The sequence below is a fragment of the Chloroflexus sp. genome, from assembly GCF_056331925.1.
In genome coordinates this window covers 7829-65499 of sequence record NZ_JBWGQH010000007.1, presented here as the reverse complement: position 1 = coordinate 65499, position 57671 = coordinate 7829, and the positions used below count along the sequence as shown (strand labels likewise).

General features: G+C 55.4%; 42 protein-coding genes and 1 pseudogene (1 of these 43 cut by a window edge). 11 read left to right on the top strand and 32 right to left on the bottom strand.

Going from position 1 to position 57671, the window contains the following annotated elements:
• Both glgX and der read right to left on the bottom strand, forming a co-directional pair.
• Window positions 1-1053: the 5' end (the start) of a glycogen debranching protein GlgX gene (gene glgX / locus AC01ZF_RS05385; protein ID WP_424674656.1), read on the bottom strand. It extends 1110 nt beyond the left edge of the window; 1053 of the gene's 2163 nt are visible here — the first part of the coding sequence; the start codon lies at window positions 1051-1053; its stop codon lies beyond the left edge, outside the window.
• A gap of 135 nt (window positions 1054-1188) precedes the next feature.
• Window positions 1189-2538: a ribosome biogenesis GTPase Der gene (der, locus tag AC01ZF_RS05380; protein WP_424674657.1), complete on the bottom strand. Its 1350-nt coding sequence runs from the start codon at window positions 2536-2538 to the stop codon at window positions 1189-1191.
• 114 nt (window positions 2539-2652) lie between these two features.
• On the opposite strand from der, the gene AC01ZF_RS05375 reads away from it, so the two are divergent.
• Both AC01ZF_RS05375 and AC01ZF_RS05370 read left to right on the top strand, forming a co-directional pair.
• A complete protein-coding gene (locus tag AC01ZF_RS05375) occupies window positions 2653-2991 on the top strand; it encodes a CidA/LrgA family protein (RefSeq protein ID WP_424674658.1) in 339 nt (112 codons plus the stop codon).
• A gap of 9 nt (window positions 2992-3000) precedes the next feature.
• Window positions 3001-3708: pseudogene (locus AC01ZF_RS05370) on the top strand (LrgB family protein).
• A 152-nt stretch (window positions 3709-3860) separates the two neighbouring features.
• Here AC01ZF_RS05370 and AC01ZF_RS05365 read toward each other — a convergent pair.
• The 6 genes from AC01ZF_RS05365 to AC01ZF_RS05340 form a co-directional block, all read right to left on the bottom strand.
• Window positions 3861-4274 carry a hypothetical protein gene (locus AC01ZF_RS05365; protein WP_424674659.1) on the bottom strand — a complete coding sequence of 138 codons (414 nt, stop codon included), beginning with the start codon at window positions 4272-4274 and terminating at the stop codon, window positions 3861-3863.
• Window positions 4275-4546: 272 nt separating this feature from the next.
• Window positions 4547-4807 carry a YkgJ family cysteine cluster protein gene (locus AC01ZF_RS05360; protein ID WP_428112709.1) on the bottom strand — a complete coding sequence of 87 codons (261 nt, stop codon included), beginning with the start codon at window positions 4805-4807 and terminating at the stop codon, window positions 4547-4549.
• 32 nt (window positions 4808-4839) lie between these two features.
• A complete protein-coding gene (gene trmB, locus AC01ZF_RS05355) occupies window positions 4840-5514 on the bottom strand; it encodes a tRNA (guanine(46)-N(7))-methyltransferase TrmB (protein WP_424674661.1) in 675 nt (224 codons plus the stop codon).
• Window positions 5515-5597: 83 nt separating this feature from the next.
• Window positions 5598-6146, bottom strand: coding sequence for an NUDIX hydrolase (locus AC01ZF_RS05350; RefSeq protein WP_424674662.1), 549 nt, complete (start codon window positions 6144-6146; stop codon window positions 5598-5600).
• Between the two features lie 2 nt (window positions 6147-6148).
• Window positions 6149-7405 (bottom strand): sensor histidine kinase, encoded by a 1257-nt coding sequence (locus tag AC01ZF_RS05345; protein WP_476575186.1) that lies wholly within the window; start codon window positions 7403-7405, stop codon window positions 6149-6151.
• Between the two features lie 24 nt (window positions 7406-7429).
• Entirely contained in the window at window positions 7430-8077 is a 648-nt protein-coding gene (locus AC01ZF_RS05340) for a DedA family protein (RefSeq protein WP_424674664.1), read from the bottom strand.
• Between the two features lie 197 nt (window positions 8078-8274).
• On the opposite strand from AC01ZF_RS05340, the gene AC01ZF_RS05335 reads away from it, so the two are divergent.
• A complete protein-coding gene (locus AC01ZF_RS05335) occupies window positions 8275-9360 on the top strand; it encodes a zinc ribbon domain-containing protein (protein WP_424674665.1) in 1086 nt (361 codons plus the stop codon).
• 12 nt (window positions 9361-9372) lie between these two features.
• Here the strand turns inward: AC01ZF_RS05335 and mfd are convergent, their stop codons facing one another.
• Both mfd and AC01ZF_RS05325 read right to left on the bottom strand, forming a co-directional pair.
• A complete protein-coding gene (mfd, locus tag AC01ZF_RS05330; protein WP_428112706.1) occupies window positions 9373-12921 on the bottom strand; it encodes a transcription-repair coupling factor in 3549 nt (1182 codons plus the stop codon).
• Between the two features lie 111 nt (window positions 12922-13032).
• Window positions 13033-13950, bottom strand: coding sequence for a DMT family transporter (locus AC01ZF_RS05325; RefSeq protein ID WP_424674667.1), 918 nt, complete (start codon window positions 13948-13950; stop codon window positions 13033-13035).
• A 278-nt stretch (window positions 13951-14228) separates the two neighbouring features.
• On the opposite strand from AC01ZF_RS05325, the gene eno reads away from it, so the two are divergent.
• Window positions 14229-15524, top strand: coding sequence for a phosphopyruvate hydratase (gene eno / locus AC01ZF_RS05320; protein WP_424674668.1), 1296 nt, complete (start codon window positions 14229-14231; stop codon window positions 15522-15524).
• A 292-nt stretch (window positions 15525-15816) separates the two neighbouring features.
• Here eno and AC01ZF_RS05315 read toward each other — a convergent pair whose 3' ends face one another.
• The 11 genes from AC01ZF_RS05315 to AC01ZF_RS05265 form a co-directional block, all read right to left on the bottom strand.
• Window positions 15817-17103 (bottom strand): citrate synthase, encoded by a 1287-nt coding sequence (locus AC01ZF_RS05315; protein ID WP_424674338.1) that lies wholly within the window; start codon window positions 17101-17103, stop codon window positions 15817-15819.
• 436 nt (window positions 17104-17539) lie between these two features.
• Complete coding sequence (locus AC01ZF_RS05310; protein ID WP_424674339.1) at window positions 17540-19339, bottom strand: hypothetical protein; 1800 nt, start codon at window positions 19337-19339, stop codon at window positions 17540-17542.
• A 77-nt stretch (window positions 19340-19416) separates the two neighbouring features.
• Complete coding sequence (locus AC01ZF_RS05305) at window positions 19417-20529, bottom strand: hypothetical protein (RefSeq protein WP_476575185.1); 1113 nt, start codon at window positions 20527-20529, stop codon at window positions 19417-19419.
• 35 nt (window positions 20530-20564) lie between these two features.
• Window positions 20565-21734, bottom strand: coding sequence for an MFS transporter (locus tag AC01ZF_RS05300; RefSeq protein ID WP_424674341.1), 1170 nt, complete (start codon window positions 21732-21734; stop codon window positions 20565-20567).
• 55 nt (window positions 21735-21789) lie between these two features.
• Window positions 21790-22740: a formimidoylglutamase gene (locus tag AC01ZF_RS05295; RefSeq protein ID WP_424674342.1), complete on the bottom strand. Its 951-nt coding sequence runs from the start codon at window positions 22738-22740 to the stop codon at window positions 21790-21792.
• Complete coding sequence (locus AC01ZF_RS05290; protein ID WP_424674343.1) at window positions 22737-22982, bottom strand: hypothetical protein; 246 nt, start codon at window positions 22980-22982, stop codon at window positions 22737-22739. Before AC01ZF_RS05290 ends, AC01ZF_RS05295 begins: the two co-directional genes overlap by 4 nt.
• 25 nt (window positions 22983-23007) lie before the next feature.
• A complete protein-coding gene (locus AC01ZF_RS05285; protein WP_424674344.1) occupies window positions 23008-23523 on the bottom strand; it encodes an FHA domain-containing protein in 516 nt (171 codons plus the stop codon).
• Window positions 23524-23538: 15 nt separating this feature from the next.
• On the bottom strand, window positions 23539-24795 hold the full coding sequence (locus AC01ZF_RS05280; RefSeq protein ID WP_424674345.1) for a vWA domain-containing protein: 1257 nt from the start codon (window positions 24793-24795) through the stop codon (window positions 23539-23541).
• Window positions 24792-25748, bottom strand: a complete 957-nt coding sequence (locus AC01ZF_RS05275; RefSeq protein ID WP_424674346.1) for a PP2C family serine/threonine-protein phosphatase — start codon at window positions 25746-25748, stop codon at window positions 24792-24794. The genes AC01ZF_RS05280 and AC01ZF_RS05275 overlap by 4 nt, the downstream gene beginning before the upstream one ends.
• A 27-nt stretch (window positions 25749-25775) precedes the next feature.
• On the bottom strand, window positions 25776-27839 hold the full coding sequence (locus tag AC01ZF_RS05270; protein WP_428131129.1) for a beta-alanine-activating enzyme beta-propeller domain-containing protein: 2064 nt from the start codon (window positions 27837-27839) through the stop codon (window positions 25776-25778).
• A 36-nt stretch (window positions 27840-27875) separates the two neighbouring features.
• Window positions 27876-29447: an FGGY family carbohydrate kinase gene (locus AC01ZF_RS05265; protein WP_428112826.1), complete on the bottom strand. Its 1572-nt coding sequence runs from the start codon at window positions 29445-29447 to the stop codon at window positions 27876-27878.
• Between the two features lie 182 nt (window positions 29448-29629).
• Here AC01ZF_RS05265 and tgt point away from each other — a divergent pair, with 182 nt between their 5' ends.
• The gene (gene tgt, locus AC01ZF_RS05260; RefSeq protein ID WP_424674349.1) at window positions 29630-30841 is read left to right on the top strand and encodes a tRNA guanosine(34) transglycosylase Tgt; all 1212 of its coding nucleotides are present in this window, start codon (window positions 29630-29632) and stop codon (window positions 30839-30841) included.
• 50 nt (window positions 30842-30891) lie between these two features.
• Here the strand turns inward: tgt and AC01ZF_RS05255 are convergent, their stop codons facing one another.
• Window positions 30892-31503: a CvpA family protein gene (locus AC01ZF_RS05255; protein ID WP_424674350.1), complete on the bottom strand. Its 612-nt coding sequence runs from the start codon at window positions 31501-31503 to the stop codon at window positions 30892-30894.
• 258 nt (window positions 31504-31761) lie between these two features.
• On the opposite strand from AC01ZF_RS05255, the gene gap reads away from it, so the two are divergent.
• A complete protein-coding gene (gene gap, locus AC01ZF_RS05250; RefSeq protein WP_424674351.1) occupies window positions 31762-32787 on the top strand; it encodes a type I glyceraldehyde-3-phosphate dehydrogenase in 1026 nt (341 codons plus the stop codon).
• Window positions 32788-32828: 41 nt separating this feature from the next.
• Here the strand turns inward: gap and AC01ZF_RS05245 are convergent, their stop codons facing one another.
• Window positions 32829-36350: an SCO7613 C-terminal domain-containing membrane protein gene (locus AC01ZF_RS05245; protein ID WP_476575184.1), complete on the bottom strand. Its 3522-nt coding sequence runs from the start codon at window positions 36348-36350 to the stop codon at window positions 32829-32831.
• A 1042-nt stretch (window positions 36351-37392) separates the two neighbouring features.
• On the opposite strand from AC01ZF_RS05245, the gene AC01ZF_RS05240 reads away from it, so the two are divergent.
• Both AC01ZF_RS05240 and odhB read left to right on the top strand, forming a co-directional pair.
• Window positions 37393-40218, top strand: coding sequence for a 2-oxoglutarate dehydrogenase E1 component (locus tag AC01ZF_RS05240; RefSeq protein WP_424674353.1), 2826 nt, complete (start codon window positions 37393-37395; stop codon window positions 40216-40218).
• 105 nt (window positions 40219-40323) lie between these two features.
• Window positions 40324-41661, top strand: coding sequence for a 2-oxoglutarate dehydrogenase complex dihydrolipoyllysine-residue succinyltransferase (gene odhB / locus AC01ZF_RS05235; RefSeq protein WP_476575183.1), 1338 nt, complete (start codon window positions 40324-40326; stop codon window positions 41659-41661).
• A 354-nt stretch (window positions 41662-42015) separates the two neighbouring features.
• Here odhB and acnA read toward each other — a convergent pair whose 3' ends face one another.
• On the bottom strand, window positions 42016-44757 hold the full coding sequence (gene acnA / locus AC01ZF_RS05230) for an aconitate hydratase AcnA (RefSeq protein ID WP_476575182.1): 2742 nt from the start codon (window positions 44755-44757) through the stop codon (window positions 42016-42018).
• Window positions 44758-45056: 299 nt separating this feature from the next.
• Between acnA and AC01ZF_RS05225 the strand changes: the two genes are divergently transcribed.
• Window positions 45057-47204 carry a DUF6345 domain-containing protein gene (locus AC01ZF_RS05225; protein WP_428112833.1) on the top strand — a complete coding sequence of 716 codons (2148 nt, stop codon included), beginning with the start codon at window positions 45057-45059 and terminating at the stop codon, window positions 47202-47204.
• Window positions 47205-47209: 5 nt separating this feature from the next.
• Here AC01ZF_RS05225 and AC01ZF_RS05220 read toward each other — a convergent pair whose 3' ends face one another.
• From AC01ZF_RS05220 to rny, 6 genes are all read right to left on the bottom strand, one after another.
• Window positions 47210-47512: a hypothetical protein gene (locus AC01ZF_RS05220; protein WP_424674357.1), complete on the bottom strand. Its 303-nt coding sequence runs from the start codon at window positions 47510-47512 to the stop codon at window positions 47210-47212.
• 127 nt (window positions 47513-47639) lie between these two features.
• On the bottom strand, window positions 47640-48671 hold the full coding sequence (locus AC01ZF_RS05215; protein WP_424674358.1) for a LacI family DNA-binding transcriptional regulator: 1032 nt from the start codon (window positions 48669-48671) through the stop codon (window positions 47640-47642).
• Between the two features lie 391 nt (window positions 48672-49062).
• Window positions 49063-49764, bottom strand: a complete 702-nt coding sequence (locus tag AC01ZF_RS05210) for a 3'-5' exonuclease (RefSeq protein WP_424674359.1) — start codon at window positions 49762-49764, stop codon at window positions 49063-49065.
• Between the two features lie 19 nt (window positions 49765-49783).
• Window positions 49784-51625: a DUF294 nucleotidyltransferase-like domain-containing protein gene (locus AC01ZF_RS05205; RefSeq protein WP_476575181.1), complete on the bottom strand. Its 1842-nt coding sequence runs from the start codon at window positions 51623-51625 to the stop codon at window positions 49784-49786.
• A gap of 85 nt (window positions 51626-51710) precedes the next feature.
• Entirely contained in the window at window positions 51711-52112 is a 402-nt protein-coding gene (locus AC01ZF_RS05200; RefSeq protein ID WP_476575180.1) for a stage V sporulation protein S, read from the bottom strand.
• Between the two features lie 138 nt (window positions 52113-52250).
• Window positions 52251-53783, bottom strand: a complete 1533-nt coding sequence (gene rny, locus AC01ZF_RS05195) for a ribonuclease Y (RefSeq protein WP_424674361.1) — start codon at window positions 53781-53783, stop codon at window positions 52251-52253.
• 271 nt (window positions 53784-54054) lie between these two features.
• On the opposite strand from rny, the gene AC01ZF_RS05190 reads away from it, so the two are divergent.
• Both AC01ZF_RS05190 and rimI read left to right on the top strand, forming a co-directional pair.
• Entirely contained in the window at window positions 54055-54882 is an 828-nt protein-coding gene (locus AC01ZF_RS05190) for a hypothetical protein (RefSeq protein ID WP_424674362.1), read from the top strand.
• Between the two features lie 42 nt (window positions 54883-54924).
• Complete coding sequence (gene rimI / locus AC01ZF_RS05185) at window positions 54925-55587, top strand: ribosomal protein S18-alanine N-acetyltransferase (protein ID WP_476575179.1); 663 nt, start codon at window positions 54925-54927, stop codon at window positions 55585-55587.
• On the opposite strand, the gene AC01ZF_RS05180 is transcribed toward rimI, so the two are convergent.
• A complete protein-coding gene (locus AC01ZF_RS05180) occupies window positions 55542-56606 on the bottom strand; it encodes an SPL family radical SAM protein (protein ID WP_424674363.1) in 1065 nt (354 codons plus the stop codon). The two genes, rimI and AC01ZF_RS05180, sit on opposite strands and share 46 nt — an antisense overlap.
• A 39-nt stretch (window positions 56607-56645) precedes the next feature.
• Entirely contained in the window at window positions 56646-57464 is an 819-nt protein-coding gene (locus tag AC01ZF_RS05175; RefSeq protein ID WP_424674364.1) for an inositol monophosphatase family protein, read from the bottom strand.
• Window positions 57465-57671 lie beyond the last annotated feature (207 nt).

Genomic DNA, 57671 nt, shown 5'->3' with positions numbered 1-57671 from the left:
AAACCGAAACCCGTCGACGTGCATCTCGGTCACCCAATAACGGAGCGAGTCGAGGACCATCTGCAAGGCACGTGGATTGTTCATATTAAGACTATTGCCGGTACCGGTATCGTCGAGATAGAACCGTGGCTGATCGGGGACAAGCCGATAGTATGAGGCATTATCAATGCCACGAAAGCTGAGCGTTGGGCCGAGATGGTTACCCTCGCCGGTGTGGTTGTAGACGACATCGATAATGACTTCGATGCCGGCAGCGTGCAGGGCTTTGACCATCGCTTTGAATTCATTGACTTGAGCTTGTGGGTCGCTCTGGCTGGCATAACGCGGTTCAGGGCTGAAGTAATTGATCGGTTGGTAGCCCCAGTAGTTCGTAAGACCGCGATCGGTAAGGAACTGATCGGTAATAAACGCTTGCACCGGCAAGAGTTCAACCGCCGTGATCCCCAATTCCTTCAGATAGTCAATCACGGCCGGTGTCGCCAGACCGGCATACGTCCCACGCAATGCTTCTGGCACGGCGGGATGCAGTTTGGTAAAGCCTTTCACGTGCAGCTCATAGATCACCGAATCGGCCAGTGGAATATCCGGTGGTCGATCATTGCCCCAATCGAATTGCGGATCGATCACAACTGAGCGAGGCACGTAGGGTGCACTATCACGCTTGCCGATGGTCAAATCACCATACGGACTATCAACGCGATAACCGTAATTGGCCTTATCCCACCGCAATTGACCCGCCAACGCACGGGCATACGGGTCGATCAAGAGCTTATACGGGTTGAAGCGATGGCCCTGTTGCGGGGTATAGGGACCGTATACACGATACCCATAGAGCTGACCTGGACGTAATCCCGGAATATAGCCGTGCCAGACATCAGCCGACCGTTCGGGAAGAGTGATACGCACAGCCTCATGCAGTGCATCAAGACGATCAAACAGACACAACTCAACGCGCGTCGCGTGCGCTGAGAAGATCGCGAAGTTTACACCTTCACCGTCCCACGTTGCCCCAAGCGGATACGGACGACCTGGCCAAACATCGGTAATTCGCACGCAAATCCTCCCCTAGATAAACACTGGTAGCGTGCAGACTGGACAGCAATTGCCACCTGCACGCTACCTTGCGATAGGACTCATCTCAAACCCTGATAAACATCGCACGAAGTTAGAGGTAACAACCCTACCGAATTAACGCTCCTCCTTACGCTCACGCGAGCGGAAGACGATGACAATCGGTGTACCCTGAAAACCATAGCGTTCGCGTAGACGATTCTCAAGATAACGGGCATACGACCAGTGAACCAATTCGCTATCGTTAGCGAAGAAGAGAAACACCGGTGGCTCAGTTTGGGGCTGTACTGCGTAGTATAAACGGAGATGGGCACCCTTCTTGACAGCCATCGGCGGCTGTTGGACAACCACCTCACGCAAAAAGTTGTTCAGTTCGCTCGTCGGTACCCGTTTCTGACGCTGAGCGTAGATCTCACGGGCATAATCGAGCAAATGACCGACCCGCTGACCGGTCAATGCCGAGATAAAGACGATCGGTGCATAGTCGACAAACTTAAACGCTTCGCGTACTCGGTGTTCATATTCGTAGTAGGTTTGCGAATCTTTGGTGATCGCATCCCACTTATTGACCACCAGGATCAAGCCTTTTTTCGCTTCGAGCACCATGCCGGCAATGTGGGTATCTTGAGCGGTAACGCCTTCGGTTGCATCGATGAGTAACATCGCAACATCGCACCGCTCGATTGCACGCAAGGTGCGTAAGACACTGTATTTCTCGATCCCGCGCTCAATTTTACCGGCACGCCGAATCCCGGCGGTATCAATCAGGGTAATCGGTTCGCCGTGGTAGGTAATCGTAGTATCAATCGGATCGCGCGTCGTACCGGGAATTGGACTGACCACACTGCGCTCTTTGCCGAGCAGACGATTCAGCAACGAAGACTTACCAACATTGGGGCGACCAACAATCGCCACTCGCAGATGGCGCTCCTCATCCTCCTCGAATGTCTTGGGCGGAAAATACTCGGTCAAGCGGTCGAGAACATCGCCGGTACCAAGCCCGTGGAAGGCACTCATTGGGATCGGATCTCCCAGATTCAGCGCATAGAACTCAACTGCATCGAGCATGCGCTCTTGGCTATCGCATTTGTTCACCGCCAACACAACCGGCTTTGCAGTTGTACGCAAAATATCGGCTACATCGGCATCAGCCGTCGTCAGACCATCACACCCGTCGACCATAAAGATGATCGCGTCGGCCTCGGCAATCGCGTGTTCGGCTTGGGCACGGGTACGACGAGCGATCTCCGCTTCAGGCAAAGAAGGATCTTCGTCACCAAATAGAAGACCGGCAGTATCAACAACGGTAAACTCACGTCCATTCCAGAAAGCATCACCGTACAGCCGGTCACGGGTGGTACCGGGAATATCTTCCACAATCGCCCGTCGCTCGCCGATCAAGCGGTTGAAGAAGGTTGATTTTCCTACATTCGGACGGCCCACAATGGCCACAATCGGTTTTGGCATAACTCCTCCCGGACGCCAATCCTGTGCGTCCTCGCTTTCTATTATAGTAGGTGTCGGGATAGACGTTGCATAGTATTCATCGTAATGCGGCCATCGTCCGACGGAGTTTTTGCTATGATCGATGCACTGCTTGGGATTTTACTCTGCCAACTGATCGGTGAAGTGATTAGTCGTGGGCTTCGACTACCGGTACCCGGCCCGGTAGTCGGTATGCTGTTGCTCTTTGCCATTTTACGCTGGCGCGGTGGACCACCACCCCAACTCAGCACCACTGCCCACGGACTGCTCACCCACCTTCCCCTGCTGTTCGTCCCTGCCGGGGTTGGGGTTATCGTGCATATACCGTTGCTCATTCGCGAAGGATTGCCGTTATTCGCCGCAATTATCGTCTCAACGACAATTACGCTACTCGTAACCGGCCTGACCGTCCATCGGCTGTACCGGAGGAAGTGATCCACACGTATGGATGACCGAATTTTTTTCGATCTGGGTATATTTAGCCCAAACTCCACTCCTCTGGCTCACCACGACCATCACCATCTATCGCCTGATGACGATTATCAGCCGCAGATTGGGTTCACCCCCGTTCCTCAATCCTGTTCTCTTATCAATATGCTGGTCGGTATCTTGCTTGTCACCGACACTCCGTATGCCACCTACTTCGATGGAGCCCAGTTCGTTCACTTTCTGCTTGGACCGGCGACGGTTGCGCTGGCTATTCCGCTCTACGAAGCCGAACGAGTGCTACGTCGGATGCTGTGGCCGGCACTCATTGGTCTCTTCGTCGGTTCGGTGACCGGTATCATTGCAGCTGTCCTCAGCGGACGGCTTATGGGACTATCTGAAGCAACAGTACGTTCCCTCGCACCCAAATCGATTACGACGTCCATTGCGATGGGTATTGCCGAACAACTAGGCGGCCTACCCTCACTGACGGCCGTCATTGTCATCGTTACCGGTATGGTGGAGGCGCTGTTTGGCTGGGAGCGGCTCGGCTTGGCAGGTATCCACGATGATAGTGAATGAGGCTTTGCCCCAGGCTTAGCATCGCACGGTCCGGGCACTGCACGCTCACTACAATTTAGTAGTGAAGCGGGAGCCTTAGCCGGTTTGGCAATGGGGTTAAACGGCGCACTAACGTCGCTCCTCGTGCCATTGCTGGCACACTGACTCGGATTATGAGAGCTGCGTATGGATGGAGGACGAGGCAGGTAAGATGGAACGCTTACCTGCCTCTATTCGGCGATAGAAGGCAGAGGGGAACAACCGCACTCTCATCCCGCTTCATCAAGCCATTGCATGCGGATAGCAAGCAGGTTGTACTAACCCTCGATCCGCTCCATCGTACCATCCGGCAACCAACGGATACGTACACCGTTGATCTCCGTCCAGCCCTCAAGCTCTTCTTCCTCTTCCTCCTGCGGGACGAGGACCGGCCCACGATCCTGCGACCAGAGGATGAGTTCGTCAATTGTATACCATCCCGGCCGATAATGGACTTGGTCGGCCGGATTAAGCCAGAAACGAATCTGGCCGTCCATCCATTGCCAACGCTCAAGCGAGCGCCACTCCTTGCCCTGATCGCTCAGGACGACCTTGACCTCCTCCAACATGCGCAACAGTTCCGGCAACGAGCGCGGCGTACTGTAACGCAGTTGCAGCAGGCGCTGATTAATTGCGTCCCGCAGTCGTTCGAGCTCAGGTATGCTCAAACTTTCTAGATCGAAGTCAATCACTGCGGCTTCCTTTCCCGGGATGTCGATCCGATGTGCTCTATGCCGCACCGAACCGGCCCGCTTCGACATCCATAAACAGAATCCCTTGGGTTGGTAGCGCGCACTGCGGTGTGCGTTAATCGCCTGCCTGTCCCCCACATGTATCATACCCCAATTTTGTTACAAGAACCTTTCCACGGGGGGTAAACAGCAGCGATCTTTGTGTTTCTGCAATAATAACGCAAATCACGACGATTAGGTTGCAAAACCGGCCGCACTTGATAACATTTCAGTCATCTTTCAGGTTGCGTTGATAACTCGAGTGCAGCCAGCAAGCGAAGTGCTTCATCAGCATCGTTACCGCACATGTCGGGATGTGGTCGTAGACGAACACAGATTGCCGGACGTTCGGGTTTACCATACAACGCACAGCGATTGTCGGTGGTTAACTGAACACAGCGCACACCGGCAGGCTTGCCATTCGGCATACCCGGTATCGGTGACGAGATCGAAGGGGCGATACAACACGCGCCACAACCAACTCGACATTCCATCGCAGGCTCCTCGCGCACCGATCAGCACGATGTTACTCCTCCGCGATACGCTCGATCCGTAACCCACGAATCTCTCGCCCCCGTGCTGCCCAACGTCGGTGATAATGTGACTCGAACACGGCCAACTCACTTGGTGAAGCGGGTAATCCGCGCAATTGCGGGAAGGCGGGCAGCAATTCTTGCATCAGGGTGAAGAGGTCTGGATGATCGGTCAGAAAACTGAGATACCCACCCGGTACGAGCGCACGCTCAGCGCAGCCCAGCATCTGCGCCGAAACGAGTAGTTGATTGCGTTGTCGGTTGCGTAACAGCGGCGGTGGAAAGTGAAGAATGATCGCCGTCAAGGCGCGATCGGGAATACGCTGGTAGAGGAGACGTGCATCGGCGTGCAGAAAGATGATATTCTCTAAACCTAACTCAACTACTCGTTCCACCGCTCGGTACAGCGGTTTGGCAACAATATCAACCCCAACAAAACAGGCATCTGGCTGTGCTGCGGCCAAGGTGCAGATGTATTCACCGGTTGCACAACCCAACTCAAGAGTCAGCGGTGCATTACGCCCAAACAGACTCTCAGCATTCAGCAACGGAAAGCGGGCAGGATAGTGATAGAGTTCGTGGGCCGACCACGAACGATAATAGCGTTCAGCTATCTCCGGTGGTGGTACTGTGACCTTTAAACGTGCAGGATAACGACCTCGACCCATATCGGTAACACTTAAGACATAAACGCAAAGAACGCAAAGAACGCAAAGAACGCAAAGAACGCAAAGAACGCAGAGATGTGAAATTAGCTATACTCTGGTAAGCGCAACAAGGCCAGGGCGACGACTGTTGCCCATGCCAACACCTTAAACTCACCAGCAGCGAGTGCCTGCCGTACCTCATCGACCGTCAACAAAACCAATTCCTGCGCTTCAAGATCATCGCTCGCGCCTTTACCCACGAATGTCGCGCCACGCGCTAAGTACAGATGGGCTACACCGGCGCCGCGATTCCCGTCTACCGCATAACGACCGAGATGTTCCCAATCACTCGCAATATAGCCACTCTCTTCGCGGAGTTCGCGTTGTGCTGCTCCCAATGGGTCTTCCCCGGGTTCAAGATAGCCCCCGACCGGCGCCAGCGATAAACCCTCGACCGCGTATTTCTCCTGCCGAAAGAGAACAAACCGATGGTCAGGTGTGATTGCGACGACATTCACATATTCCGGTGTGATAATCCACTGCCAATCCGGAATCTCACGACCATCGGGAAGAACGACGTGATGGCGTTCGACTGTCAAAAATGGTGGCTGGTGTAAAATGACTTCCCGTTTGCGTAATTGCCATGGTGGCATGATCAAGCCTCTCTTCTAAAGCGAGGGATCATCAATCTGATCACCGTACCTTGCAGTGTATTCGTCTCGATCTGTAATTGTCCTCCATGGACACGAGCAGTTTGGCGAGCAATTGCTAACTCGATGGTATGCGCTCGTTGTGTTTGGATCGAAACACTATGGAGGTCACTGTCTGGTGGTAAGCCAGGATCGGCAACTTCAATCCAGACATATTGCTCATCAGACCCACTACCAACCTGAATAACCCCACCGTCCGGATTCGCCTGCGCCGCTGCAACGATAAGAGCAGTGAGTGCGGTGTGGAGCAGGTTGGTTTCGCCGGCAGCAACCGGTAAGGTGCTCAATGACTCAACAATAGTGATCGCAGCGCGATGTGCCAACTTGTGGGTAGCAGTATCGATCGCCAACCGTGCAATTTCTACCAGATCAACCGGCTGGATGTGGAGTGATTCGAGCTGTGCAAAGCGCTGCAAGCGACGCGCACTCATTGCACCAACTTCAGCAGCCGTGGCAATCATCTGGAGATCGATCCGTTGCTCACCTTCAGCGTCGAGTTCGAGTAACTGTGCTCGACCCAAAATGACCGTCAGCAGGTTATTAATGTCGTGGGCAACCCCCGTAGTTGCCAAACCCAGCACACGCGCTTGGATTACGTCGGGATGCAATATCGCCGTTGCCAATTCGACGAAACGGGCCGCATCAGGCCATAATGGTCGCGTCGGTACAACCGTATTCACACGGTCAGGTAGGGACAGGGTTTGCCCAACACTACGCACGACTACTTCAGCCCACAACGCCGTTCGCGCTTCACCGGCGGCATAGCGTACCATCAGTTGTGACAGTAAGTGTTGCCAGATCACGTGCCGCGTCATCATACGGCGGTAGAACAGGGCATCAACGAGAGGTGCGATCTGTTCAAGCAGGGGCGATACATCGGGCATTGCCCCTGGAACGAGCAAACCACCGATCAGTCGACCATGCACAACCAACGGCTGCCAATGATCGGCGAACTCTCTTAGTCCGTGTAACGATGGTGTCTCACCGATAATCACATGCTGAGTCGGCAAGGGCCACATCAGTGTTGGTTGAGCTGTGCCCTGGGCTACCGACCACATAACCGGACCGATAACTAACCATGTTGCAGCAGGGACTAGTGGAGCTATTGCCCGGCACAATGCTCGTTCCGTCACCGTTAGTGGCGAAAGTGAAGCAAGGACGAGATCATACCGAGAAGGTGAACGGTCGGCATGGTGATTCATGATCGCTATGCATAGGTGAGACTATCATTCGCTACGGCTCAGGGCAACCCGGTGCAAGTTGCGTAATCGCTGTACCACAAAGACCACTGCCCCAATTGCCAATACCACCAATACCAACTTCTGGTACTGATCGATAATTTCGATCACAAACTCCCAGTTTGCCCCGAGGATGACGCCACCAATGGTTAGTAATGACGTCCAAACGGCTGAACCAAGAGTTGTAAAGATCAAGAAGCGCCCCATTGGCATACGATTCATACCGGCAGGCAACGAGATGAGACTGCGAATGATCGGAATCACACGGCCTCCAAGCACGATCACATCACCGTAGGTCGTAAAAGCATGCAATGCTTTATCAAGGTCCTGCTCAGAGAGGAGAAAAAAACGACCGTAGTGACGGAAGAAAGGACGAACTAACGGCTCACCGGCCAGCATCCCGATATAGTAGAGCACAATTGCGCCGAGCACCGAGCCAAGCGTTCCGGCGCCAATTGCCAGAAACAGGTTCATCTCACCACGCCCAACGAGAAAGCCGGCAAACGGCATCACCAACTCAGACGGGATTGGTGGAAAGAGATTTTCGGCCAACATGACCAGCGTGATACCGGGGTAGCCAATGGCAAGAATGATGCTTTCTATCCAAAGACCGAGTTGTTCGAGAATACGTCCCATGCAAGAATTCTCCGTCTAACTGTCTTGTGTATCACATACATTGTCAGGTATGGTAGATGATTGCACAGATGTCGTCAAGTAGCGGTTTTTCATCTCGTTATCGGCGCATTTTACACGCAGCTCAGTGTAATCATTACCGAGTATAATCGTTCAACGATGATCACACCAGCTTACACTTGCTGCTCACCGAGGATTCTATGGACAACTCGCGCCCAACGATAGCCTTTTGCCCACGGTGTGGCGCACCGTTGCCGCCGGGCAACCCACGATTTTGCATTGAATGTGGCTATCCATTAGCAGCCCAAAACGAAGATACCCTCTCTACCCCACTCCCATCATCTGCCGGCCAGATGACAGTACGCTTACCCAATGCGCGTGTCGCGCAGAGTGTGATCGGCGGTACGGTCAAACTTCCATCATCTGGCGCAGTCCCACCGGGGATGTGGGTGCTTGATGAACCACCTTCGGCGCAAGCGGTCGTCGCGATTTATGCACCATTACGGGCAATTGTCGGCGGTTGGAGCGGATTAAGCGGGCAGGGGTGGCGGCGTGACGAGCGACAGGCACTGGCCGGTTCTCGCATGCTGTTTACGTTCTTGGCCGAACGAGTTTGGTTTCCGGCGCCAGGATGTGGTGGCGGCTTACAATTGCATGTTACGATTGCTGCCATAGCCGAATCTGAAGAGGGACGAGAACGGCTCGGCTTTCGCTATCGCATCGGTGACGATCCGCCAATGGAGGTACGGTACGCCGAGTGGCGCACGAGCGATGGCCATCCGGTGCCAAATCAGCCGATTCCGGCAATTCAGATTATGGCACCACCGCGGATTCCGCGCGTCTCCGATCTGAACGAGACAATCCGACGCATGAGTCGCAGTGAAGCCGACCGCTGGCTCGTCGGTAGCGTCACTCAAGGCGTTTACCAGCTCCTCGGCGGTGACATCCAGCAGCGGACTCCGGCCGGACGCGGGTTGTTACTGGTTGAAGTCGTCGAAGAGGAACAGCGCAACTGGTTGCAACGGCTATTTGTCGTCACACCCGCCCGTTATCGAGTGCGGATTGAGCGTCCATTGACGGTTGATTTGACCACTTGGAACCGGCAGGTTAAACAGATTAGACAAGAGGCAGCCGCCCTCGGCCTTGATGTTGAGACCGATGCTGCCATCGAGTGGTGGATCGATCGCTATGGGTACGATGGGGTGATTTTTACCGGTGCAGACCAGCGTTATCGGTGCAATCAAGTCATTGTTGCTTTTCGCCGTGGGCAATTGGTACGAGTGTGAGCACAATGTGCCTCAACCTGCTTCAGCCGCCAATACTTCAATAACTGCCAACAAGCGTTCTGACCACTGTGCTCCAACTAACCGTCGATCTAACCTAATCGATTGCTGCCCAAGCTTGAGCGCCGCATCGCGCGGAAACCGTCGCCGCAGTCGATCACGCATTGCCGGCGTTAAGCTGGTCATCAGGCGGATGAGAAACACATCGCCTTCCGTCGTGATCGACACTACACCAGCTTGCAGCGCCAACAACCTTATTTGCAACCAGAGGATCAAGTGTAACACCGGTTCTGGCAGCGGCCCGCCAAAGCGGTCGATCAGCTCTTGGCGCAGACTACGCACTTCCTCGATGGTGTCGGCATCGATCATACGCTGGTACACCGCCAATCGCACCGTCTCATCAGCAATATAGGTGGGGGGAAGGTAGGCGGTCAACGGTAAATCGATGGTCACCAACGGTGCCACCAACACTTTTTCCGACACGGTAGGCGCGCGCAAACCAGCCGCCATCGCCGTTGGGGAAGGTGTGAATCCTCGATCAACGGTCATCTCATCGACATCCCGCTTGAGTTGCTGCACAGCCTGCTCAAGAAGGCGTGAATAGAGATCGAAACCCACCGCAGCAATGTGCCCCGACTGCTCGGCACCTAACAGATTACCGGCACCTCGTATTTCAAGATCACGCATTGCTACACGGAATCCGGCGCCAAGTTCGGTCGCTTCTTGGATCGTCTCTAGTCGTTGGCGGGCATCGGATGACATGGGGGCGGCCGGGTTGTAGAGAAGGTACGCATACGCCCGTGTTGCACCACGCCCGACTCGGCCGCGCAACTGATAAAGCTGGGCGAGTCCGTAATGCGTTGCATCATCGATAATAATGGTATTGGCATTGGGAACATCAAGACCACTTTCGATAATAGTGGTACAGACGAGCACGTCGTACCGCCCCTCGAAGAAATCCATCATCACTCGTTCCAAATCACGCTCGGCGAGCTGACCGTGACCGACGGCAATCTGCGCTTCCGGCACCAGCCGACGCAACCGTTCTGCAACGTGGTAAATACTCTGTACCCGGTTGTGGACAAAGTACACCTGTCCCTCACGTTCGAGTTCGCGCCGAATCACCTCTTGGATCAGATGATCATCGGCAGGAACGACATACGTTTTGATCGGGAGACGGTCTTCAGGCGGTGTATCAATCACACTCAAATCACGGATACCCGACAGCGCCATGTGTAAGGTGCGCGGAATGGGTGTGGCCGTTAGCGTCAACACATCTACCTCGGCCCGCAACTGCTTGAGCCGCTCTTTGTGGCGAACACCGAACCGTTGCTCTTCATCGACGATCACCAGACCGAGATCACGAAACACAACATCGTTGGAGAGCAATCGATGCGTACCGATGATTATATCGATCTTACCTCGGGCCAAATCGCGCACGATGTCGTCTTGCTCTTTCGGCGAGCGAAAGCGTGAGAGCATTTCGACCGTCACCGGAAATGCCGCCATCCGTTTACGGAACGTATCAAAATGCTGTTGGGCCAGCACCGTCGTCGGCACGAGGATAGCTACCTGTTTTCCGTCTTGTACGGCTTTAAACGCAGCGCGCAGGGCCACCTCGGTCTTCCCAAACCCAACATCACCACAAACCAATCGATCCATCGGGATGGGGCGCTCCATATCGGCTTTCACCTCGGCAATAGCACGTAGTTGGTCATCGGTCTCAAGATAGGGGAAGCTAGCCTCCAACTCGCGCTGCCACTCGTTATCAGGTGAAAATGCAAAACCGGGCTTGAGCTGACGTTGGGCATACAGATGGAGCAGTTCCTCGGCCAGCTCTTGCACCGCAGCACGTACTTTACGCTTTGTGCGTTCCCAATCTTGCGTACCAAGCCGAGTGAGGGTCGGGGGGCCATCACCAGCACCGATATAGCGTGTGACCCGATCAATTTGGTCGACCGGAACGTAGATTTTATCTTCGCCGGCATAGCGTAACACGAGATATTCACGCTCGACCTCGCCGACGGTACGGCGGATCATGCCATCAAACACGGCGATGCCATGCTCGATATGCACTACATAATCACCGGGTTTGAGTGAGCGCAGAAAGGCAGTGCGATCGACTATCGTCGTCTTACGCCGACGTTCACTGAGCGGACGACGTTGGCGTATTCCAAAGATTTCGCTATCGGTGAGCAGGGTTAGGCGCAAATCGGGTACGGTAAAGCCGGTTTCAAGCCCGCCGTGAATTGCGATAAAGCGCCCGCTTATAGTCTCACCCGTCAACCGTTCACCGACCAACTCTTGCAACCGAGCGGCTTGCGCGGTCACTGCTACCACCACCTCACCGGCCCGCACCTGCTCGACAATCGTCTCGATAAGGCGACGCATCTGACCACCATACAACGGCGGTACTCCAAACAGCGGTGGAACGAGTGCGTCGGGATACTCGTTGTGGGTCAGATCAGCCACGACCAGCTTGGTCTGACCGAGCAGCTCAAGCTCTTCCCAGCGCAGATAGGGCCGCGGAAAATCGGACGGTAGTTCACCGATCGTCACTAATTGATCGCGGTACGTAGCGGCTTGCACGTCGATCTCGGTGGCGTGCTGTTCGAGGAGATGGGCTTCGGCAAGTGTCACTAAACTCTCTGCCGGTAAGTAATCGAGCATGGTAGCCGGTTGGGTAAAGAAAAATGGAGCGTAGAAAGCGCGACCTTCAAAGCGCTGGCCGGCTGCCAGTTGTTCACGCACGACTGCCCACTCTTCAGCTACCTCACGACGTAATCCTCGCAGATCGAGCGCATCAATTCGATGTAAAGCCTCTTCACGCTGCCAGAGCGGAATCTCGTGTGGTGGGCCAATCTCAGCATGTTCCAACCGCTGCTCACTGCGCTGCGTGGCCGGATCAAACCGGCGCAGACTATCAATTTCATCATCGAACCACTCGATCCGCAATGGCAACTCATCACCTGGCGACCAGACATCGAGAATGGCACCACGGCGGCTTACCTCACCGGGGACTTCGACCATCGCAACACGCTGATAGCCGTTTGCCAGTAATCCATGCAGGAGTTGGTCCATCGGCATCTGCAAACCACGCCGCAGTCGGATCGTCGCTGTGGCTAACTCGGACGGAGGCATTGTTGGCTGCATCAATGCCTTAATCGGCGTCACAATAACGCCCGACCACTGACCGGTTTGCAAGCCACGCAGCACTGCCAACCGACGCGCGATCACATCGCTCCCGGCGGACATGTGCTCATAAGGGAGTGCATCGGCGGCGGGAAACAGTCGGACACGGTCAGGAGATAACCATTGGCATAGGTCATCGACGGCGCGGCGCGCACTCTCGGCACTCAGAGTCACGTACACAACCGGCAACGGCCAACGACGGGCTAAAGCAGCGATCAAGGCCGGGCGAGCCGCAGTTGGCACCGGGGCTATCGTCTGATAACCGGGACGTAGAGTGGCTGCCAATCTTGTGAGTACAGGTAGCTCGGCGAGCACTGTACCCAACGCGCTGACACTTGAGCATTGCCACGAGACTGCCGGTAATGAGGTCATAAGCGAAGCGGTGTACTTGAATTGAATAAAGAAGAAGCCGCAACGTGTAAGTTCAACTCCATGCGGCCTTGCACAATACTGTTAGTATAGTACCACGAGGAACACCGACGATTACGGACGACGGGTCAGCAACACACCACTAATAATCAACAACCCACCGATACCCTGCACCCATGTCGGCTGTTCCCCAATCAGCGGCCACGCCAACAACGTTGCGACTAATGGAATTGCGCAGCTATAGATAGCAGTACGCGCACTTCCGGCCACGCGCACACTATTATTCCAAAGGACATAAGCCAACACGAGGGCTAACAGTGTCGCATACAAAAGACCAAACCACGCATTGAAGCTCACACTATCCCAAGCCACTCGCCCCCAATCAGGTATGCTGATCAAAGCCATCCCCGGCACACCGGTCACCATCGTCCAAGCAGTGATAGCTAATGGCGATAAACCCTGACCAAGGGTGCGAACGCCAAGTGTGTACATCATCCAACAGAGTGCAGCACCGAGCATCAACAGATCACCGAGCAAACCACTACCACCGAGGCTTAGCCCACGTTCGGCAACGACCAGCATCACGCCACCGATAGCTAGCGCAATTCCCATAGCCATCGTGCGTCGTACCCGCTCAATACCGAGCACAGCAGCGGTAAGTGCTACCCAAGCCGGCGTAGTCGCGATAATCAGCGAGCCATTTGCCGCGGTGGTTAGCGTCAAACTATAGGTAAACAGCGCCTGATACACCGTGTTACCGATAAACCCAATCCAAGTCAACTTCCAGAACGTTGCACGGTCGGGAGGTAGCGCACGCCGGCCCTCACGCCAAAACGTAAAGGCTAGCAGCAACACACTTGCGCTGACAAAGCGTAACGTCGCAAACGCCAATGGCGGAATCTCGGTTAAGGCCGCTTTGACAATGCTAAAATTCGCACCCCAGATCAAGACCACCAGCAGCATGGTGAGATCGGTTTTGGTCAAACCGGTGAACAAGACCCGCTGCTCGATACGGGAAGTCGTGCTCGTCACAGACACCTCGGTATAGATAATCGTCGGCGTATTTCGCCGCTAAACATAGCGTACACGAAATTAGTGGTCATAACCAGCGTCTATAGGCGGATATTTGGCTTATCAGAGAAGTTTGGATCACGACAACAAGCACAATGCAGGTGGCATGAAAAAAAGTGACAGAAAACCTTCCACACCTAACCTCCCAAGCCTACCGTACAATTCGTGCTATACTGAGCGACGCACGCAGCATGTAGCTGTCGCGCCAATGATTTCGGGCATTGTTACCCGGAGGAACTATGTCAACTCTAATCGAAGCGATCATTGCTCGTGAAGTACTCGACTCACGCGGCAACCCAACGATCGAAGTCGATGTTCGACTGGAAAGCGGTGATGTAGGGCGGGCAATCGTACCAAGTGGTGCCTCAACCGGTGCGCATGAAGCTCTTGAGTTACGCGATGGCGACAAATCGCGCTACAACGGGAAGGGTGTTCTCAAGGCAGTGCAGGCCGTGAACGAAGACATCGCCGAAGCGCTGATCGGCTTCGACGCTGCCGACCAAATTGCGCTCGACAACGAGTTAATTGCGCTTGACGGCACTCCCAACAAGAGCAAGCTGGGCGCCAACGCGATTTTGGGTGTCTCACTCGCAGCGGCAAAAGCTGCTGCTGCCGCTTTTGGACTACCACTCTACCGCTACCTTGGTGGCGTCTATGCTCACATACTGCCGGTACCGATGATGAACATCATGAACGGCGGACAGCATGCGACTAACAGCACCGACTTTCAGGAGTTCATGATTATGCCGGTCGGTGCCGACAGCTTCCGCGAGGGTCTCCGCTGGGGTGCTGAAATCTATCACGCCCTAAAGAAGGTCATCCACGACCGCGGCTTTAGCACCACCGTCGGTGATGAGGGTGGCTTCGCACCGAGCTTACCTACCAACGATGCTCCCCTGCAACTGATTATGGAGGCCATTGAGAAAGCGGGCTACCGTCCCGGTGAGCAGATCTATATCGCCCTTGATCCCGCCACAACTGAGATTTACGAGGATGGTAAATACCACCTCAAGCGCGAGGGCCGCGTCCTCACCAGTGCCGAGATGGTTGATTACTGGGTCGATTTGGTTCATCGCTACCCGATTATCTCCATCGAAGACGGGTTAGCCGAAGACGACTGGGAGGGATGGCAGTTATTGCGATCCAAACTCGGTCACAAGATTCAGTTAGTCGGTGATGACTTTCTGGTAACGAATGTACAGCGACTGCGACGAGCTATCGATGCACGCGCAGCCAACTCAATCCTGATCAAGCTGAATCAGATTGGTTCTCTCACCGAAACCCTCAGCGCAATCCAGTTGGCCCAGCGCAGTGGCTGGACGGCGGTGGTATCGCATCGATCGGGCGAGAGCGAAGATGTGACCATCGCCGACCTGGTCGTCGCAACCAATGCCGGCCAGATCAAGACCGGTGCACCGGCGCGCACCGACCGTATTGCCAAATATAATCAATTATTGCGCATCGAAGAAGAATTGGGCAGCGCCGCGCAATACGCCGGACGCAACGCATTCACATCCATCCCCCACGGCATGTAGGGCCGCACGGCGGTGCGACCCCCGCACGGCGGTGCGGCCCCAGAACGGCGGTGCGGCCCCCGCACGGCGGTGCGGCCCCCGCACGGCGGTGCGGCCCCCGCACGGCGGTGCGGCCCCCGCACGGCGGTGCGACCCCCGCACGGCGGTGCGGCCCCAGAACGGCGGTGCGACCCCCGCACGGCGGTGCGGCCCCCGCACGGCGGTGCGACCCCCGCCCATCCCCGCATGGCATGTAGGGCCGCACGGTCGTGCGGCCCTACATGCCATGCGTTTGGATGATCCGTTCTATCCCTTAGCGCTGATCAATCGGCACATAATCACGCCGCTGCGGGCCAATATACACCTGCCGCGGTCGCGTAATCTTCTGCTCAGGATCTTCGAGCATCTCAAGCCACTGCGCCAACCAACCCGATGCGCGTGGAATGGCAAACAGGAAGGGGAAGTACTCGATGGGGAAGCGCAACGCTTGATAGATCAAACCACTGTAAAAGTCAACATTTGGATAGAGCTTGCGCGAGACGAAGTATTCATCTTCCAATGCCACCCGCTCAAGTTCCATTGCTACATCAAGTAACGGATTGGCCGCCGTAGCCGCGAAGACCTCATGGGCAATGCGCCGAATAATCTTGGCCCGCGGATCGTAGTTCTTGTAGACGCGATGACCAAAGCCCATCAGACGAGTCTCACCCTTCTTCACTCGCTCGATAAATGCCGGCACATTCTTGGGATGGCCAATCTGCTGCAACATCCGCAACACGGCTTCGTTGGCCCCACCATGCAACGGCCCATACAATGCTGCCGCTGCGGCTGCCAGCGCGTTGTAGGGATCGGCATGACTCGAACCGACGCTACGCATCACCGAGGTTGAGCAGTTCTGCTCATGGTCAGCATGCAAGATGAAGAGCACATCCAACGCCTTAGCCAACACCGGATTGACTTCATATTCGCGTTGGTTCATGTAGTCCATCATGTAGAGCAGATTGGCAGTATAGCTCAGCGAGCTATCGGGCAGGTTAAACGGTCGTCCGATGCGGTGTCGGTAGGCAAACGCAGCGATGGTTGGAATCTGACCAATGATACGCCAGATCTGCTTCTCGCGCACGGCAGGATCGTGAATGTTTTTCGCTTCGGGGTACAACGTCGACATCGCCGCCACCGAGCTGATCAAGATACCCATCGGATGCGCATCGTAGCGGAAGGCCTGAATCAACTCGACGAGGCTATTGTGCAAGAACAGATGGCGACTAATGCGATATTCCCACCACGCCAATCGCTCTTTCGATGGTAGCTCACCGTAGAGCAAGAGATAGGCTACTTCGAGATACGAGCTTTGTTCCGCAAGCTGTTCGATCGGATAACCGCGATACTCGAGAATGCCTTTGTCACCGTCAATGAAGGTGATGCTACTCTTGCACGAAGCAGTATTGAGGTAAGCCGGATCATACGACATCAAGCCAAAATCGTCGTCAGAGACTTTGATCTGGCGTAAATCGGTTGCCCGAATGGCGCCATGCTCAATCGGAATTTCGTAGGTCTTACCGGTACGGTTGTCGATAACAGTGAGGGAGTTTTTTGTCATAGCCGTGCTCTTTCATTTCACTACGACTGCATCGCCATTGATACATCGGTGTGCCGTTTATAGATCCGGCATACCGGAAGCCACGGAAAATTATTGTGTCATGTAATTCTTCTACATTGTACCAAAAGTTGTTACAAATTGCACAGGCTTACCTTATGTTGGCTTTACCCAGTTAAATATAGTTGTTGGGCAGTGTGATAGAGTTATCTTGTTTAGCGAAACAAACCGGCAAGAGCCGAGATGTCGTGTCAGCGGGGTAAGATAATAGATGGCGCAAGAGCAGTCAACACGGTGAGATGGTAAAAATTGATAAAAACCGGTGTTGTCGACACACGGTCGCCGTATCTTCGCAGCTATTCCGTTGTCATTCCCGACCCACAACCCCAATTACCGTGTTGACGAGCTGTTACGGTTTATCGCCACACTTCAACCACCATCAACGTCGTGGCACAATCTCAATCGGAATACGCCACACCGACTCATCGGCATCTACCCGCGGAATTGGGGCAAGCGAGGGCCATCGATAACTCCCGATAACCAACCAATAGCGACCCGGTAACACATCGGTAGGAATCGTTATGTATCGCTCATCGATAATCAACTCACCGGCTTGCCACACACTCGTTGGCCGACCACCACCCGCCGGTGGGCCATCGGCGTCGATGATTCGCTCGTCTTGGCCGTTGCGCACGTGTACCATGATGCTCCGTTCATCGAGATTACTCTGCAACGCCTGCCACCAGAGTGTTAACGCTATCGTCTCACCGGGTACAGCCTGTGTCGCGCTTAGATCGTAACCGCGGAGTAGCATATCATCGCCGAATTGAATGTTCAGCGGTTGTAATGGTCGCCCAATCTGCGCCGCTAACAAGGAAGATTGTGTCGTCCAATCGACCGTCACCACCCCTTGCCGATCTATCGTGAAGGAAAACAGATCAACCGGTGTCAGTAATGCACGCTGGTCAGTACCAACCCACAGCCGAGCGATATAGGTACCGGGTAAAGATGTCCCTTGGCACATCCCCAGGACTATCGGCGCACCAGCAGCATCTTGCGCACGCGCTGCACTGGTCGCAAGATCGAGAGTTACCGTGGCCTGTTGTACCTTTGCTGACGGCATAAAACGCAATCCATAGCGACCGAACAACAATCCGTGCCGGCGATCCCACAATTCAAGTGCTACAACTACCGGGCTACTGTCTACGTTGATCATATCAATGCTTGTTGCCACCGTCGAACCATCCGCAACACTGGCAGCCTTGATCGTGACACTATGCGCGAATCTTGTCACCATACTCTTTGGTGGAGTCGTGAGCAAGCTCACCGTCTGAATCTGAACCGGCTGATCAACGGCTTGGAGTGTGAGCGCTTGATCCTTTCGCAGCGGACCAATAACCACACGCGCACGACCGGCCGGTATCTCATACCGCTCACCATTGATGACCAGCTTAGCCGGTGTGAAACTAGCGGTTTGTAACACGATCCAGCGTGGTTCACGCTCCGTCACGAAAATCATCCCATCGGAAGCCGAACGCTCACCGATGATTGGCAGTGTCACCGTCTCCTTGCCTACTATGTGCTGCCAGATAAGATGTGCTACTGTCTCAGAAGGACGCCGATACAGGCGATACGATCCACCGCTCCAGATCGGCGGATCGGTGTAACCCCACAAGGTCGGATCTTCATCCCGCTGTAAGAGCGCGTATTCGGCAATAGCGCTGGGTTCACCGCTGACCGATGAAGCATAACCGGTGCGAACGTTCCCCCAAACATGTGCGTGATCGAGGAGGTACGCTGCGAGTGCACTCGTCACTCCCTCTACTCGCGGATCACCGGTAAGGCGCACCGTGCTACCGGCAGGTACAAGCTGACGCAGCTCGCGTAATACCGGTAATTGATCGGCAAATAAGGCGGGTTTACCCCAATGATCGGCAACTACGCGAATGGCTGTTAATGCTACCGGATTACCGATCAGGAAAGCCACACTACCGGCAACCAACACTCGTTGCCACACCGAACGGCTACGCAGATGATCGAGCATGGCTTGCAAACCACTTGCTGCCAGTGCTCCGGCCACCCACCCCACATACGCCGCAGCTTTGAGATAGCCGTAGTGGTATGCCGACCCAAAACGCAGGTAGAGTAAAAAGCTACTTGCTCTAACCAGCATCCCAACCCAGTACCAACGTTGTGGGCTGGTGATCAAGCCATACCCGACGAGGACGATGAGCATCATCGTTGCTACCCAGGCGGGTACTGTTAATGGTTCGGGCAACTCACGTAGGCGGAAGGTGGTGAAACCAACAATATCACTCAGTGGTATAAAACGAAAGAGACAAGTGTCGTGAGCGGCAAGCTGTAGCGATAGTTAAAGCCGGCAAAATAATCGGGTATCGTCGGTGCAGCCAGTGCCAGCGTCAACAGAACAAGCACCAGCGCCCGTTTAATCAGCCGCCAACGATCGCGTGTCTGCCCAAGCCCAACGACTCCAATTCCCACTGCCATCAATCCCAGCGGGCCAAGGGCTGGATAGTAGGCAACCGGTACAGCCGCCAAACTAATGGCAGCAGCGCAATAGTGGGCAACTCGACCGACAAATGATTGTGCAGCCCAACGTTCGGTATCGGCACGCACGGTTGCCAAACCAAGCGTTAGCACCAACGGCAGCAGCGGCCATGCTGCTAATTGCATCCCGAAATTGAAGTAGCTCGTCCAGAGCAACAGACCGTTAAGAGCCGCCAGAAGAGCCGCAAACGCTGCCGGCCCACGCCGCATGGTAAACACTGCTTGTAAAAGCACATATATCCCGACGACACCAAGTGCACGTAGCCATGCGAGCAATGGTGCGAAACTAACGAGGGGTTCACTCCCACTCACGAGATCAACACTACCTTGCCAAATACTAAAACCAAGGGTCAAGCCAATTCGCGGCGGATCAGCATTGATATCACGCAATGGGTTTGGTGGTGCCGTTGCGATGGCACTCACCGGACCACGGACCAGATAGCGCGCAGTAGGCCAGTAATTCTCAATATCCCAGCCGCCACCGATGGGCGCAGCATAGCCATAACTCAATAGTGGTGCAACTCCAAACGCAACCGCAATACCGGCTACAACCAATCCCGGCCAATGATGGCGTATTGCTGTAATGATCTGAGGTGGACCATACCGTCGCCATGTGAGCCAATTGAACCATCCGCTCAAGAGAGCAATCAATCCCAATGCCCATCCTAAACCACCGATAAACCGTACCACCCAGTAACCAACGAGGATCGTCAGCACATAGCCAAGGATGGGGGTCAATAATGCTCGCCAGGGCCAAACGACTGCCGGAAGCAACAAACGTGCCAGTCCCCATCCATTCCAGAACGCGAGGAGACTGGCAACAAGTAAAACCAAAACCAGTTCAAATGCGAGTGTTATCATACGGCATCATGGCCGAGAGCTACTGTGTGCCAACATCACGGTTGGCGCGCTACCACGAACCACAAGATCAAGACTGCTATCAGATACAAGCTAACCGATACACCGACAAGGATCGGCAATGCTACATCGTATAATACACCAAACAGCGCACTGCCGATGAACCAGCTCAAACCAAAACAAGCATTAAACAGACCATAGGCCGCACCACGCCGGTCAGCAGGGGTAAATCGTGTCACGGCAGCCCGTAGAATCGATTCCTGTGCGCCAAGTGCTATCCCCCAAATCACCACACCCAATACTGCCACCACGAATACACCGCTAAACATAAACGGTGTGCTCAGTGCAGCAAGCAAGGTTATACCACTCAAAACCGGCATACCAATCCGGTCATAAAGAAACCCAAAACTCAGTGCAGCGACTGCATCAACTATCATTGCCAGTGCATACAAAACCGGTATCGCTGCTGCATTAATAAGTTGAGTTCTTTGAAAATGATAGGCTGCAAGGGCAAAATCAACACTCGCTGCGGCGAAAAGCCCGACACTGAGCAGGTACCACCAAAAGCGTGCCTGCAAACCGGTGGTCAATAGCTCAGGAGTCTTACTCACCAGATCAGACGGTTGGGGAAACAAGAACCGCGCCACGATTAAGGCGATCAGACAGGCCACACCGGGTACAATCAAGAGCGCAAACGCCATCTGAAAACTACCACCCACTGCCAACACCGCCGCCAATACCAACGGCGCCGCCACTGCGCCGATCTGATCGAGCGCTTCGTGTAAGCCGAATCCCTTCCCTGTACCAACCCGTTCTGCGGCATATGAAAGGAGAGTGTCCTTTGCCGGACTACGCAACGCCTTACTGAACCGCTCGACCATCAATAAACCAACGGCTAGCGGCCAAGCTTGAGCCAAGGCAAGCATTGGCACCGCAATGATCGTCAGCGTATAACCAAGAATGGTCAGCAACCAATATCGTCGCGTGCGATCACTCAGATAGCCAAATACCAACCGCAAGCCATAACCGATCAATTCACCGGCACCGGCAGTCAATCCGACGACCGTCCCACTCGCGCCTAACAAGGCCAAGTATTGACCACTCAGGCTGCGTCCGCCTTCATACACCATATCGGCCAGCAGGCTGACCACACCCATCAGGACAATAAATTGTACGGCGCGACGATACGAATGAGAGATTGTTTGCATTGCTTGTATACGATACCGCTCGGCCAACCCTCATCAACTCTGGTATTTGATAGCGTTAAACACCATGCTGCTGGGCAAAGGCGCACAACGCATACCACAGTGTTACCGCAGCAAGGCGGGCCGTGCGATCATCGTCATCATAAGTTGGATTCAGTTCACTTACCTCAATCAGACGAGTCCGTGGTTCGGCGCCGGCCAATGTTGCCAATGCCACCAACTCTTCACCACGCATTCCAAGCGGGTTGGGTGCGCTCACACCGGGGGCTTCGGCGGCTTGAACAACATCGAGATCGAAACCCCACCCGATACTTGCTGCATCACTTACTGCTAGCATTGCCCGTACCGTCTCGGCAACACCCAAACGACGCGCATCAGACAAGCTGACAATCGTCGCTCCTTGTGCAAGTAGATACGTCGTATATACCGGTGCATTAGCAAACGGCTGAGCACCAATGATCCAATAGCGTTGTGGATCGATCAGGCCAGCTTCGATCAATTGACGATAGGGCGTACCGCTATTGGCCGGCCAATCGGCTCGAACATCATAATGCGCATCGACATTGATCGCTAGCGGTGGCGGTATAGCCGCCGTAGCCAACGCGGCAAAGTCGGGAAAACTAATGTCGTTCCCACCCCCAAGACTGATCAGCAATTTACCGTCTTCGATAATCTGCGCAGCCAGAGCACGTTGCAACGCATGAATCGTCTCGAGATCGGCATCAACCGGCACATCACCAAGATCGCAGATCGGCAGATCGGTCAATCCGGCCACACCAAGCCGGTAGAAACAGCGCCGGATAGCAGTCGGCCCCTGAGCGGCACCGGCGCGCCCCCGATTACGTTGCACCCCAATATCTTGGGGACAACCGAGGAGCACCACCTTCGCCGAATCATAACCGGCAATCCCGGGCGTAACGAACTCACCCAGCCGCCGGTCGTTGGGATCATCACGGTGATAGAACAATGCACGCGCGGGCGGAACAAGTTGTTGGAAGAGCGACGTCACTGACGGAAGAACTCGATAACTTGGCTGCGTTCCTCTTCGCTGGGCATCAACTCGATAAAGGTAATCCGGTGCCAAGGAAAGATCACTGCCTGCACGCCGGCAGCCAGATACGGTACCGGTTTACCATCACGTTTACGCATATTAGTGACTTTGATAAACATATCACCGGGTTGTGGTTCCTGATCAATATCGGCCAGCAGCGGATCTTCGCCGGTGAGATGTAGGACGACCGTTTTCGGCATAGAGAATCCTCCGCAAGATTTATAGCTAGTGACGCAATTCAAAGCGTACCAGTAACATCCCAAACTGAACTTCATCGCCGTGCTGTAATGGCATCGACTGACCGGGTGGTACCCGTTGCCGATTCAGAAAGGTACCGTTTGAACTACCGAGGTCTTCGAGGGCGTAGGTGCCGTTCTGGCAGATAATCCGCGCATGCCGGCGCGAAACACCAGCATCGTAGCCACCATCAAGACTAAAATCGACATCGGGAAAAAAATTGCGTTGCTGATCCTTCCGCCCGATGACAATTTCAGCAGCAACCGGTAAGGTAATCCGGCGTCCCGAGCTGAGCACGACGAGCGCAACCGTTGGCCCGCTTTCGGTTGGTTCTGGTGCCGGTAACACCGTAGCAGTATCATCCAACTGGACCGATTCTGCTGCCCGATTCAGCGACGCGGTTGTTTGGCGCTGCGAGGTTGTACTGATCAAGCTTGCCCCACAAACGGTACAGAAGATCGTGCCATCGAGTTGTTGGGATTGACAATGGCTACAGATAATCATGCCTCCTACTCCGGCCTATGACTGCTCTTCACGCCCGATCAAGCCGCGCGTACCATACTTGATTCGTTTGCGACCCTCGGCACTCGCTCGACCGGAGCGGAGCAGGCGCGTTGCTTCCTCTTGGACGGCACGCGCCAGTTCAACCTGGCCCGCCTCAAACAGGCGTGTACCGGCCATTTGCAACCGCTGCGTCGCCTCTTCTAGTTTTCCTTCCTCAACCGCTTGCCATGCCCTGGCCTGCAACCGATAGGCAACCAACCGCTCAAGCCAGTGCTTGACCGTCGGATCAACATCAGTGCTTACCTCATCCGGATTGTGCACTACAGCCTGCAACACTTGGTCATAGCTCTGCACCACATTATCATTTCCGGGCATGCGAAAACGCAGATTGAATCGGATCAGCGTATGACGACCTTCTAGCAACGGCGGTATCACCACTTCAACCAGAAAAGCTTGTACGTCCTGCTCAGGCCAATCACCGAGCGTGGCCGTCCAGACAGAATCAGCCTCTTCGATCACCGGTAATGGCCCGATGAAAGGACGCACCCGGTCGAACGAACGGACGAGTGCCTGCGGCGGCAAGGCTAGTCGCACCTGCACATCTTGGGCAAAAATACTATGCATACGCTCAACTTCGGCAGTAAAAATTTTAGTGATGTCGGCGGCAGACGTAATGTAGTGCGTGCGACTATTCTCTCGCGCAGCGATAGTCTCCAGCAAGTCTTCATTCCACTCACTACCGATCCCTAATGCCGTAATCCCAATCCCACGAGCTTGGGCACGCCGCGCAATCTCGACACAACGGCTCTCATCACCGTAAGTACGGCCATCGGTCAGCAACAATAAGCGGTTAATTGCCCGCGGCATCATCGCCCGTTGCAATTCTTGCACACCAAGTGCCAAGCCGGTTGCCATCTCGGTACCGCCAGCAGCTTCAATCGCACTAATTTGGCGTTTAATTTCGGCCCGTGCCCGTGCCAGTTGGGACGATACCACTACTTCGGCCCGGTCATTGAACGTGACTAATGCAAAACTCTCGTTATCACCTAGCAGGTCGAGAATCTGCATCGCGGCCTGCTTCACCTGTTGCAAACGCTCACCACGCATCGACGAGCTGCGGTCGATCACCAAACACAAGTTCAGCGGCAAACGGGGCATCTTCGTTGCACCGCTCTGTGCCGACAACTCGATCAGCGCATACAAGACTTGTGGCTCGTTAAGGGCCGGTAACACACTGCGACTAGGCGTTATACGCAGTTCAACCTTGCTCATCGCTGCCCCTCATCGAGCGGAAGTGACACGACGACCACCGAGATATTGTCATCACCACCGGCCAGGTTCGCCAAGGCGATTAACTCACGGCAGACATCATGCGGCCACGGACTATGTTGGAGTGCTTGCTCAATGGCCTTTTCATCGACCATACTCCACAGACCATCACTACACAGCACGATGTGCGAGCAGTTGTTGAGCTGGTGATAAACAAAATCGACTACTATCTGTGGCTGCTGCCCGACCGTGCGATAAAGCTGGTTGCGCAGCGGATGATCGCGTGCCTCATCAGGATTAAGCTGACCAAGTGTAATCAGGCGCCCGACGGTCGAGTGATCGGTCGTAAGCTGACGTAACCCACCCGGTTCATAGACATAGCAGCGTGAATCGCCGACATGCGCCACGTAGAGACCATGCCCAATGACCAACGCAGCAGTACAGGTGGTGCCCATATCTGAGCCAAGCGCCTGCGCTTCTCGCCAAATCGCGGCGTTCGCTTCTTGCACTGCCTCAATCATTAGGGGCTGGAGTGCTTCGAGGATCCCATCCTCAATCACTGGCAACACCAACCGTTCCAGCACACCGGTCAGCACCGTCTGAACGGCTAACCGGCTGGCGACCTCCCCCCCCTGATGACCTCCCATCCCATCGGCAACCACAAACAGACCTACCGGTACATCACTCCCTTCACGCGGTAGGGTCATGATCATCGCCAAGGTACAATCTTGATTAACCTCACGCACCCGACCAATATCCCGCAATGCGGCGGCGGCAAACCCTTGGACCGAACGAAGCAAGGTCAGCGCCGGCTGGTAATTCTGCCCGATTTGGCGTGTCCCATCCTCGTCAGGAGGGGTTAGACGCAATTGGCGCTGCCGTTCTGCCTCGATAGCAGCCAAACTCATTGGCTCGGTTGGTGTTTCGTCTGATGAAGGAGCAGTTTCGTCCGGCATAGTGTTCCTATCCCTTAAACAACCTATCTACGCCCTCAATGCGTAAAGATGATGATCCATCGAGCCAACATAGACGATCCCGTTCACGATCATCGGTGTCGAGACAATTGGACCGTCGGTAAGGTATTTCCAAATCAACTGCCCATTTCCGGCGTCAAGACAGTAAACGGCCTGGTCGACTGCACCAAAGTAGAGCCGACCACCTTCTACCCGCGGCGACGAGGTAATCTGACTACCAACCTCATACTTCCACACCAAACGACCATTCTTGGTGTCGAGAGCGTAGAGATTACCATCAACCCCACCGACAAAAACGCGCGTACCGACGACAAAAGGTGACGAATTAATATAGTGACCGGTACGAAACCGCCACGCCGGCCAGCCACCCTCGGCATCAAGCGCATAGAGGTTCTGATCAAGCGAACCGACAAATACCAAGCCATCACTGTACGTTGGCGACGAACGTACCGGTTGCTGAGTGCGCTGCTTCCATTTAACCGCACCGGTACGAACATCGAGACAGTAGATATTACCATCATCGCCACCGATATACACCGATGAGCCATGAATGCATGCCGAAGAGCGGATCGGATTCCACGTGCGATACTTCCAAATCAACGTACCACGTAGACCATCAATTGCATAGACGTGTTGATCGTCTGAGCCGACGAAGACAACTCGATCTTCAATCCGTGGCGATGAACGAATTGCCTTCTCACTACGGAACGTCCAGCGCACACTCCCACGGCGCACATCAAACGCATAGAGCTTGCCGTCTTCAGAGCCGATATAGACCATATCCTGCCACACTGCCGGCGACGAGCTAATCCCACCTTCCGTAGCATATTTCCAGCGAAATTCGCCGCGCACCGCATCAATGGCATAGATATTCGTGTCGTAACATCCGACAAAAACCAACCCACCACTTACCAATGGTGATGAACGTATCTCATCTTCACACGTAAACCGCCAGACCAGCTCGGTTGTCTGCACCCCCTTCTTGAGCACTGCCGGTGCAGCGACCGGCCCTTTACCGGTCACCGTCGCAGCGAGCGACGGTACCGCTAACAGCGCCTGCCGAAATTCCTCGGCACTCTGCCAACGTGCTGCCATGTCGTATTCGAGTGCGCGCGTGACCACCGCCTCCATCTCCGGCGAGACGGAGGGATTAATCTGGCGGATAGGACGTTCTTGGAAGGTAAACGGTGTTTCAAGACGCGGATCAGTATTGGTAAGGAGATGATGCAACGTCGCACCGAGGGCATAAATATCACCAACCGGCTCGGCCACACCTCGGTACTGTTCGGGGGGAGAATAGCCCTCAGTACCGATCATCGTGCCCTTACGGTCGCCTCGGTTGAGGGTACGCGCAATCCCGAAGTCGATCAATACGATCCGATCGTCATCAACGACCATCACATTCGAGGGCTTCATATCGCGGAAGACGATCGGTTCCGGCTTGTGATTATGCAAGTACGAAAGTACCGCGCAAATCTGCACCGCCCAACGGGCAACCCGCGCTTCATCAAGCGGCTTGCCATGTTCTTCGAGAACCGTTTCGAGGTCTTTACCGGGAATAAACTCAAGAATAAGGTAGACTTTACCGTCTTCCTCGAAAAAGTCGTACACTTTGGGAATCGCCGGATGCTGCAACGTCGCCAACAAACCTGCTTCGCGCTGAAAGTTTTTCAGATTGAGCAGGCGAGTTTTGGAATCCGGTGCACTTTGTGCCATCTCTTTGATTGCACAATAGCGCACAACATCTTTAAACCGGAGATCGCGTCCGCGGTAGACCACGCTCATACCGCCGACCCCGATTGGCCCTTCGACGAGATAGCGCCCCTGCAAGATAGTGCCCGCATTCAGCATTGTCGGCATTGCAGCGCGCGCCTGTCCGGTCGGTTGCTCCTCTATGTGCCGCATGCCATCGTCGGCGTTTCCGGCGGGTTGCACCGTCATCCGGCGTGTAGCCTCTTCCGGCGCAGATGGAGGTACGGTGGGGCTGATCTGGCGCGTGCCCTCACCAGCAACGCCACCATCGGGCGGTTGTGGGTTGATAGCCTTGGTGCCTACCCGTTTGATCAAGCCCATAAGCAGCCTCGTTCCGTGCTAAACTATGAAAAACCGTTAACGCGCCTGTTCCTCTATTATAGAAGCTGTTGAATGCTTCAGCAACCACTCTTCATCAGAAGATTGCTCTGCTGTGGGGGTATTTATCGGTCGTGCCCATCCCTTCACCCGCTCGACTGCCATCTGCCATTGTGCGTAACGTGCAGCCCGTTCACTTGCCGACAACTGCGGTATAAACCGTCGCGCCGTCTCATCAACCAGCACCGGCATTGTCCCCAGCGACCAGATTCCGGCCCCGATCCCGGCCAAGAGCGCAACACCACGCGCCGTTGTTTCGGTATCCCGCGCCCGCACTAACGTTACCCCACTGATGTCAGCCTGTATCTGACAAGCGAGATCGCTGGCAGCCAGACCACCGCCAACACGCAACTCCTGAACGTCGAGACCGGCTTCGGCTTTCATTGTCGTCAGAATATCGACTAATTGAAAGCCAATCGACTCGTAAAAGGCCCGCGCAAGGTGGCTCAGTTCTACACCTATTGTTAATCCAAAGATCGCGCCGCGCGCGCTGCGATCTTCACTTGGCACACCTAAACCGTTCAAGGCCGGAACAAACACCACACCACCACTGTGATTAACGCGCGCCGCATATCGGTCAAGATCGGTCACCCGCCGGACCAATCCCAGATCGCGTAACCACGTTGCTGCTGCACCGGTGGTGGTCATATCGGCTTCTAGCGCATAGGTTACGATCCCATCGATTTCCCACGCCAGATACGTTTTGCAGATTCCCTGTGGCGGTGCTACCGGGCCGGCCACGACATTGACAAATGATGCGGTGCCGTGCGTGGCAACTGCCTGCCCAATTGCACGGCAATCGTACCCGAAGAGAGCAGCCTGTTGATCGGTAATCATCGCTACCACCGGCACTTCTGCACCATCAATGTGCAGCTCGCCAAAGTGATGGATTGTCGGACGAGCCACAGGTAAAGCTGCTCGCGGGATCGAGAGCGCCTCGATCCATTCCTCCCACAACGCTCTTCGGCGGGGGTCATACACTGTCATCGCCTGCAAGAGAGAATGATCGAGCGCATGCTCGGCCGGACGCCCCAGCGCTTGTACAATCCAACCCGCTGCCAGCGATACACGCAAGACACCTTGCTCGGCAGCACGACGAAAAGCAGCGTCATGGCGCATGCGCCACGCCATATGCATAGCGCCAGCATACGCCCCAGGAAACTGCCCCAATCGTTCGCGCCGGAGTGGGCCTAAAGGTGTTTTATCGAGCGCTGCGACCAACGGTGCCGTGCGCAGATCTTGCCACGTAATAGCGTGCCCGATCGCCCGACCGGTACGGGCATGCCACGCAAAGATCGTATCACGCTGCGACGTAACGCCACATGCAATCAACTCACTACCACGCACACCGGCCCGTGTTAGTGCCTCTGCAATTGCCTCGGCGACACTACGAGTAATCGCGCGCGGATGCTGTTCCACCCATCCCGGTTGTGGACAGATTCGACCCACGGCACGGTAGCCATAGCCACGTACCCGTCCTTCTTCATCATAAACAACTGCGCGGCTACCACTACCACCTTGATCGATTGCCAGGATATAACGCTTACTCACCGTTCTGCCTCATTCCATATCATCCGAATGATAGGCATTATAGCCGATCTCATCACGAATACCGGTCGTAGCTGTTGTGTATACCCTGTTTGGGTCTCGGTTATAATACCGATCCTGTGGTTAGACGATTGCCGTCTTGGAGCAGAACCTGCTATCGAATTCGCTCACCGACTAGCAACGATATGACACACTTCACGATTACCGCCCGCGATCCTCACAGTCGTGCGCGCACCGGGCGCTTACGAACAGCTCATGGCGCGGTCGAAACCCCGGTATTTATGCCGGTAGGTACTCGGGCTACGGTTAAATCGCTCAGCCCGCATGAACTGCGCGAACACGGCGCATCGATTATCCTGGGGAATACCTATCATCTCTATTTGCAGCCCGGTCACGAATTGATCGCCCGTCACGGAGGGTTGCACGGATTTATGAGCTGGAACGGTCCAATCCTCACCGATAGTGGCGGCTTTCAGGTCTTTTCCCTGGTGTACGGTGGGATTGCCGATGAAGTAAAAGGCCGCCGACCCGCCCACCCGACACGGTTGGCCGATATGGTGACCGTCACCGAGGAGGCCGTTATCTTTAAATCGTACCTTGACGGTTCGCGTCATGTCTTTACGCCAGAACGGAGTATCGAGGTACAACATCACCTTGGCGCCGACATTATCGTCTGCTTTGACGAACTTCCGCCGTTCCGCGCCGGCTACGACTACACTGCACAGAGTATGGCCCGTACCCACCGCTGGGCCGAGCGCTGTTTGGTAGCCCACCAACGGCGCAACCGTGCTGCACTCCCTAACCCCGACCAACTCCTGTTTGGGATTGTGCATGGCGGTATTTTTGCCGACTTACGCCGCGCGAGCGCCGAGTTCATCAGCAGTATGCCGTTTGATGGTCTCTGTATCGGCGGATCACTAGGAGCTAATAAGACCCAGATGTATGAGGTGGTTGATATGACCGTACCCTACTTACCCGACGGTATGGCTCGCCACCTCCTCGGTGTTGGCGACGTTGATGATCTCCTTGAAGGAGTCGCTCGTGGGATCGATATGTTCGATTGTGTCAGCCCTACGCGACTCGGACGACACGGGGCAGCCCTCATTCGCAATCGCGAACGCAACTGGCGGCTCAATGTGACAAATGCGACGTTACGTGATGACCCAGGACCATTGCAAGCGGGTTGTCCGTGTTATACGTGCCGGCATTTCTCACGGGCGTACATTCATCACCTCTACCGCTCGAAAGAACTACTTGGGATCAGGCTGGTCAGCTTACACAACGTCGCCTTCCTACTGAACCTGATGGCCGAGATACGTGCCGCTATCGCCGCCGGTCGCTTTGGTGAACTGTACTATGAGTGGTTGGGGAAGCCGTTGCCGGATATAACACCCTAAGCTGCAACAGTGTGGCGAACTAGCGATGCTTGAGCGGACGGATCACGATCTTACCTTCGGCGATCGGTCACCCGGTTGATCTCCTCGAGGACGCGCAGATAGACATCTTGACGCGAGCGGGGTGTGTCGTCGTGCGATTGTAATGCGCGCTCGGAACGTATCGTGTGAAAGACGCGCCAACCTAACATGATACTGCCACCCAAGGTTAAGCCGAGCATTGCCCACGGCAACCACTCAACCACCGTCGGTACCAACGTCGCCGCGTTCAACCACCGTTCAATGAACGGCGGTGACCATGCCAGTTCGGCATAGCGAACGAGATAGTAGATCACAAGCCCGGCGTTCACCAACCCGACCAGAGCACCGATCAGACGCTGCGACCATTCATCGGTGTCCTCTAAACCCAACTCAAGGATAGTATCAATCCCGTAACCGACGATCACAGCCAACAGTAGCAACCCGCTTAAACAAAGAAAGAGTGGCCATTCAGTCGCCAAACCCAGCCGTTCCAGCAGATTGATCACACCATCTTGCCAAATATCGACCAAAACTGCACCGATGAGCGTCCCGGTAAGCGCCAGACCGCTCGGTATTGCCCCTCGCCGCTGACCGACCAGAATAAATAACAGGATCACGACCGCCGCACCCGCATCAATGATCATCTCGCTGCCCCTTCGTATTGCACGTGCAATTTTACTACCTATTGTAGCAGATCCGTCAAACCTGCTACACTGTTGCCTATCATCACGCTGTAGGAGCTGAGTAGGCATTTCTTCACCTGACGGGCAAAAATCGGCATCCGAGCGACTGACCAAAAATGCTATAATGACCGCATCAGACAACAGTTGTCTGTCGTACCATTGCGAGCGGTGGTTTATATTACCGAGGCGCAATCGTTTGAGTGCTTAAGGAGGAATTACATGGTTCGCGTCGCAATCAACGGTTTCGGCCGGATCGGGCGCCAGAGCTTTAAGGCGATGCTGGAGTATTACCCAGACGAGTTCGAGATCGTGGCAATTAACGACTTGACCGACGCGCATACGTTAGCACATCTACTCCGCTATGACTCGACCTATGGCGCGTTTGAAGGTGAAGTAACCGTAACCGAGAAGTCCATTATCGTCGAGCAAGACGATGTGCGCTACGAATTACTAACCCTAGCCGAGCGTGATCCTGCCGCGCTGCCGTGGAAAGAACTGGGCGTTGACATTGTGATCGAGTCGACCGGCCGTTTTACCGATGCCGAAAAGGCTAAAGCTCATCTCGCCGCAGGTGCCAAGAAAGTGATCATTACTGCACCGGCCAAGGGCGAAGACATCACCATCTGTCTGGGTGTGAATGACGCCAAGTACGATCATGAGAAGCACCATATCATCTCGAATGCCTCCTGCACCACCAACTGTCTGGCGCCGGTGGCCAAAGTACTCAATGATCGCTTCGGGATCGAACGCGGGTTGATGACGACGATCCACTCGTACACAATGGATCAGAACTTGCAGGATAACGTCCACAAGGATCTGCGCCGAGCCCGTGCGGCCGCGATCAATATGGTACCGACCACTACCGGTGCTGCTAAGGCTGTCGCGCTGGTTATTCCTGAACTGAAGGGTAAGTTCCATGGCTACGCGGTGCGTGTCCCGACACCAACCGTCTCAATGGTTGACTTCTCGGTTCTCCTCAGCACCAAGACGTCGGTCGAAGAGATCAATCAGGCATTCATTGAGGCCAGCGAGAGCGAAGAGCTTGAGGGTATCCTCGGTGTCAGCCACGATCCGCTGGTTAGCACCGATTTCATCGGTACCACGTATAGTAGTGTGGTTGACCTACCCCTAACGATGAGCATGGGCGATGATTTCTTCAAGATCGTCGCGTGGTACGATAACGAGTGGGGTTATTCGGTACGTGTCGCCGATCTGACGGCGCTGGTCGCAGATCGGTTTGAATAGTCGGATGGGCGGTAGTAGGGGCAGATTGGAAACCAGCCCTACTACCGCCACTGTTGCAACCGTGCCGCCCAATCCCTTCCAGCCCGACGTAATAGTTCTTGTTGCCGTTCCAGTACAACGTAGGCCAATAGCATTAGTAGACCCACCAAACCCAGCAATAACCACTGATTGAGCATGCGCGCCGCATTACCCACCAACCAGAGAATACCCAGTCCGAAACAGACCAACCCAGCCACAAACGGTACCCTTAGCCGCATTAACGCCCCATAAGTAGCGATCAGCAACGACTCGCCACTGACGAATAAGATGTAGCCAAGGTTACTCGGCGATCCGACGGCTTGGAGGAATGTTGCGCTGAGTAATAATCCAACCGCACCCGTATCTACCATACGCGCAAGCCGATCTTGGCGTTGGAAGTAGCGAATGCCATTCGCAAACGCGAGCAGATAAACGCCGACCGGTATCACGTACAACTGCATTTCGCGCAAATCCCAGACGAGAAATTGGCCAAGGCTAGCGGCGACAAAGGCCGCACCGGCGATATAAGCGTACTCGCTCCGCCGTTCGCGGACCGTCGCCGTGACGTAGAGAACGCCGGTGTTGATCAGTGCTACCACCAATGCACGTAGCTCGTCGGCGGCAACGATGACGGTGAACACCCCTACCATCAACGGTAACCACAACGTTGGTCGCTGCCAGATCGTCACCGGCGCATAGCGGCGGCTAGCCCAACCGGCCAGCATCAGCGGCACCAGCGCCAACACTAACCACGCTGCCTGCCAAGGTATCGTCAGATCGGTCTGCGCAAGCCAGCCGGCAGTGCTGCCGATCAACGCTGTCACATTTAGGACTGCGCCAACTTCGCTCTGCTCGGAAACCGCAATAATCCCAATTACGAGTGCATAGATCAACAGCGGCCATGAAAGGCTGCTCAAACTGCTGTCAAAGAGCATCATTAGCGCGATCAAGCCGGTGACTGCGCCAACCACATAACTGTCCAATCCTAGCACACGCAAGACGGCTGTCGATCTCTGACGGCGCGTCCCTGCTCCACCCAGCCCCACAATGACCGCGGTTGCCAGTAACGTCCATCCAATGAGCGAAACGTTGGGCGCGAAGAGCCAATTGGCAGTCCCACCAATCGCCATAACCAACTGGATTAAGGCCAGACTCATGATCCGCCAGCGTCGGTACGCGACCGCGCCAACCGTGAGGATCAGCGTCGCACTGCCCGCAGTCAATGGCAGATACATGCGATACGCCGACACTTCCAGCGCCGCCGGCAACGTCGGTATGGGTAAGACAAGGGCTGTAGCTATAGCCAACTGCGCATACGGACGGTCAAACGGTGCCCATCGCCGCAAAACGAGCGCCGCTCCGCCATAACCAACCCCTAACAGCACTGCCAACACACCGATCCCACTCAGACCGCCTTCCCAGCGCAAGAATCCGCCGACGACCGCCAACAACCACGCCCAACCGAGCATAGCAGCCGCCGGATAACCGAACTGCCAACGTTGCCAGATGAAACTTAACCCCAACCACACTGCACTCGCAATGAGCGCTGCGCTGATGGTAGGTATGCTCGGCGTGAAGAACGCACTGATGAGCAACAACGTGCTGCCACTGCCGAGCACACCACCCCAAAAGAGCGCCGGCGTCGCCCAGTACCCGAACGTACCACGACGGATCAGGCTCCCACCAATGGCATAGACACTCGCTACGCTCGTGCCGGCAAGGAGATAGTGCTCAAACGTGCTCAGCCAACCCACCCGTTCGAGCACGCTCGCCACCAAACCCAACACCACCGTTAAGCTAGCCATTGACCAAAAACTATTGCGTTCGCGGAAGGCACACCAACCGTAGAGCATCGCTGCCAGTGCCAATGCTGGCAAGTACCATACCGGATCAAGCAATGCCGTCATCAGCGAGCCAATCGCGATCAGGGCTGCCCCGATCCAACGCAACACCAACGGTGCATAACTGATACGAGCGGTAACGGAGGCTGCGTGCAAGCCAAACCCAATCCCGCCAATCACAAGCGTGATCAGACCGCGCTGGGCCCATGCCTCGACAAACGAAGCCACCCACACGTTCAGCAACACCATCACCAGCGCCAACCCGATACTCCCCACCAACGTGCGGTTCGGTTGCAATAACCTCAACTGCCCACGTTCGAGCAGCACCACCAGTAACCCACCGGCTACCAGCAATAACGGATAACTCTGGCCGATTGCCGTTCGGTCGAGCGCAGTGAGCAACGCAACAACCAACAGCAGTGGCGTGCTTGCCAACAAGGGGATTGCATACGCCTGACCTCGCCGCTCGATCAGCGCCGTCATCCCGACATACACAGAGGTCAGTAGAGCCAGGCTCAGATTAGCCCACCGCAGACCGAGATCGGGCAATACCGTTCCGATCAACACTGCCACCGGCAACGTTAGCGCTGTCACCCACACCCACCGTGGCTGCCGTTCAAGCCACGCAGCGCCGGCACCGAACACACCGCCCAACCCAAAGGCAATCATTGCTGGCCAAGCAAGCATCGGTATAGGCTCAACCAACACGAGACTGAGGCTCACCAGCAGCGACAGCGGCGGGCCGGCCCACTGCATCACACGCGGCCCTAACGCCAACAGAGCAGCACTACTGCGGGCCAACCGGTGGGTTACCACCAGCGTAGCAAACCACCACCCAAATGCCCAAACCGGTTGCCACTGAAGCGCGACATCCCACTGCCAAAACGCGCTTACCAACACACCGATTGCAGCCGAACTGGCGGCCAGACTATAAAACACACGACGTGTATACCACGCCCCACCGATGTAAATGGCCATGCTCACACTGCTCACTACCAACAAAGCTGTGTCAGTCGCGAGATTGAGCAGACCAGGGCGCGTGAAAGAAAAGACCACGATTGGCACCAGCAATGCTGCAATCGAACTCAGATTCCGCCCAGCGGTAGCAAGCGCCTCACGCTGACCCATCCACCGTCCCAACCCCCACAAGCCACCGGTCAATGCAGCCAAGATCCCGACTTGCACAATCGGTAGGAAGCTGTTCCAATTGAAGATCACCAACACCAAGCTCGAAATGAGCAACAGAAACGTGCCGATGACCAACAACATCCGGCGCGTACCGAGCGACAGCAGTGCAGCAAAAATCGGCCCTATCCGATTGGTAACCGTTGATGGTGGCGTAGTAGGTGCAGGTCGTATTGGCAAATCGGCCGCAGTCTGAGCCGAAGATGCTTGCAGCACCTCACGCAATGGAGAAACCGAGGTTGCCGTTTCTGATTCTTCAGGAGAAGGCGAGACCGGTAGAACCGGTTGGGCCTCTGTCCGCAGTGTGGCACCCTCCTGTTCCAACAAACGCAACACTCGCTCGGCGGTATCCGTATCCAGTTGATTCGTCTCTAACCAAAAGTACACCAGATTGGCGAATTGATCCGCTGGCTTCGGTGAAGATCTTGCTGATGCCGTTCCGATCCAGAAACCGATTAGCCCTGTGACCAACAGAATCGGCAGTAGGCAACATAAGGCTAGCAAAGCTAAGAACTCCATAATAGTGCTCCGGGCCTGATGACTACACTGCTATTCCAGAACGTGCACAAACATGCGCGCCGTCCTGTTCCCATCCCGATTTGCGCCACGCAATCTTCTCTGACAGGCGTTACGATCCCGCCTCCGCGGGCACTCACTCCTCCCGGAGTGCCGCCATTGCTGGTCAGACCTCACCACGGGTAGAGCAGTTGCGGTTACCAGCCGTTACGCCGGACATGTCCGGTTCGATCCTGCACCGTGCGTGCTTCGTTCGTTACACCACCGGCCAAACACCGGCGGCTCCGTGCGGAGATACCGAGGTGCATCCCGGAGCGATTCGCTGTGCCTTCGCGCTGAGTACGCTGCCCCACTGCCTTGCGTCGCTCATCAGCCGCGCGCAGCGGCAGCGACGATGACAGTCCATTCGTGTAACCGACATCAATCGCCTTTCACACACCCGTTGGTGTCTTGTCGTGCCAGTAACACTGAGTAGCTTCGCCGCTTTCTCAGGAGGAAGGTATCCACAAAAACGCCCCTTTAAAGACGAGGGCTAGCTCCTCTGCCCAAATTATAGCTAACGAGAACTATCAGAACGGTAACATTTTTGCAGAATTTTTGGAACGGGAACGGCGCATGGGTGAATCTTCCCGATAGTTGGTGATCATTCTCCCTAGCCGATAGTTATATCAAGTAAATATGATTACTATATCGGTCAGGATGCATACAAGTGAGGCAACAATGCAACAAGAGCACATAACTTTCGTCCGGCAAACGGCAAATCGGTCTAACATGTCCTACCGCCTGGCCCAAGGTATTGCAGTTTTCATTACAATCGGCGTGATGTTTGCCGTCGCTGCAGGCTGCAATGCAATAGCAGGGTTGTAACGTTTTTTGAATGCCAACCTAACAAACGATGCGACTTGAAGGTCGCATCGTTTTCTTTTTGCCTTGAAACGCTGCGCAGCCAACATGGTACAATACAGCAGAAATTATAGCGCGCAGCGCTGTCTTGCCGTTATTATTTGTGACTTTCATAACAAATTAGGTAAGGAGCAGGCGAGGCATGAAGGAATGGAACGGTTTCTACGGCCCCAATGCCGGTTATCTGCTCGAACTGTACGAGCGGTACTGTGCCGATCCCAACTCGGTTGATGAAGCAACACGGGCCTTTTTTGCGCAATGGACACCACCCGATGAGATCGCCTCCTCGGAGACACGGGACGGACAACCACCTCTTGACGTTACCCGGATCGTTGGTGCGGCCCGTTTGATCCGCTACATTCGGGAGTTGGGACATCTAGCCGCTCGAATTGACCCACTCGGTAGCGACCCACCCGGCGATCCCGGCCTGGAGCTGGCAACGCACGGGGTGACCCAGGCCGATCTTGCAGCGTTACCGGCCCACATTGTGCGTGGCCCGATCGCAAGCCAAGTGCGTAACGCGGCTGAAGGTGTCGAACGATTACGACAGGCATACTCTGGTTCCATCGGCTACGAGACCGATCAAATCCAAGATTACCGTGAACGGGCGTGGATCCGTGAAGCGGCTGAAGATCGGCGCTTCTTTGGTGGACTTGATGCCGATCGTCAGCGGGAATTGCTCGACCGCCTGACCGAAGTAGAGACATTCGAGCGCTTTTTGCACAAGACGTTTCCCGGCCAAAAGCGGTTTTCGATCGAGGGATGCGATATGCTCATCCCGATGATCGATGCGATTATTCGCAACGCTGCTGCGGCCGGCACCAAAGAGGTTGTTATCGGAATGGCCCACCGTGGTCGGCTTAATGTACTGGCCCACATCCTCGGCAAACCGTATTCTCTGATTTTGACCGAGTTTCACTCGCCCGATTACACCAAAGATACGTATGAAGGTTGGAGTGGTGATGTGAAGTATCACCTTGGCGCACGCAAGGCTTACCGCGAGAGCGGGATTGCCGAAATGCCGATCACGTTGGTACCCAACCCCAGTCATCTTGAGTTTATCAACCCGGTGGTCGAGGGACGCGCTCGCGCTGCTCAAGAACGACGCCATCGCCCCGGCTTCCCTGAAGAGGACGAGAAGGAGTCGCTCGCCATCCTGATCCACGGTGATGCCGCGTTCCCCGGCCAAGGTATTGTCGCCGAGACACTTAACCTCTCGCGTCTGAAGGGCTACCACATCGGCGGTACGATCCACATCATTATCAATAATCAGATTGGCTTTACGACCGACAGCAGCGACTCGCGCTCAACCCTCTATGCCAGCGATCTGGCCCGTGGGCTTGAAATCCCAGTGGTACACGTCAATGCCGATGATGTGGAAGCCTGTATCGCTGCTGCCCGTATGGCGTCAGCCTATCGCGAGAAATTCCAGAAGGATTTTTTGATCGATCTCGTCGGTTACCGACGCTGGGGACATAATGAGGGTGATGAGCCGGAGTTTACTCAGCCCAAGATGTACGAGCGCATCCGCAATCACCCAACAGTGCGTGAGATTTGGGCGCGTGAGCTAGAGCGGCGCGGGATTATTACCCGCGAAGAGGCGCAGGCACGGGTTAATGCAGTGATGAATAAGTTACAGCAAGCGTTTGATAAGGTGCGCGAACGACAGCGATTGGCTGCCGAGCTACCACCGGCATCTTCGCCCGCTAACTCACTGCCGCCACGTCGCTCACCGATTTTTGCTCGTCCGGTCTCGGCAAAAACGCTGATCGAGTTGAATGAGGCGTTGCTAGATCGGCCTGAAGGCTTTACCGTTCACCCCAAACTCGAACGTATGCTGCAACGCCGCCGCCAGGCGATCTATGAAGAAAATGGCATCGATTGGGGGCATGCCGAGGCATTGGCTTTTGCCAGCATCCTCGCCGATGGAACACCGATTCGACTGACCGGCCAAGACAGCGAACGCGGTACCTTTAGCCACCGTCATGCAGTCCTGCACGATGTCGTTACCGGTGAGCGTTTCATCCCGTTGCACGCTATTCCACAGGCACGTGCTTCCTTTGCAGTGTACAACAGCCCCCTCTCGGAAGCATCGGTGCTGGGCTTTGAGTATGGGTATAGCTGCCATGCACCGGATACGCTGGTGCTGTGGGAAGCGCAGTTTGGCGATTTTGCCAATGGTGCTCAGGTGATTATCGATCAGTTTATCGTTAGCGGACACGCCAAATGGGGGCAAAATCCTTCCCTCGTGATGCTCTTACCACACGGCTACGAGGGTCAAGGCCCCGAACACTCGAGCGCCCGCCTCGAGCGTTTCTTGCAACTGGCGGCTAACGATAATATTCGCATTGCCAACTGCACGACGGCGGCCCAGTACTTCCATCTGCTACGCTATCAGGCTGCTTCACTCTACGCCGATCCCAAGCCGCTGATCATTCTCACTCCCAAGAGCTTGTTACGTCATCCGCGCAGTAGTTCGTCGTTGCGCGATCTGACCGATCTGCGCTTCCAGCCGGTGTTGGGATTGGGTGCTGACGCACCGGCCCCCGAAGGAGTCACCCGCCTCATCCTGTGTTCGGGTAAGGTGGCGATCGACCTCATCTCTAGCGCCGAATGGGAAAAGACTGCTGGGCGCGCCGATTTGCTCCGGCTCGAACTGTTGTATCCTTTCCCGGCGGAGGAGGTGCAAGCTGCGATCCGGCGCTATCCGAATCTGCGTGAAGTGGTGTGGTTGCAAGAAGAACCGCAGAATATGGGCGCTTGGACGTTCGTCTGGCCGCGATTGCAGGCGCTCTTGCCAACCGGTGTTACATTACACTACGTTGGCCGAGCCGAATCGTCCAGCCCGGCTGAGGGTCTCCACAGCATTCACGTGCGTGAACAGGCGCGTATTTTGCGTGAAGCAGTGGCCAATCTGCCCGAAGTAACTACACCGGCAACAACCGGTCACGAGACGGTGATCCGCTGATCTGACGGAACGTAGTGCAGAGAGTAGTTTTCTACTTCGTTGGTTCAACGTAGGAGCATAAGAAACGTTGCGCTCGTTTGATCTGTACACAAGGTAGGTTGCGGCATGGCATATGAAATTCGAGTGCCGTCGCTCGGTGAATCGATTGTCGAGGCGACGGTCGCACGCTGGTTGAAGCGTGAAGGCGAAGCAGTTGCAATCGGCGAACCGGTCGTCGAATTAGAGACCGACAAGGTGAACCTTGAGGTAGCCGCCGATCAGAGCGGGGTGTTGGTGAGCATTGCCAGCCCCGAAGGAACTACGGTTGCGATTGGTGATCTGCTTGGTACAATTGAAGCAGGCGCCCTATCTAAGCCTTCGCCGATCCCGGCAGCGGCGCCGGCCACCCCGGCTCCAACACCGGCAGCAGCGCCGGCCACCGATGAAGTCTTGGCGACACCGGTAGCGCAGCGGATGGCTGCTGAACATGCCATTGATTTGCGCACCGTGCAGGGAACCGGCCCCGGCGGACGGGTAACAAAAGAAGACATTATGCGACTCGTTTCAGGTACGGGACCAAGTGAGGCCGTAGCCAAAGCTGACGAGGCGCGGATGAAGGTTAGCCATCCGACCCCGGCGGTGATCGAGACAGCGCCACCGCAGCCAACGTCGCCACCGGCTCCGACCACCCCGCCACCGGCTACGGTTACCCCACCGCGGCCTACACCCCCGCCTGCCACACCGGTGATGACAACCAATGGCGACCGACGTGAAGAGCGGCAACGTCTGAGCCGTCGGCGCTTGACCATCGCACGTCGTTTGGTTGAGGCGCAGCATACCGCGGCGATGCTGACCACCTTTAACGAGGTGGATATGAGTGCCGTGATGGCCCTACGTGCTCGTCACAAGGACTCGTTTAAAGAGCGGCACGGGGTTAGCCTTGGCTATATGTCGTTCTTCACCAAAGCTGTTGTCGGTGCGCTCAAAGCCTTCCCGATGGTCAACGCCGAGATTCAGGGCGAAGAGGTTGTGATCAAGTACTACTACGACATCGGGATCGCCGTTGGGGTGGATGAAGGCTTGGTGGTGCCGGTCGTGCGCGATGCTGACCGCAAGACATTCGCGCAGATCGAGCGCGAGATCGCACAATTGGCGAAGAAGGCGCGCGAGGGCACGCTGAGCCTTGCCGAGTTGCAGGGGGGCACGTTCACGATCACGAACGGCGGTGTCTACGGCTCGTTGATGAGTACGCCAATCCTCAATGCACCGCAAGTCGGGATCCTCGGCATGCACAAGATCGAGGAGCGACCGGTCGTGGTTAATGGGCAAATCGTTATTCGCCCGATGATGTACATCGCCCTCAGCTACGACCACCGCCTGATCGATGGGAGCACCGCCGTGCGCTTCCTCGTCAAGGTGAAGGAGTTGATTGAGGATCCGGAAGCGTTGCTGCTAGAGGGGTAAGGCATTAGCTGGGGGGAGGTTTTTTTACCGCAGAGGGTGCAAGGGGCGCGGAGGATGATCACCATCCCCAATCCCTTGATGCTCTCTGCGCTGCTTTGCGCCTTTGCGCCTTTGCACCTTTGCGCCTTTGCGCCTTTGCGCCTTTGCGCCTTTGCGTTGATGCCCTCACCCCCAACCACCGCTTCCACCTGACGGCGGGAGAGAGAAATCTGCCTGTCTTCGCGACAGGCACTGATTGAGCGAAACATCATAATAACCCTCTCCCGCGCCAATGGGAGAGGAGATTGGGGGTAAGGGTGCGCCCCTCCCCCGTTGGGGGAGGGATTAGGGGTGGGGCCCTGCTATGCGGCGAGCTTAGCCTTGGCGATCTTCGGCCAGCAACTGGCGCAGCACGTACTGCAAGATACCGCCGTGGCGATAGTACTCGACTTCTTGCGGCGTATCAATCCGAGCACGGGTCTGGAACTCGCGCACGGTACCGTCAGCAGCAGTGGCGCGCACGGTGAGGATGCGGCCATTGGCGAAGCCACTGGCAATCGCATCGGCCAGACCGATCACATCATAGATTTCGTGACCGGTCAAGCCAAGGCTCGCTGCACTCTCACCGGGCATAAACTGGAGTGGAACAATTCCCATCCCGACCAGATTCGAGCGGTGGATGCGCTCGAAACTCTCGGCAATGACCGCCTTGACCCCCTGTAAATATGGCCCTTTCGCCGCCCAGTCGCGTGACGAGCCGTTACCGTACTCCTTACCGGCAATCACGATCAGCGGCGTACCATCAGCCTGATAGCGCATCGCCGCATCGTAGATCGTCATCACCTCGCCAGTAGGCAGGTAAGTGGTAAAACCACCCTCAGTTCCCGGCGCCAACTTGTTGCGGAGACGGATATTGGCGAAGGTACCGCGTACCATCACCTCGTGGTTACCGCGCCGCGCACCATAGCTATTGAAATCAGCCGGTGCTACGCCGTGTTCAATCAGATACTTACCGGCAGGTGAATTGACCTTAATGCTTCCGGCGGGGCTGATATGGTCGGTTGTAATGCTATCACCCAGGAATGCTAGAACCCGTGCCCCGTGAATCTCGGCTACCCGCTCAGGTGGCGTCGGACTCATCTGGTCGAAATAGGTCGGACGGCGAACATAGGTGCTGTTGGGATCCCACACAAAGCGGTCGCCAGCCGGTACCGGAATATTCTCCCAGCGCTCATCACCTACAAAGATGCTGGCATACGAGCGACGATACATCTCGGATTGAATCGCCGTTTCAATCGTCTGCTGTACCTCAGCTTGTGCTGGCCAAATATCGCGCAAATAGACCGGCTGACCATCCTTACCAATTCCCAATGGCTCCTTGTCTAGATCGATATCGATCCGACCGGCAATGGCATAAGCCACCACCAACGGCGGTGACATCAGATAGTTCGCCTTTACATCTTGCTGCACGCGACCCTCGAAGTTACGGTTACCGGAGAGCACGGAAACCGCCACCAGACCGGCTTGCTCGATTGTCTGGCTAATCTCCGGCGCCAACGGACCAGAGTTACCAATACACGTGGTACAGCCATAACCAACGACGTGGAAGCGGAGCGCTTCGAGGTACGGTAGCAGACCGGCATTGGCGAGGTATTCCGTCACCACTTTCGAGCCGGGGGCCAGCGACGTCTTCACCCACGGCTTCACGGTGAGACCGGCTTCGACCGCCTTCTTCGCCAACAGCCCAGCCGCCACCATCACCGATGGGTTGGAGGTATTGGTGCAGGAGGTAATGGCAGCGATCACCACGGAACCGTGGTGCAGCTTATAACCGGCACCGGGGACTTCCACGGCGGTAGCGGCAAAATCGGCTGCCGAGAGCGCTGTATCAGGTTGAGACGGATTGATAATCGTCGGCACGGCCAGATGGAAGGTACGGTTAACATCGGTCAGTGGCACGCGACCTTCGGGTCGTTTGGGACCGGCGACACTCGGCTCAACACTGGCGAGATCCAGCTCAAGAACTGTCGAATACTCAGCCTCAGGCGTATGCTCATCGTGGAAGAGACCCTGCTCCTTGAAGTAGGCCTCGACCAAGCGCACCCGCTCCTCACTGCGTCCCGAGAAGCGCAAATAGCGGAGCGTCTCCTCATCCACCGGGAAGATACCGCAGGTTGCACCGTATTCGGGAGCCATATTAGCGATGGTCGCTCGGTCGGCCAGTGGCAGATTAGCCAAACCGGGACCAAAGAACTCGACAAACTTGCCGACGACTCCTAGCTTACGTAACATCTGGGTGACGGTGAGTACCAGATCGGTCGCCGTCGCACCCTCGCGCAAACGACCGGTCAGCTTAAAGCCAACTACCTGTGGGATTAACATCGAGAGGGGCTGACCGAGCATCGCCGCCTCAGCTTCGATACCACCAACACCCCAACCCAGCACGCCAAGCCCGTTGATCATCGTGGTATGTGAGTCAGTACCGACCAGCGTATCGGGATAGGCTTGTACCGGTCCACTCGCACGCGGGTTCTCGTCGCTGGTGAAGACCACACGGGCCAGATATTCAAGGTTCACCTGGTGGACAATCCCGTTACCGGGCGGCACCACCTTGAAATTATCAAATGCCGTCTGCCCCCAGCGCAAGAACGCATACCGCTCGACATTGCGCTGGAACTCAAGGTCTTTATTGATCAGCAGCGCCGCTTCAGAGCCATAGGCATCGACCTGCACCGAGTGGTCGATGACCAGCTCGACCGGCTGCAACGGATTAATTCGGCGCGGATCGCCACCCAACTCGGCCATCGCATCGCGCATCGCCGCCAGATCGACCACGCACGGCACACCGGTGAAGTCTTGCAAAATCACGCGCGCCGGCATAAAGGCTACTTCCCGATCAGGTTCAGCCTGCGGTTGCCAATGCGCCAAAGCTAAAATATCATCGGCGGTGACGGTACGACCATCCTCATGGCGGAGCAGATTTTCGAGCAAAATCCGTAACGAGTAGGGTAAGCGAGTGAGATTGACACCGTGGTTGGTTAGAGCGTCCAGGCGGTAGATTTCATACATGCGCTCATCGACCGTCAAGGTCGCGCGAGCACCGAAACTGTTGGTCATCGTTTCTCTCCTTCAGTTGATTACCTGCAACGGAAGGCCGTTCCATGTTGTGGTAGAGCGATTATAGCACGAATAATCACAATGTTGCGATTTGTTGCACAAACAGTGCAAAAGGTGGATGTACTGTCGGAATTATATCCGAATGAGCTATTTTCGGGTCACAAAAGGTAGTACCAATGGTTGATCAATTCTGTTAGGATCTACGTTTAAGATGATACCAACCTGAAACCTCACTCTTCTCTCTCATTCCCCCCCGGTACAGTTCAGGTAAGGTGCCTTCGTTTACAAAGGAGGAGAAAATGCAACCTGGCGTTCGAATGCAACCGTGGGCGGGATTGTTAGTCATCACATTGATCATCATTGTACTCTGGCCGGTGACGCCCGCTCCAGCACAGTCGCAGTTACAGTTGCCGGTCTTTAGCCTCACCAAAATTGCAACCAACAATGACACAACGCAGCAGTTGGGTGGAGTGCTCGAAGGTATCGGTCGCGCCGCTCCGTCTGGTCAAGATGAGTTTCGTGGGAAGAATCGATTCTTTCGCCTGAACGAGCAAAACCGCACGGTGTTGACACAATACGAAGCATCGGGAGGTTTCTTCGCTTACGATATTGATGGCTTAGGCCGCGAAACACCGGCAGGGACAGTCGATGTTGAGGTAGCGAAGCGATTCGCGTGTCAATTCCTCGTTAACAACAATTTTGTCAGCCGTGATGGCACGCTTGCCGGTAATGGTCAGAGCAACTATCCGGTGCGGTTACCGTCAATGCCGGAAATCTGCAACGCAACCAAGGACTTCGGGCGTACAACGCTCATTCGCGCTGCGCAATCCACCGTCAACGGTGCCGGCTTAGGTCAAGTTACCGAAACAATCGTTGGTGTGGTGGTGGAAGTGCCGTTTGGTTTTGTGAACAATGGACAGTTTATTCCCATCGGTGGTGCCGGTGGTCATATCTCTCTCCTGTTCACGACTACCGATGTCAGTCTCGCCCAAAGCAATAGCGACTCGCTCGACAGCACCGTTCCCGGTCTCACAGCGGTAGCTATGCCCTTTTACAGGCGCACGCTAGAGTTTCGCGGTACCGTACCGGTACGTAGCTTGAACGATGTGCGGAATGAGGTTGAGACACTGGTGCGCGCCAGCTATCCAGATGCGACGGACATCAATGTACCCGAACCGGTACTGATGTATATGGTCGATGATGCTTCGTTTGAGCAGACCTTCCTCGAACCAGAAGCTATGTTCGACGATGTTACCGTGACATTATCCACCGGCGAAGTGATCGTTCTCCGCTCGTTCACAATCCCGTTGGTTGACGATAGCACGAGCAGTTTCAGCCCAACCGTCACTATCACGGCACCGACCAACGGTAGCTCGTTCCCACCGAACGGTTCGATCAGTCTCACAGGCACTATCGCCAACGGCACAGCGCCCTACACCTACCAGTGGCTCCTTGGCGACGAAACACCGCTGAGCGACCCGGCCACGCTGAATACCCCCGGCTCAGTTAGCCATTCGACAACCTTGCCGGCTGCGCTGCGTGAAACAACACCGGATGCGGTGACCATCATCTTGCGCGTGATCGACGCCAATGGTGTGCAGCGTGAGGCAAGCATTAGTATCACCCCCGATTATCGCTTCATTTATGTACCTGCTATTTTGCAAAGTGGTAATAGCACTGCTGCGACTGCTACACTGCTGGCGGTAGAACTCGCCCAATCTTCCTCCACCCACACCTTTGGGGTCGAAGGCAACTGGGACTACCCGCCCTATGGCGCAGGTGGCTCTGACCTACCGGGCGTGATCCCGGATGTAACCGGTTTTCGCAGCGGGATGTTAGGGTACGGCTACACCCAACGCTTCCACTGGACGAATGCGAGTGCTTGGGAACGTGATTGGCGTGATGTCAGTTTGGGTGGGATCGATAGTACGTTAGGAGTTGATCGGGCCGCATTCGTGTACTACGCCGGGCACGGCGGTCCGGGCGGCATTGTAATGGCCTCGAACCAAGATAGTACGTGGTTTAGTGGCAACAACGCCCGTTACCAAAATCTGCGCTGGGTCGGGTTCGCGTCGTGCCAAACACTGCGCGTACAAGGGTATACACCGGGTAACGAACCGATCCGCAAATGGTTCAACGCCTTCCAAGGCGCCCATATGCTACTCGGTTTCAACAGCAATATGGCTGACGTCGCTTTTGGCGGCAACTTAGTGGCGAATATGAAAATGCCTTCATTTCTCGGCATCGATTTCCCATGGGCACAGTTAACCATCGCCCAGGCGTGGGTCAAGACGGCGTTTGATATGCATGCCGGTAAGCCAGCCTACGTCTATGCCCGTAGCGCAACGGTCAATCCTGTGAACGACAAGCTACCCAAACCTGGCGTTGGGATGCCATCACGACCACTACCGGTCGTTTCGTATCACTGGGTGTGGTGGGAGTTCTGATCCGGTCAGGCGTAACGCAGTGCGTCATACCCAAATATCGGCCATCTCCCATTGACGCCGGTGTAGACCACATCGATATCTGGATTAGCTGCCTCAAAAACCTTGATTACCTCCTCGAAGGCATCGGCCTCACCGCCACCAAACGCACCGAGGATCGTTACCCGCTTCTTTTCGCCGGTCGTCTGTCCCGTCTGCTCGCTACCGGCAGGTTGCGTCGGTTGAGCCGTCGATTCACCGCCACACGCCGCCAGTACTAAGCTGGCAACGGTCATCAGCATTACAAACAAAGTCATCCGCGAACGTGACATTGTACTTACTCCTTTCACAGCCTAGCGGTCATCCTAACGATTACCTTAATGTAGCTGCTACAATAGCACCTCCTCCACCTATCTTCACGTTGCCGAAGCATCGCCGGGCAACGAACGGCTACTCGCACTAGATTGACGCCCGTTCAATTAATGGACAGGGGATATAGTGCTGGATCGGTGGCAACGTCTCACCTGCCGGTAAGGTTTGTAGCATCTCTACTGCCCGTCGTCCCATTTCGTAATGGGGTAGCTCGACGGTAGTCAGCGGTGGGTAAAGCTGAGCAGCGATCAGCTCAAGATTATCGAACCCTACCACGGCTACATCTTGTGGAATGCGTAATCCCAAACGCTTGATCGCGTCATAGGCTCCCATTGCCATCTTATCGTTAAAACAGAAGATAGCCGTCGGACGTTCAGCTAATTCAAGCAAGGCACGGGTTGCGGCAAAGGCGTCTTGTGCATTCGAATGCACACTGCGCACCAGGGTTGGGTCAAACGGTAAACCATAATCGGCCAGCGCCTGCCGATACCCTTCTAGCCGGCCAAAGAGCGCCGGCATTGGGATAATCTCATTGATAAACGCAATCCGACGATGACCGCGCTTAATCAGTGCCTCGGTCGCGGTGTAGCCCCCCTGTACTTCATCGGGGATCAGCGCCGGCAGTGAGCGATCGGCTACAAAGCAGTTCACCAGCACCATCGGCACCGGACCCAGATCGGGTGGGGGTACCACCTCATGGTGGTACATGGTCGCATAGATTAACCCTTCTACCCGCCGTTCGAGCATAAACTGCAACGCCATCTGCTCAATATCGTGCTGACCACTCGTATTGATCACCAGGAGCATCTGCCGGGCCGACCACGCCGCCTCTTGTGCCCCAAGGATCATCCGTACTGCATATGGTGACGTTACCACCTCATCAGAGATCAAACCGAGGGTTTGTGAGTGGCGAGTACGCAAACCGCGCGCAATTGCGTTGGGACGCCAACCGAGCGCATGGATCGCAGCCCAGACTCGATCGCGTGTCTCTTGACTAATCGAAGCGGTGACAACGTTGTTCACCACAAACGATACCGTCGTCTGTGAGACCCCGGCCAGTCGGGCTACGTCATACATCGACGGAGGGCGATTCCGTTTTGAGCGAGATTGGTCGTCCATTGACCGTATTACCTGATAGTAAAACGAATTACTAATTCGTTTTACATTGTAACACACCATTAACAATCCTGTCAAGCGTGTGCAGTGATTACCGCATGATAACAGTCTTGTCAATAGTTGCTGGAACGAATAATCATCAGACCTACGGCGAACGTAGTGAACGGTATCCTCCGTAGCAGGCACCGCCGTCGTATCAAGCGGAAACTCGCTTTAAGCGCACCTTCCCACGGCGGTGCCAACCGACAACAGACAGGGTATTGGCTTCAACCTGATGATGAAGATACGGACAACACAACCATCACCGCGTCGCCGATTGAAGGCAAACGCTTAGTCAACGACTGGTTTGCGAGGACACCGGTCGTTGGCGATAGATGCGTGCGTACCGGTGCGATTAGACCCCACCGGCCCGAATCAAACCGGCCAAATTATTGCGCCCCTGATCGGCCAGCAGCGTCGCTTGGGCGATAAACAACTGGGCAGTGGTTACTGCGTCGTTGAGCGCATTGTGTTGAGCATAGACCGGCAAGCCTAGCGCGCTGGCCAAGCCACGCAACTCAACCGCCGGCGCCGGCATATCACGCGGCTGTTCACCCAACCACTGCGCATTGAGGTGCAAGGTCATCGCCAAACGGGCCGTATCGAGAATCGGTCGGCGCAAGCGCCCGCCAAACGGTTTGAGCGCCGCGTTGATGAAACGCACATCAATTTCGGCCACATGCACCACCAGAACCCGCCCAGCAATCCGCTGTAACAGCTCGGCGAGCACCGCTTCCGGCGGCGGCGCATCGCGCAACTCGTCCGAGGTGAGGTGATGGACACGAATGCTCTCAACGCTTGGCTCGCGATCGGGTGGCGGGCGAATGAGCGAATGCCATGTCTGTTTCAACAAGACGCGCCCATTCTCAACATTAACGGCGCCAATCGCAATCAGCGCATCGTGGCGCGGATCGAGGCCGGTGGTTTCAACATCAATTACCGTATACGGCACTTCCCGCCACGGCAAGCGCCGGTCAGGCTCAGGAAAGGCTTCGTAGGCGCGCACAAAATCGGCGGGAGGCGTGCGCTGAAAGAGGCGTGACCAAAACGAAAGCATAGTCTCTCCCGTGCCGACGTCACGCCAACCGGTCAGTCTGGAACATGAGCGCCACACCCCGCTGCACCGACGCAATTACTTGCAACGACTCTTTGACTTCACGTCGTTCGCGCAGGCTAAGCTGGTGAAAATTAACGAGATTGTCAGGCGGCAGCCCCTGAGCAATCTGCTGTTGCTGGTGTTGCAAGCGCAGGGTCGAGAGCAGCTCAAACGCGCTAATCAGATTATCACCATCTTCACGGCTCAATACACCGGCTGTCATAACAGCACGTAGACGTGCAATCGTATTTGTCTCGTTACTATGGGCTTCAAGGCCAAAGAGACGTGCTAAATCAACGACCATTGCAGTTCCACGCAACTTCAGATCGAGCAGATCACGCTGTTCCCCCCGGCGTTCGAGTGCTACTTGCCGGAAAAACGTGAGCGGAGCAGGCTGACGGAGAGCAGCTCGTGCCAAGCGGGCCATAAAGATACGATGATCGGCGGCATGCTGAGTAATCGTGCGCAAGATCGATTCAGCAGGCAAGGTACCATACACCTGTCGATAATCGAAGAAGATAGCAATCCGCAGTAACGACTCCTCATCGGGCACCTCGATCCAGCGACGAAAATAGCGTTGCCAGACCGACAGTGGCTGCCGCCACTCTGGATTGGTGGCCATGATATTACCGGGGCAACGGGGAAAACCACACTCTACCAGCCAGCCGACTACCAACTCGGCCAGTTGCTCAAAATAGAGTACTGCTTCTGGCGATGCTTCATCGTCGTAGACCAGTGCATTATCTTGATCGGTACGCAAGGTTTGCTCATAGCGACCCTCAGAGCCAAGTACGAGCCACGCATACGGCACCGGTGGTGGACCCAACTGCGCCTCAGCATCGTGCAACAAGCGTTGTAAGAGTGCATCGTGGGCCACGGCCACCACGCGACCAATATCGCTCACCCGTGCCCCGGCATCTATCAGGGTTATCACCGCCTCGGCAACCTGATCGGTATAGCGGCGTAGATCGGCCAGTGATGTCGCCCGTTGCAGTAAACGAGGCAAAAAGAGCGGACTATTACTTTGGCGACGCAGAATATCGGTATGCGTGACCACGCCCACTACCCGTTCACCATCAACGAGCGGCAGATGGTGGATACCTCGTTCGAGCATCAGCAACAGGCCTTCAAATGCCAAAGCATCGGCTGAAATAACCGTTGCCGGCGCACTCATCACCCGGCGAACAGGTGTCGCATCAGACAAACCTTCAGCCAGCACACGGTTTCGCAGATCGCGGTCGGTAATAATACCGAGCGGATCGTGTTCAACGATCAACGAAGAAATTCGTTCGGCTCGCATCAAACGTGCGGCCTCACCAACAGTCGCATCGGGGCTAATCGAAACCGGTGGGCGCGCGATCAGATCACGCAGGCGGGTTTGAAACAGCGCCGGATTCGATTCGGCCTGCCGCAACTGCAGGGCATAGCCAAGACGCTCGATCACAGAGGCGGCAAAAAAGGCGGCAAACTGTGGCTGTTCGGCACGCAGGCGGTGAAAGATTGGCGCCGGCAGCAGATAGAGCAATGTATCGGTATGAGCGCGCACCGTGACGAGCGGGGGCTGACCACGGATCAACGACGGATGACCAAACGCTTCACCAGGACCAAGGGTATCGACGACTTGATCGCCGCTCCGCAGCAGATCAACCGATCCCTTACACACAATATAGAGAAACTGTGACGGCTCACCACCGCGGGTCAAGATCGTCTGACCAGCCCGGACAAACTCAATCTGCAACTCGCCGGCAATCTGGCTTACCACCTGATCGGGAAGCCGATCGAAGGGAGGATAGGAGCGAAGAAAGCGTGCGATCTCATCCATGCAGACACACTCATGAATATGAATACAAGAAAGGCATCTCCGTACTGGAGATGCCTCGCAGGTGACGACGGAACCACACAGGAGGCTACCGGCGTTCGATCAAGAGACGAATCGCTGTGCGTTCCTCATCATCGATAGAGACATCGATAAATGACGGAATACAGACAATATCGATCCCCTCTTCGCTCAGATATGCACGAGCAATAGCGACGGCCTTAATTGCCTGATTGGTCGCACCGGCGCCAATTGACTGCACTTCAGCCGAACCGTTCTCGCGCATAACACCGGCAATAGCGCCGGCAACGGCACTCGGCCGCGAGCGGGTCGAGACCTTAAGGACCTCGGCACTGCGCTGTTGACGAGCGGGAGTGGCCGCATTGTTATCGCCGACTGCCCGTTCTAGCGGCTGGGCGTTGCTCATAGCTTCCTCCTGTTGGTGAAGAGTAGATAGACGGCTCGCATCATCGGGCGGAGTTGCCAGGCTCATACCGGCGCAGCCTCCTCGTGTACATGAACCCTGATAGCCGACAGTAACTGCGTGAAGAAATTGTACCACACAGTATCGTGGTTTGCAGGCCAAATTGCCCCGATTTTGCACAAATTCGAGCAATTTAGCCGAATATGATCACCGCGCATAATCGACTGCGCGGGTTTCACGGATGATCGTTACTTTGATCTGGCCCGGATACTGCAAACTCTCTTCAATCTTCTTTGCCACATTGCGAGCCAGATGGATGCTGCCCAGATCATCGATTTGATCGGGCTGCACCATGACACGCACCTCACGACCGGCTTGAACGGCAAATGCCCGTTGAACACCGGGGAATGAGGTTGCTACCGTCTCTAGTGCTTCAAGCCGTTTGATATAGAGATCGAGCGTCTCACGACGCGCACCGGGGCGTGCGCCGGAGATCGCATCGGCTGCAATCACCAGAAATGCTTCAACCGTTTGTGGTTCTTCGTCGTAGTGATGGGCCGCTATTGCATGCACAATGGCCGGTGACCGGCCCAACCGGCGCGCAATCTCTGCTCCGATAAGGGCATGCGGCCCTTGTACTTCATGATCGACGGCCTTGCCGATGTCGTGCAAAAGGGCAGCCGTCTTCGCGATATTTACATTTGCCCCTAATTCGGCAGCCATGTGCGCCGCCAACAAGGCACATTCAAGTGAATGCTGTAACACATTTTGCCCATAACTGGTACGATACTTCAACCGACCGAGCAGCTTGATCAGATCGGGGTGCAGCCCTTGCACGTTTGCTTCGTAGGCAACGCGCTCACCCTCTTCACGCATAATCTGTTCGATCTCAAGCTGCGTCTTGTGGACCACCTCCTCAATGCGTGACGGATGGATACGACCATCCTTCAGCAACTTAAGCAGCGCTACCCGTGCCACTTCACGACGGACCGGATCGTGACACGAGAGCGTCACTGCTTCAGGCGTATCGTCAACAATAATATCAACACCGGTGATCTGCTCAAAGGCACGAATATTGCGGCCTTCACGACCGATAATGCGTCCTTTCAATTCTTCACTCGGCAGATTCACCGTTGAGACGGTCATTTCTGCAACGTAATCACTCGCACAGCGTTGGATGGCCAAACCGATAATTTTGCGGGCAATCTTATCGGCCTCTTCTTTGGTCTGCTGTTCGAGTTCACGGATGCGCCGAGCAGCATCTTCGCGGGTTTCGCGTTCTACTTCGGCCAAAATAATCGAACGTGCTTCGTCACGTGACAACTGGGAAATGCGCTCGAGTTCTTGCGCTTGTTGTCGTTTGAGCCGCTCAGCCTCTTGGGCTAACTGCTCGATCTGGCGCTCGCGTTGCTGGATCAACCGCTCGCGGCGTTCGATCCCCTCTAGCTTACGATCGATATTTTCCTCTTTACGTTGCAGCCGCTCTTCTTGTTTTTGCAAGCTTTGGCGCGATTCACGTAACTCGGCTTCGGCTTCATTACGAATCCGTAAGGCCTCATCTTTGGCTTGCAAAAGTATCTCTTTTTGCTGCGACCGCGCCTCTTCAATTAATAGTCGCGCTTCAGCAGCTTTGCGTTGTACTAGTGAGCTAGCGCCATTGTTTGCCCACCAGATACCTATTCCTGTACCGCCAACTAGCCCGAGTAAGAGGGCAATGACGGCCCAGAGTAGCTCTGTCACGGTAGCCTCCTATGTAGTTGTTAATGTGCATGCGCCGGTTTGCAACAGTGTTTTTCCGGCAGTATGCGAACAGATATTGTAACTATGGATCATTAATCCATTAGATAGTCATCATCATACTGATCGATGTACCGGCTGTCAAGACATTTACCAAGAGTTGAAGGGCAGTGGCGCATCTGCTATAATCGCCCGCAGAGGAGATGTATGGACAACCACGTTGTTGTGCATGCCCTATCGGTTATGTGACACCGTCCGAGGAGGATGTGATTGCATGCTACGTCCATTTTGGCGAGCCACGTTGCTCTTGTTAATCCTGCTCCTGAGTTTGCTGTTATTGGCGACGTGTGCAAGTAATCGTACTGCGTTCGCTACACCGTTGTACGTTCAACAATTGACGACCAAACCCGATGATTATAACGGTCGTGAGGTAACCGTCGATGGCGCATACGTTTGGCGCCCGGGCGATCCTGGGCTGGCCGTCTTGGCGGTAGGAGTGAGTACGCTCGATAACGGTCTCGATGCTCAGCCAATCGGCGAACCAATCTGGGTCGAAGGATTTCCGGCAGAAGTTACCGAGCACTTACACCGCCCCGGTGATAGTGTCTACGGTTTTGTCCGTGTGCGTGGGCGGTTTGAAGCCGGTGGCAACTACGGCCCCGGCGGTGCGTACCGCTTTTTACTGATGGTGAGTAGTGCCGAACCAATCGAGCGGATCCGTCGCATCGAACAACGCTTGACCGACCGGCCACTCGGCCCTGATAAGGTCTCTTTCTTTGAGTTGCTGCGTAACCCGCAGCAATACCAAGGGCAACGGATCACCACGCAAGCTTATTATTTTTGGAACTCGGTCATCTATGTGCTGGCCGAGGGTATCTCGACCGAAGAGGACGGTTCGAGTCCGCAACCGGTCGGTGGTGCGATTTGGGTTGAGCAATTTCCACCCGATCAATCGGCGGCCCTGACAATCGGGCCAAACAATAGCTTTGTCTGGGGGTTAGTCGAAGTAACCGGTACCTTCCAAACCGGCGGTGGTTTTGGTCGTGATGGCGCGTATCGGAGTATTTTCTTTGTCGAGTCGGCGCGACCGCTGCAACCCTAACCGAACCAACCGCCAAGGCAACGGCAAAGGTTGTAAAGCGCGGTGTATTACTTTATCGAACCAATGGATGAAGATGACATCCCCGCCGTACAGCAGATCGAGCGGCAGAGTCAGATGGCACCATGGTCGGCCCAGACCTACCGCCGCGAGATCCGCAACCGACAGTCATGCCGCTATGTTGTTGCCCGTGCCGATACCCGCCCCCCCAACGGCTCACCCGCCACAACCGCTTATCCGTTGCTTGTCCGTATGCTGCAACGGATCGGGTTGGTGAGCCTCTTACCAACTGCACGCCCCCCGATTGCCGGCTACGGTGGGATTTGGCTGAACGAACGTAGTGGTCATATTACGACCATTGCTGTTGCGCCGATCCACCGCCGCCGTGGTGTCGGTGAGCTGCTCCTCAATGCCTTGATCGACGGTGCGTATGAGTTGAACGCCGAATATCTCTCGCTCGAAGTGCGTGTGAGTAACCTCGCCGCACAACGTCTCTACCTCAAATACGGATTCCGACCCGTCGGTCAGCGCCCCAATTACTACACCGATAACCAAGAAGACGCCCTGGTCATGTGGACCGACCCGATCACAACTACCAGTTTCAAAGAGCGGTTGCGCGAGTTGCGTCGTCAGTTATACGAACGGTTACGCCAACAAGCCGATCAGCCGGTAGCTGATAATCCCAGCAGCGGGCCAATGGTCGGGTAGAGCGGGCTTTGCCGGAGATCGGCAGCCCGAATACGGCCGCGGTAGACGGCGTCGGCCAATTCCCGATGGAGCGTAGCCAATCGCTCACGCCCCTGGACGCGATCACGAAAAGCCGTATGACGCAAGAGCAAAGCAGCTTCGTTCTGCGGTGATAGTTTGCCGGCAAAGAGATGATGAGGGGCGCGCGGTGCTAAACCTAGCTCGTCGCAGCGCTGAAGTAATTCGTAGTCGCGATCGTGTCGGTAGAGCGGATTGACCGTTGCCTGATCGCGATAGATATCACGGTAGTAACGCGGCGGGTAGGAACCAAGCTGGTTGAGTAACACGTTGATCCGATGTCGATGGCGCTCGTTCGAGATGTGTAGGTAATCCCAAATCACAAAATCGGCGCCGGCAGTTGCGCAAGCGTGCAATACACGGCGCAGATTGAGATTGCTATCGTTGACGTAGGGCATAATCGGTACCAACGCCACCCCAACCGGAATCCCGGCCCGCTTCAATTCGGTAATCAGTTCAAGGCGTAACTGGGGCGACGGCGCACGAGCCTCGATGCGTGTCGCCAAATGCTGATCGAGCGTGAGTAGCGTCGTGACCACGATTGCCAAACTCTGCTCGTTGATCTTCTGTAACAGTGAACGATCTTCAAGCACGAGCGGACTCTTCGTCATCACCAGACAAGGCTGACGATGCTCGGCAAAGAGTTGCAACACCTGCCGCGTGATCCGATACGTCTCTTCGGCGGGCTGATAGGGATCGCTCAAGGCACTGATGGCAATCAAATCCCCACGATCAATCGTCGGTAGGATGGCAGCAAGGCGCTGCGGTAAGTCGACCGGGATGGCAATCGTCTCGTTGAGCGGTCGTTCGTGATAGACCCAACTGTCACAATACGGGCAGCCAAACTCACAGCCGGCATAGATGCTCATCGTGTAGGACGAGAGAAAGTACTCGTTGATGAGCGGACGGCGTGGGCTGAGCGGCGGTACGTTCGGAGCAATTTCGCGCTGATAGTAGGCCATGAGTATATTACCTGGAATAACAACGACACAGCGGTATAGTTATGAACGTGGCGAGATCGTATCTGACATCGGATTTTGCTCACGTTGACGCCGCGCTGCGGCCAACGCGGCCAACAGTTCGGCGTGAATTAAGCCATTCGTTGCCACAATTCGATCACCACTGAGCGGGCGCCACTCGCCACCCTGCCAATCGGTGACGGTTGCGCCGGCTTCACGAGCAATCAAACCACCGGCAGCAACATCCCACGGCTTCAAACCCAATTCCCAATGACCATCGGTACGCCCGGCAGCAACAGCACAGAGATCGAGCGCGGCTGAGCCGGGCCGACGAATATCTTGCACCAGCATCGCCAGATAGGTCAGTTCGGTCAAGTTGTTGTCGGGCTGTGTAAAGCGATCATACGGTAAGCCACTGCTCAACAGACTACGGGCTAACACCGATGTTCGTGAGACGTGGAGACGGCGACCGTTGAGAAATGCACCCTTGCCACGTTCGGCATAGAAGAGTTCGTTGTGCATAGGATCGTAGACCACGCCAAGCAGCGGTTCGTTGTAGGCAAGGAGGGCAATCGAGACGGCAAAGATGGGCAAGCCATGGAGAAAGTTGAGCGTGCCATCGAGTGGATCGATCAGCCACGTGTAAGGTGAAGACATACTAACGCCGCTACCTTCTTCGGCGATAATCGCATGGTCAGGGTAGCGAGAACGGATCGCACCAACGATGAGAGCCTCACTAGCCCGATCAACTTCGGTGACAACATCGGCGTGTTGTTTAGGTTCGTAGGTAATCTCACGTTCGGCTCCAGCCCGAATCAGAGCACCGGCTCGATAGGCTACATCAATGGCAAAATCTAGCATATTGGCATGAACCTTATCATAATACGGTTACGAGCACCGTCTTCATTGTAATACTAATTGGTGGGTAGGATGTTATTGGAACTCATCTCCGATCCCGCCCACGAGCTTGACATGGCGCGCGGAACGTACCACCCGCTCTCTGTCATGTCGAGCGCAGCGAGACATCTTCCAATGATTTCTCGCTCCGCTCGAAATGACAAGGGGGGA

Excerpts from the sequence above, each read along its gene's own strand:
- der (WP_424674657.1), bottom strand. The coding sequence starts at position 2,538 with ATGCCAAAACCGATTGTGGCCATTGTGGGCCGTCCGAATGTAGGAAAA.
- AC01ZF_RS05375 (WP_424674658.1), top strand. The coding sequence starts at position 2,653 with ATGATCGATGCACTGCTTGGGATTTTACTCTGCCAACTGATCGGTGAA.
- AC01ZF_RS05360 (WP_428112709.1), bottom strand. The coding sequence starts at position 4,807 with ATGGAATGTCGAGTTGGTTGTGGCGCGTGTTGTATCGCCCCTTCGATC.
- trmB (WP_424674661.1), bottom strand. The coding sequence starts at position 5,514 with ATGGGTCGAGGTCGTTATCCTGCACGTTTAAAGGTCACAGTACCACCA.
- AC01ZF_RS05350 (WP_424674662.1), bottom strand. The coding sequence starts at position 6,146 with ATGCCACCATGGCAATTACGCAAACGGGAAGTCATTTTACACCAGCCA.
- AC01ZF_RS05345 (WP_476575186.1), bottom strand. The coding sequence starts at position 7,405 with ATGAATCACCATGCCGACCGTTCACCTTCTCGGTATGATCTCGTCCTT.
- AC01ZF_RS05340 (WP_424674664.1), bottom strand. The coding sequence starts at position 8,077 with ATGGGACGTATTCTCGAACAACTCGGTCTTTGGATAGAAAGCATCATT.
- AC01ZF_RS05335 (WP_424674665.1), top strand. The coding sequence starts at position 8,275 with ATGGACAACTCGCGCCCAACGATAGCCTTTTGCCCACGGTGTGGCGCA.
- mfd (WP_428112706.1), bottom strand. The coding sequence starts at position 12,921 with ATGACCTCATTACCGGCAGTCTCGTGGCAATGCTCAAGTGTCAGCGCG.
- eno (WP_424674668.1), top strand. The coding sequence starts at position 14,229 with ATGTCAACTCTAATCGAAGCGATCATTGCTCGTGAAGTACTCGACTCA.
- AC01ZF_RS05315 (WP_424674338.1), bottom strand. The coding sequence starts at position 17,103 with ATGACAAAAAACTCCCTCACTGTTATCGACAACCGTACCGGTAAGACC.
- AC01ZF_RS05310 (WP_424674339.1), bottom strand. The coding sequence starts at position 19,339 with ATGATGCTCATCGTCCTCGTCGGGTATGGCTTGATCACCAGCCCACAA.
- AC01ZF_RS05305 (WP_476575185.1), bottom strand. The coding sequence starts at position 20,529 with ATGATAACACTCGCATTTGAACTGGTTTTGGTTTTACTTGTTGCCAGT.
- AC01ZF_RS05300 (WP_424674341.1), bottom strand. The coding sequence starts at position 21,734 with ATGCAAACAATCTCTCATTCGTATCGTCGCGCCGTACAATTTATTGTC.
- AC01ZF_RS05290 (WP_424674343.1), bottom strand. The coding sequence starts at position 22,982 with ATGCCGAAAACGGTCGTCCTACATCTCACCGGCGAAGATCCGCTGCTG.
- AC01ZF_RS05285 (WP_424674344.1), bottom strand. The coding sequence starts at position 23,523 with ATGATTATCTGTAGCCATTGTCAATCCCAACAACTCGATGGCACGATC.
- AC01ZF_RS05280 (WP_424674345.1), bottom strand. The coding sequence starts at position 24,795 with ATGAGCAAGGTTGAACTGCGTATAACGCCTAGTCGCAGTGTGTTACCG.
- AC01ZF_RS05275 (WP_424674346.1), bottom strand. The coding sequence starts at position 25,748 with ATGCCGGACGAAACTGCTCCTTCATCAGACGAAACACCAACCGAGCCA.
- AC01ZF_RS05270 (WP_428131129.1), bottom strand. The coding sequence starts at position 27,839 with ATGGGCTTGATCAAACGGGTAGGCACCAAGGCTATCAACCCACAACCG.
- tgt (WP_424674349.1), top strand. The coding sequence starts at position 29,630 with ATGACACACTTCACGATTACCGCCCGCGATCCTCACAGTCGTGCGCGC.
- AC01ZF_RS05255 (WP_424674350.1), bottom strand. The coding sequence starts at position 31,503 with ATGATCATTGATGCGGGTGCGGCGGTCGTGATCCTGTTATTTATTCTG.
- gap (WP_424674351.1), top strand. The coding sequence starts at position 31,762 with ATGGTTCGCGTCGCAATCAACGGTTTCGGCCGGATCGGGCGCCAGAGC.
- AC01ZF_RS05245 (WP_476575184.1), bottom strand. The coding sequence starts at position 36,350 with ATGGAGTTCTTAGCTTTGCTAGCCTTATGTTGCCTACTGCCGATTCTG.
- AC01ZF_RS05240 (WP_424674353.1), top strand. The coding sequence starts at position 37,393 with ATGAAGGAATGGAACGGTTTCTACGGCCCCAATGCCGGTTATCTGCTC.
- odhB (WP_476575183.1), top strand. The coding sequence starts at position 40,324 with ATGGCATATGAAATTCGAGTGCCGTCGCTCGGTGAATCGATTGTCGAG.
- acnA (WP_476575182.1), bottom strand. The coding sequence starts at position 44,757 with ATGACCAACAGTTTCGGTGCTCGCGCGACCTTGACGGTCGATGAGCGC.
- AC01ZF_RS05225 (WP_428112833.1), top strand. The coding sequence starts at position 45,057 with ATGCAACCTGGCGTTCGAATGCAACCGTGGGCGGGATTGTTAGTCATC.
- AC01ZF_RS05220 (WP_424674357.1), bottom strand. The coding sequence starts at position 47,512 with ATGTCACGTTCGCGGATGACTTTGTTTGTAATGCTGATGACCGTTGCC.
- AC01ZF_RS05215 (WP_424674358.1), bottom strand. The coding sequence starts at position 48,671 with ATGGACGACCAATCTCGCTCAAAACGGAATCGCCCTCCGTCGATGTAT.
- AC01ZF_RS05210 (WP_424674359.1), bottom strand. The coding sequence starts at position 49,764 with ATGCTTTCGTTTTGGTCACGCCTCTTTCAGCGCACGCCTCCCGCCGAT.
- AC01ZF_RS05205 (WP_476575181.1), bottom strand. The coding sequence starts at position 51,625 with ATGGATGAGATCGCACGCTTTCTTCGCTCCTATCCTCCCTTCGATCGG.
- AC01ZF_RS05200 (WP_476575180.1), bottom strand. The coding sequence starts at position 52,112 with ATGAGCCTGGCAACTCCGCCCGATGATGCGAGCCGTCTATCTACTCTT.
- AC01ZF_RS05190 (WP_424674362.1), top strand. The coding sequence starts at position 54,055 with ATGCTACGTCCATTTTGGCGAGCCACGTTGCTCTTGTTAATCCTGCTC.
- AC01ZF_RS05180 (WP_424674363.1), bottom strand. The coding sequence starts at position 56,606 with ATGGCCTACTATCAGCGCGAAATTGCTCCGAACGTACCGCCGCTCAGC.
- AC01ZF_RS05175 (WP_424674364.1), bottom strand. The coding sequence starts at position 57,464 with ATGCTAGATTTTGCCATTGATGTAGCCTATCGAGCCGGTGCTCTGATT.